Origin of the sequence: Pseudomonas sp. Sample_24 (genome assembly GCF_004307605.1) — a bacterium.
Classification (GTDB): domain Bacteria; phylum Pseudomonadota; class Gammaproteobacteria; order Pseudomonadales; family Pseudomonadaceae; genus Aquipseudomonas.
In genome coordinates this window covers 41,515-87,400 of sequence record NZ_RCNW01000117.1, presented here as the reverse complement: position 1 = coordinate 87,400, position 45,886 = coordinate 41,515, and the positions used below count along the sequence as shown (strand labels likewise).

The following is a 45,886-nucleotide window of genomic DNA, read 5'->3' as shown; positions in this document are numbered from 1 at the left end:
AAACCGAAACCGACGCCAAGTTCGTGTTCATCGGTGCCGGCGGCGGTGCCCTGCATCTGCTGCAAAAGTCCGGCATTCCTGAAGCCAAGGAATACGCAGGTTTCCCGGTGGGCGGCTCGTTCCTCGTGACCGAAAACCCGACCCTCGCCGAGCAACACCTGGCCAAGGCCTACGGTAAAGCTTCCGTTGGCGCACCGCCGATGTCGGTTCCGCACCTGGACACCCGTGTGCTGGACGGCAAGCGCGTGATCCTGTTTGGCCCATTCGCGACCTTCAGCACCAAGTTCCTCAAAGAAGGTTCCTACCTGGACCTGCTGACCACCACCACCACGCACAACGTGTGGCCGATGACCAAGGTCGGCATCAAGGAATACCCGCTGGTCGAGTACCTTGCAGGTCAACTGATGCTGTCGGACGAAGACCGCCTCAACGCCCTGAAAGAATACTTCCCGAATGCCAAGGCCGAAGATTGGCGCCTGTGGCAAGCGGGCCAGCGCGTGCAGATCATCAAGCGTGACGAAGCCGCCGGTGGTGTGCTGAAACTGGGCACCGAAATCGTCGCTTCGCAAGACGGCACCATCGCCGGCCTGCTGGGCGCTTCCCCAGGTGCTTCGACCGCCGCACCGATCATGCTGAGCGTGCTGCAGAAGGTCTTCAAGGACAAGGTCGCCACCCCGGCCTGGCAGGAAAAACTGCACCAGATCGTGCCGAGCTATGGCACACAACTGAACGCCAGCCCTGAAAAGGTTGCGCAGGAGTGGGCCTACACCGCCAAGGTGCTGGAACTGACCCCGCCGCCGGCGATTGGCCAGGCTGCTCCGGTTACTGTTCCGGCAGAAGCACCGAAAGCACCGAAGGAAAATGCTGCGGCTGATATGGCTTTGTGATCCAGTTGTTCTGCCGTTGAGGTGGGATGCCTGATTTAGCTGATCCGCAGTAAAGAAAACCCGCTGAACCGGTAACGGTCAGCGGGTTTTTTGTGAGCTGTCGGTTGTAGGAGCGAGCCTGCTCGCGATGCACCTGAGAGCGCCCGTGTTTCTTCAGGAAGCACGCGTTATCGTTGACGCCCGTCGCGAGCAGGCTCGCTCCTGCAGGGATTTGTATCTGATCCGTATTATTTTATGTTTTCTGCATCTGTAATGAGTGCAGTTTGCGCCTCACTATAGTGACCCGTTCCGCGACTCGGACGCGGTGCACCGCAACTTCAATATGCAGGAGGCCTTTATGGGCAAAATGGCGATTTTCCTCGGTGGTTTTTTGGTTGTGACGATTCTGATTGGCGTGCTCGCGACCATTTCGCCGGTGTGAATGACGGTTCAGTTCTTTTGCGCAATCTGGATCAGATTGCCGCACGTATCATCGAACACCGCGGTCGTCACCGGCCCCATCGCTGTTGGTGGCTGAGTGAAGTGCACGCCAGCAGCGAGCAGCCGTTGGTACTCGGCGTGAACGTCGTCGACGCCGAATGAGGTGTAGGGAATCCCGTCCTGTTTGATCGCCGACTTGAACGGTTTCGCTGCCGGGTGGGCATCGGGCTCCAATAGCAATTCGACGCCGTCGGGATCGCCGGTCGAGGTGAGCGTCAGCCAGCGGAACTGGCCCATCGGGATGTCATGCTTGAGTTCAAAACCGAGTACGTCCCGGTAGAAGGCCAGTGCCTTGTCCTGGTCGTCGACCATCACGCTGGTGACTACGATTTTCATGTTTTTTCCTTGTGAGCGAGTGTGGCTATTGCGCCATGGTCGACTGCTTGATATCCCCACAAAAAATATCAACGTTGCCATCGGTCGCAGCCGTGCGCACGAGTATGTGATGCTCACTGGTCAGCAGTTCAGGCAATGCCACCGGTACGCTTCTGGAAAAGGTCCAGCCGCGTATGGGTTGGCGCTCGGTGTTGACCCGGTCGTTCATGGCGTAGGCGACCGGGCCGGGCTGCTGGCAGCTGCCTTTGTTGATAAAACTGTAGAGGCGCAAGGGCAGGGTGGATCCCATTGGAGCGCCGCTGATGAAGAAGCTCAGTCCGGTCTGTTTGCCCCAATCGGACAACGTGACATTGCCGATCTGACCGGCATTCTGTCGGGTCGCATCAAGGTTCACGAAGACGCCATGGTTTGAGGATGAGGTGCAGCCGTAGACACCGAGGCTGATCGTCAGCGCCGCCAGTGAATGTCTGAGTTTCATTGCTGCACTCCTTTGTTGAACATGAGCGGATGTCGCTGATTGATCACTCTGCGGCTCACAGCGGCGCTGCGCTATCGGCCGTGCGCGGCGTCGGCGAGTTGCCCGGTGTCGACCCGGACGAAAACCGAGTCGCCCACCGCTGTCAGTACGTCCCCGGCGAAGACCTCGCAGATGACTCGGGTTTTGCGTCCGACTTCGCCTTCAACGGTCGCCCGCAACGTCAGCGGCACGCCCATGGGTGTCGGCTTGATGAATTTGATGCCCAGGTTGCCGGTGACGCAATTGATCCGCGGCAGGCTCGCGACTTCGCGGTTTTCCTGTCGGTAATGAAAGGCCATCGCCGTCCAGTTCGAGTGGCAGTCCACCAGCATCGCGATCAAGCCGCCGTAGACCAGGTCCGGCCAGCCGCAGTATTTGGTTTCGGGTACATGCTCGGCAACGACATGTTTGCCGTCCTCATGCCAGTAACTCTTGATGTGCAGTCCGTGTGGGTTGCTGCCACCGCAGCCGTAACAAACGCCGTCGGGTGCAGCGGTGTCTTGCAGGGAAGTGTCTGGGTTGGACATGTCTTGATTATCCGAAAAATGTGAATCCAGTGTTCAAGGGTGAATGTACCCGCTGCTACGGCGGCGTTAAATGCGTGCCAACGCCTGTGCGAGATCCGCGCGCAAGTCTTCGACGTCCTCGACCCCCACCGACAGTCGCACCAGCGCATCACCGATGCCCAGTTGCGCGCGGGTTTCCACGGGGATGGTGGCGTGGGTCATGATCGCCGGGTGTTCGATCAGGCTTTCAACGCCGCCCAGGCTTTCAGCGAGGGCGAAGATCTGCACGTTTTCGAGGAAGCGTCTGGAGCCGGCCAGGTCAGTATTGAGGTCGACGGAAATCATCCCGCCGAAGCCGCGCATTTGCTGGCGCGCCAGTTCGTGCTGCGGGTGTGAGGGCAGGCCTGGGTAGTAGACGCGCGCCACTTGCGGTTGTTGCTCCAGCCATTGCGCCAGTTCCAGCGCGTTGCTGCAGTGGCGCTCCATGCGCAGCGCCAGGGTCTTGACCCCGCGCAAGGTGAGAAAGGCATCGAACGGCCCGGCGATGGCGCCCACGGCGTTTTGCAGGAAACCCAGGCGCTCCGCCAGTTCGGCGTTCTGGCCGACCACAGCGATGCCGCCGATCACATCCGAGTGACCGTTCAAATACTTGGTGGTCGAGTGCAGCACGATATCGAAACCCAGCTCCAGTGGCCGTTGGATCCACGGACTGGCAAAGGTGTTGTCGGCCACGCAGATGATGTCGCGAGCGCGGCAGATGCGGGCGATGGCGGCCAGGTCCGAGAGCCGCAGCAGCGGATTGCTCGGCGTCTCGACCATGACCATGCGGGTGTCATCCTGCAACGCCGCCTCGAACGCCGACAGGTCGGTCAGGTCGACAAAACTGAATCGATGCCCGGCGCTGCGTTGGCGCACTTTGTCGAACAGGCGGAAAGTCCCGCCGTACAAGTCGTTGCCAGAAACGATGTGCGAGCCCGCATCGAGCAGTTCCAGCACCGTGGAAATGGTCGCCAGGCCGGAAGCGAAGGCGAACGCCCGGGAGCCGCCCTCCAGATCAGCCACGCAGCGTTCCAGTGCCCAGCGTGTCGGGTTGTGCGAGCGCCCGTAGTCGAGGCCCTTGTGTACGCCCGGACTTTGCTGCAGGTAAGTGGAGTTGGCATAGATCGGCGGCATCAACGCCCCGGTGGACGGGTCCGGCTCTTGCCCGGCGTGAATCACTCGGGTGGCAAAACCATGGGCGGCGCCCGTTTTATCGTGCTGACTCATGCAAGGGATCTCCGTAGATGATTGAGCAAGTCGACCCGGGTGATCAGGCCGTGGAAGCCTGAGGCGTCGGCGATGATCGCCACCAGTCCGCGGTCGAGTTCTTCCTGCAGTTCAGCGAGGCTGGCGGCGGGTGGCAGGGTTTGCAGTTTGTCGGTCATGGCGTCGGCGACAGTCAGGCGGAAGTGCGAAGCGTCCTGATGCACCCGCAGCAAAATGTCGGATTCATCGATCACCCCGACCAGGCGCTGGCCATCGATCAGCACCGGCAGTTGCGAGACGTCCGCCAGGCGCATGCGCTGGAACGCGGTGAGCAAAGTGTCGTCGGGGCCGACGCTGATCACCCGGCCGTCCTCGAAGCGCCGCGCAATCAGGTCGCGCAGGTCGCCGTAGCGTTTGCTTTGCAGCAAGCCCTGGTCGCTCATCCATTGGTCGTTGTAGACCTTCGACAGATAGCGAGTGCCGGTGTCGCAGACAAAGCTGACCACGCGTTTGGGCGCGGTCTGTTCGCGGCAATAGCGCAACGCCGCTGCCAACAGGGTGCCGGTCGAAGAGCCACCGAGGATGCCTTCGGCGCGCAATAACTGGCGAGCGTGATCGAAGCTTTCTTCATCGCTGATCGAGTAGGCGTGGCGCACGCTGGAGAGGTCGGCAATCGACGGGATAAAGTCCTCGCCGATGCCTTCCACTGCCCAGGAGCCCGGGGTGCCGATGGCGCCGCTGCGGCTGTATTCGGCCATCACTGAGCCGACCGGGTCCGCCAACACCATCTCCAGCTCCGGCTGTACGCGCTTGAAGAAACGGGTCAGGCCGGTCAGTGTGCCGGCCGAACCGACACCGACGACAATGGCATCGACATCGTGCTGGGTCTGCGCCCAGATCTCCGGCGCGGTGCTGCACTCGTGGGCCAGCGGGTTGGCCGGATTGTTGAATTGATCAGCAAAAAAGGCATCGGGAATCTCACTCGCCAAGCGTCCGGCAACGTCCTGGTAATACTCCGGATGACCCTTGCCGACATCGGATCGGGTGATGTGAACCTCGGCGCCCATGGCCTTGAGGTGCAGGACTTTCTCGGTGGACATCTTGTCCGGCACCACCAGCACCACCCGGTAACCTTTGGCGCGGCCGACCAGCGCCAGGCCCAGGCCAGTATTGCCAGCGGTGGCTTCGACGATCGTGCCACCGGGTCGCAGGCGACCGTCGCGCTCGGCGGCGTCGATCATGGCCAGACCGATGCGGTCCTTGATGGAGCCGCCGGGGTTTTGTGATTCGAGCTTGAGAAACAGGGTGCAGGGGCCGGTATCGAAACGGCTGACACGCACCAGTGGCGTGTTGCCGATCAGTTCAAGTACCGCGGGGCGGGAGTTATCAGGCATGTGGTCACCTCACTGCGCATATGCGCACAGGATGAACAAAAGGGGCGGCCGGTCATGGCGCCGGTTGTCGATATTGTTGTGTCTGGACCATAGGCCGGGATCGGCTCATTCGCAACCGCTCCCGGTCAGTCGGTCGCGTTGCCGGGCGATACAATAGCGATGATTTCAGAGCGGATTTGGCAGAGCCTGCCAAGGCTGCCAGTGACCCCGACGTTGGGGAAATACCCTGAATCCGGTGACCTGTTTGGGGGCTGCATTTGACTGGCTGTACGAGGGAGATAGATGCAGGAGAAAGTGGAAAAACAAAGATTCAGAGCGTGACAATAATCATCACCAGATTAACTTCCTGCATCAGTTGCGTAATGCTCACAAGCCCCGTGGCTTGCATCGCCGCCATGAGCATTGCCGGTTGTGGTGTCAGTGAGAGTGTGGCCAGCAGTTGAATATCCGGCGCAACTTTCTCGATAAGGCCAATGGCCGCGAACGTTGCGCCGGTCACCCAGACGGCCACCGCGGATGCGGCTACAGTGGCGATGATGATCACGGCAGCGACCAAGGCAGTGATGAGCACTGCCATCATTGCTTGTCCTGCCATGACCACCTCCGCCGATTGATGAGTGCTTGAATCTGCCACAGCAAGGGGCGGGCCAAATCCCCGCCCTGGTTGCTGCGCTAACTGTCACTGGGTTATCGGTGCCGAGACAGTCACAGTCACCGTCGCCGGTGCCGACAGGGCGTTCCTGGTATCGCTGGCCTGATAAGTAAAGCTTGCCGTGAACGGCGCGGCGATTGTGGCCGGTGGCGTGTAGACCACACGTGCGCCATCAGTGCTGACCGTGCCCTTGCCGACACCCGGTTGCGTCAGGCCTGTCACTTTGAGCGGTACGTTACCGTCAGGGTCGTTGTCGTTGGCCAGGACATTTATCGTCAGCGGTCTGCCGTCGCTGCTGACAGCGCTGTCGGGATAGGCGAGCGGTTTTTTGTTTTCGACTTCACCTGTGCGAAAGGTCGGCAGCGCCGCAGAGTTCACGTAGGTAACGCCGTCCCAGCCGGGCAGGGGTGTTGGCATCAACTGGAATTGGCCAGGCTTCTCGACGTCCCAGCGCAGCAGCATCGAAGTGTCCTCGTGCTGGGTGTTGTGGCAGTGCTCCATGTAGGTTCCGGCGAACTCGCGGAAGCGGACAGCTATTTCCACGTCCACTGAACTGTCGATGCCTTCGCCGATGCGATAGACGTCTTTGCGCGCGCCTTTTTCCCATTCAGGCGGGGCCTTGCCGTCGCGGTTGAGAACGATGCCTTCTTCGAAGTGCACGTGCACCGGGTGGGTCCAGCCGTTGCCGCCGTTCTTGATTTTCCACACTTCCAGCGTGCCGTCGCCGCTGTAGCCAGCGTCGGTTGGGCCGTTGGCCAGTTGCGGGGCGGCGTTTATGCGCCGTGAGTCATGCTGGTAGCCAAAACCACCGTCGGTCTTGATCGTCCAGGGTTCCTGGTCGGTGCCGTCGGAGCGGCCGAAGATGAACTCGCGATGCCGGGCCGCCTTGAGTTTGGTTTGGACGGTCGGATCGTCGCGGTTAAGGGTCAGTGGGATCATGACCTTGCCAGCGGCTTTGCCGGGTTTGGCCGGTTCATAATCAGCCGGGTTCATACTCACGTCCGTGCCGCTGTAAGGCTGAACCACCAGTTGCAGAAACTTGCCCACCACCGGATCGCCGTTGTCCCATTCCAGCCCTTTGCTGCCCAGCTTCAGCACCGCCTTGTACTTGCCGGACAGCACGTCGGCCAGACTGAGCGGATCCATCTCCGGCCCTTTGCCGGTCTGATGCGCCATCAAGTTGACGAAGTACAGTTTGTCGCCGGTCTTGATGCCGTTTTTCGCGAAGTTGACGATGATGTCGTAACGCTCAGCAATGCCTTGGGCGGGGAGGATGGCGTTGTGGTCCTGCAGGTCTCCGTCGGCATCCAGGTCCATGCTGCCGTCGAACGGCACGGCGTGTTCCATGATGTTACCGTCGTTGCCGATCAGGTGGAACGGCACCCGGGCGAAGGACACGCCGGAACCTGCCGGCCCCGGGAACTCACCGCCGGTTCCGGCGATTTCGCGGACCAGCGCGATGCGGAAATAGCGCGATACCGAGCCGTTGAGAATGCGGAAGCGGTAGCTGCGCGCGCGGACTTTCAGGCGCGGCTGATACTGCCAGTTGACCAGGATCTGATCGCCAAGAAAGCCGTCGGTGTTGAACGGGTTGAACCACAGCTGACCGTTCTTATCCCAGGCCTTGTCGGCCACCATCAGGTTGACGTCATAGTCGCGGTTGCCCCAGGGCAATGCCGAACCGCTGGGCAAGCGCAGGTTGACGCCGTCTTCCATCGCCTCATTGCCACGATCCAGGGCGCTGTAATAATTCATCATCACCGCGTTGCCCTTGTAGACGTTCTGTGCGGTGAAATCGAGCATGTGGTCGTGGAACCAGTGGGTGCTCATGGTTTCGCGCCAGTCGCCACGGATCTTGATGGTGCCGTTGTTGCAGGTCTTCAGACCCGGGCTGGCATCGTTGACGAACAGGGTTTCGCCCGGTGCGCAGGGGAACGCCGCGCGTGGGTCTTCGGCCTTGGTGTTGGTGGTGTCGTAGCCGGCCAGTTGCAGTGGCCAGCGATAGTCGTAGTACTGCCCCGGAAAGAAAAACGCGTTGGTATAGCCGTCGCTTTCGGCCGGGGAGTGGCCGTTGTGTTCGTGGGTGCTGAGGGTGTGCAGACCAAAACCCATGTTGGCCGCTGGATCAATGGGCAGGGCGTTGTAGTGACGCATCAGCACCGGTTGGCCATGCCGCGCCATCAGCAGTTTTACCGGGAAGGTGCCGTCGAAGGTCCACAGCGCTTTGTGGTTCTGGATCGGCATGTTGGGGTGAAAGCGGGTGTCGATGCCTTTGGTGGTGCCGACAATGTTGGGGTTGTCCGAGGTCTGGTAATAGAGCCCACCAGGTCCGAACTCACCGACGGCATAGTTGTGCATCTGCCTGCGGTCGCGCATGCCGCCGTTGATTCTGGCGCCCGCTTGCACGGTTTTGAAAGCGACCTGCGGGTAGAACTCGTTCCAACGCTGATGGGACCAGCCTTTTCCCGGCGGACGACCTTCAGCCGGCGAACCGACCGGATGGCGGTTGAGGAAAGCTTCAACCTGCGACTTCCACGGATTGCGATCCAGCACGTTGGAGTATTGCGACGGAAACGGATAGAGCCCGGGCTGGCGCATGAACGCTTCCAGTGCTGACCACGACGGGCCGCTGCGAGCGATGCTGTTCGGGTCCTGTTGTGGCGCTGGACCAGCGAGAGGCACGGGGAAGGTCAGCGGTGGCGCGGGCAGGGTCGGGTCGAGTTTTTCCGTGCCGAACTCCTCCAACAGCAGCAATTGCTGGGTGAAGGGTTGCGCCCCGAACAATGGGCTGGGTTTGCCGTTGGTGGGGATTTTGAACGAGGTTTGCAGGCTCGGCGGCAGCACGTTTTCAGTGCGCGGGGTGTTGCGGTCCCCGTACGCGCCGTTCGGCAGGGCCAGCGCGCCCTGGTTGGTCTCGGGCATGGTTTTCAAGGCTTCCAGCGCTGCCGCAGGGTCGGCAGGCGGATTGGAATACGCGGAGGGGTCCGTCGGTGGCGGCTGACTGAAGTCGTCGAGCGGCACGGCATGGGCAGTGTTGAGGGTCAGAAGCACTGCACAGGACAGGCTTGACCTGCGCAGCAAGTGGATGGAATTGAATGGTGGTGTCAGGCTTTTCATTGTTCACCCCTCGCGTAATGCCCCGCCGTCTCCACGTTCGGGACGACAGCTGATGCGGGTACACAGGGTGGAGCAACAAATGAGCCATTACCGCAGGGCGAAAAGAAAGTTCAATTTTGTTGACTGTTGTGATGAGTGATGTAAGTGACAGGGTCAGAGGGTGGGTGATATTCCTCAAGTTTGGTGGTGATTCCCCAACTTATTGGGTGTAGATCCCCACTTGTGCGAATGGTAATTGTCTTGTTTTGGACAGTGTTTGGATCCAAGAAAGTCAGCGGTTGCGAGAGAATAATACCTATTTGCAGGGGGTTATATGCGGTTAAGGGAAAGTTTTTCAACAGAAGGGAATGTCAAAAATGACTGGTCAGCAAAGCCGGTCGGTTTTCAATTGCCTCGACCGGCTCTCAGCTGAACGTTAGTTGGTGACCAGCAGTTCCGGACCAAGGTAGTCGTTGATTTGATTGATGTCGTCGTCACCCAGACTGCCTACCGAAGAAGCCAGGCGCAGACGCGACATCAGGTAGCGCAACTTCGCTTCGAACAGATCGTGGCGTGCAACGTACAGCAACTCTTCGGCGTTGAGGACGTCCGAGTTGGTGTTGGTACCGCCTTCCTTGAAGCCTTTGCGTGTCGACATCAGTGAGCGTTCGTTGGACTCCACGGCCCGCTCCAGCGCTTGAATGCGCTTGGCACCGCTGTGTATGCCGGCAAACTCGCGGGTGGTTCCGGAGATCACTTCCTGTCGCGTGGCGTCGAGTTCATCCAGGGCCTTGAAACTGTTTGCGCTGGCCTGGCGTGTCAGGGCGCTGGTGCCGCCGCCGTTGTACAGCGGGAAATTGACTTCCAGCCCGATGGAGCCGTAGCGGTTGCGTTGATTGAGCTCGGAGATTGATTGGCTGTCGCCTGCGGTGTAGCCGGCCACAAAATCCAGTGTCGGCCAGTGACCAGCCCGGGCACGCTTCACTTCTTCTTCGGCGAGGTTGCTGCTGTGCCTGCGCGCATGGATCAGCGGGCTATCGGTCTGGGCCTTGATCAACCAGTCTTGAAGGTTGCTCGGCAGCAGCGGTGGCGTTTCGAAGCCGGGACGCAACGTGGTCAGCGATTCAGGGGTTTCTCCGATGAACTCCTCAAGCTTGCGACGCGCATTGATCAGCTTGTCCTGCGCTTCGATCAGCTCGGCTTCGGCCAGGTCGCGGCGAGCGATCGACTCGTCGATGTCAGTGATGGTGCCGGCCCCCAGCTCCATACGCCGTTTCGCAGAGGCGAGTTGCTCATCGAAGGCGTTCAATTTGGACTTGGCGAGCACGATGGTTTCGCTGGCCAGGAGCACGTCGAAGTAGCTTTCGGCCAGTCGTACTGCCGCGTCCTGGCTCTTGGCATCGAACACCGCGACGCTGTAGTCGGCGCGTTGCTGACCCTGGCGGTACTCGGCCATTTTCTGTTTGTTGAACAGCGGTTGGCGCAACCGCACGTTGGCGCCCTTGGAGTCGTAGTCCAGATCCCGTTCGACACCGCTCTGGCGCTGGGTGCCGTTGACCTTGTTGTCGTAGGCCGAGGCACTGATCTGCGGTAGCAGGCCGGCCTGGCCGATGGCGCGGTTTTCCAGGCCGGCCTCTTTTTCATGCACCGCGGCGCGGTAGACGGGGCCTTGGTATTGCAGCAGATCCCAGGCTTGTTTGAGGTCCATGGCGCTGGCCGGGAGTGACAATCCCAGCAGGCAGAAAATCAGGCAATGACGGTCCATTTCATTGTTCCTTGAAGGCGCTGTCGACACGTTCGAGCATCGGTTTGAGAAGATAGCTCATCAAGTTGCGCTCGCCAGTCTTGATCGTGACGCTGGCGGGCATGCCCGGGCGAATGTGATTGCTGCCCAGCAGACTCATGCCATCGGGCGTGACTTCTACCTGAGCCAGATAGAACGGTTGCTTGCTTTCCTCGTCGAGCAGGCGGTCGGCGGAAACGGTCTTTACTCGGCCAGGAATATTGGGTGTCTGGGCATGGTTGAAAGCCGGAAACGCGATGTCCACGTCCAGGCCGGGAACCATTTTGTCGATGGCCTGGACGGGAATCATCGCGTCGACTTGCAGGGGTTCGTTGCCCGGAACGATTTCCATGATCTTGAAGCCCGGCTGAATGATCCCGCCGATGGTGGCGATGCTCAGGGACTGCACCATGCCATCGATGGGCGAGCGAATGACCGTGTGGGTCACTTCGTAGTCCAGCGCCCGCAAGCGGTCGGCCAGGGTGGTGTTTTCCTTGGCGGTGTCGGTGAGCTGCGATTCGACTTCCTTCTGGTAATCATGCTGGCGCTGCAAGATGCGCAGTTTGATTTCGGTGGTCTGGCTGCGTATGCGAGCGATGTTGTTCAGGTTTTCCGCCTGGCCTGCGGAGAGGTCGGCGTTGCTGCGTTCCAGTTCGAGCAGGCGGTTGCGCGGCACATAGCCTTCGGCCGCCAGCACGCGGGTGCCTTGCAGTTCCTGGTTGAGGAAGTTGATCTGCGAGGCGCGGGCGCCATAGACCTGCTGCAGACCCTTGAGCTGCACTGCCGATGCCGCGAGGTTTTCCTGGAGGATGCTGATTTCGCCAGCGAGGCCGGCGCGCCGTGTATCCAGCAAGCGCTGTTGCAAATTCATGGCGGCGACCAGGCGGGGGTCATTGCCGAATCGCTTGAGCAATTCGGGATCGAAGGTCACCACGTCGCGCCCGTCCCGTTCCGCTTCCAGGCGGTTTTCAACGGTCTTGCTGACGATGTACTGGGCGCTTACGGCACCCTGTTCGGCAACGGCGCGCAGTGAGTCGAGGCGGACGACTTCCTGGCCTTGTTTCACGGCATCGCCTTCGCGAACAAAAATGGCTTCCACCGTGCCACCGCTCAGATGTTGTACGGCTTTACGGTTGCTGGTGACTTTTACCGTGCCTGTCGCAACCACGCCGGCATCCAACGGCGCCAGCCAGGACCACAGGAGGAAACCGCCGAAGCCGGCCAGCACCAGCCACATGCCCCGGCGCAGGGGTTTGCCGACGTCCAGATCGACCTCGTTTCTGGGATCGGCGTGAATCAAGTCCGTGTGTGGGCTCATCTGCATGATCGGGTCACTCCCGTGCTTTAACGGAGGCCAGCGGAGTCGACGTGCCTGCAGGCATCACACTGGCCTTGCGCAGCGCTGCGAATACTTCGTCCCGTGTGCCCAGCATCTGCACGCCGCCGTCGCGCAGCATCAGCACCTTATCGACGGCGCAGAGTACGTTCGGGCGGTGGGAAATCAGAATGACGGTGGCACCGCGCTTCTTCAGCTGGCCCAGGGCATCGACCAGAGCCTTTTCGCCGACGTCGTCGAGGTTGGCGTTCGGCTCGTCCAGCACAATCAGATTGGGCTCTCCATACAATGCGCGGGCCAGGGCGATGCGCTGCTTCTGGCCGCCGGAAAGGGGGCTGCCATCGGTGCCCAGGCGGGTCTCGTAACCCTGCGCAAAACGCAGGATCATCTCGTGCACCCCTGTCGTCCTCGCGGCCTGGATGACCGCGTCGCTGTCCACTTCGCCAAAGCGCGCAATGTTTTCGGCGATGGTGCCTTCGAACAGTTCCACGTCCTGTGGCAGGTAACCGAGCCAGGGTCCGAGTTCGCCCTTGTTCCAGGTGAATATGTCCGCGCCGTCAAGGCGCACTTTGCCGGCCTGTGTCGGCCAGACGCCGACCAGCAAGCGGGCGAGGGTGGATTTTCCCGAGGCGGATGGGCCGATAACCCCGAGGCTTTCGCCCGGCGAAAGGTTGAAACTTACCCCGCGCAAAATCGTGTTGCTGGTACCGGGTGAGCCTGCATACACATTCTCCACCCCGAGCATGCCCAGCGGGCGCTGCAGCGGCATGCTGGGTGGTCGGCGCGGAAAGTCTTCCAGCATCTCGTTGAGCCGGCTCCAGGCCGAGCGGCAACCGAGCAGTTGTTTCCATGACGCGATCACTTGTTCCACCGGGGCCAGTGCGCGGCCGGTGAGGATCGAGCACGCAATCATCATCCCGGGGGTAATCTTGCCTTCGATGGCCAGCAGCGCGCCCGCGCCGAGGATCAGTGACTGCAAGGTGATGCGCACGAAGCGCCCGATGCTGCTGATCAGAGCGGCGCGATCGGAGGCCAGGGTCTGCATTTCCAGGATGCGCAAATGGCTTTGGTACCAGCGTTTGCCAATCGACGGCAGCATGCCCATGGCCTCGATGACTTCAGCGTTACGCAGGTTGTTGTTGGCGTAGCAGGCGGAAGAGAGGGCGGCATGATTGGCTTCGGCCAGGGGTTTCTGCGTGGCCTTTTCGGTGAGATAGGCCAGGCCCACCAGAATCAGTGATCCGATCAGGGTGACCAGTCCAAGCAGTGGGTGGATCAGGTAGGCAACCAGCAAATAGATCGGCGTCCACGGTGCATCGAAGAAAGCGAACAGGGCATTGCCGGTGATGAACTGTCGAACCTGTGAGAGATCTTGCAGGGCCTGGGCTGGATTGCCTCCGGCGCGATTCAGATTACGCTCGAATGCGGCGGTGAAAACGCGTCGGTTGAGGTCCATGTCCAGGCAGTTGCCGACCCGGATCAGCACTCGGGTGCGGACCAGTTCCAGCGTGGACATCAGCAGGAACAGCCCGATCACCAGTAACGTCAACATCGTCAAAGTGGTGACGTTTCGGCTGACCAGTGCCCGATCATAGACCTGGAGCATGTACACGGCCGGCGTCAACATCATGACGTTTATCACGCCGCTGAACGCGGCCAGTGAATAAAAACTGCGGCGCAGGCGAAAAATCGCGGCGGCAAGTTCGGATCGGATGTTCGACTGCTTGTGCATGTTGATAATCCCTCTCCGAAATCCGGTTTGCGATGAGGCAAGGCAGCTTGTGCAAGTGTTGTGCCGGCCCCTAGATGTAGGGGCATGGTCGGCTCATCGACGCAAGTTGTAGCGCTCTCGAAAAAGTTCAAAAAATATTTTCCTTCTGCCTTGGAGCGTAGGTGGCGTTTGTTTCTCTAGCGATACAGTTTTAAATAACATTTCGCTCTACAGATAATCTTGAATTTCTATATATCCTTTAAGAACAATTAGTTGAGTACCCAAATTTGGGTGATCTTTTTTTGTGCCGAAATATTGACAGCTAGTTGCTATGGAACTTTAGTCATGGTTGGGGAGACGCCCTCCTGAAGCCTGCCATCGCTTTGGCAACGCAGGCCACGGTGTTTCTTGAAGGAGCACAGCATGTCGAGCATCTCGTTCTACCTCGCAGTCACGGAGCTACTCCGGAAGTTCGCTTCGACTTCCAGATTCCATGGGCCACCAACGGCTCGGAATCGCTCTGGCTGATTACTCAGCGAGCAATTGAAAACGCGAATTCCAGGCGCGCATTCACCGGCGCAGAGAACGGCTTTGCCTGTTCCATGCCTGCTCTCGCCAAACACTGAAACAAAGAACTGCGCAAGCCAGCACGTGACTTGGCGCGGGCGGATTTCTTCGTCCCGAGCCTTTCCCATATAGATCGAGGGCAATCGAAATGGCCAATTTCAACAAGTCGGATCTGGAGTTCATCCTCAAGCAAATCTTCATCGCGGAAGCGCATGCGGCCGGCACCAGCCTCAGTGATTTGCTACCCAACAGTCAGGTGCCTTTCGGCCTGCGTACCGTCGATGGCAGCTACAACAACCTGGTCGCCGGGCAAACCGAATTTGGCGCTGCGGACAACTCCTTCCTGCGTCTGCTGGACGCTTCCTACAGAGCGGCTTATGCCGGGACCGGGACGGTAGTTGACGCGCAGCCACGGATTATCAGTAACCTGATCAACGACCAGACCGCCAACAACCCGGCCGCCGTTGCAGCCAACGGTGGCGCCGACCCGGTGATCAGTCCCGGGCTGGACGGCGTGTTCGGTACCGACGACGACAAAGAAGTGTTCTTCATTCCCAACGAGTCGCCGGACGTCGGCCTGACTGCCGGCTTCAACTCGTGGATGACCTTTTTCGGCCAGTTCTTCGACCACGGCCTGGACCTGGTTACAAAGAGCAGTACCGACATCGTTTTTATCCCGCTGCAGCCCGATGATCCATTGTATGTACCGGGCGGCCCAACCAACTTCATGGTGTTGTCACGTGCCGTGCGTACTGCCGGCGTGGACGGTGTCGTCGGCACAGCCGATGATGGGCAGCCCAACACCACCTCGCCGTTCGTTGATCAGAGCCAGACCTACAGCTCGCACCCGTCGCATCAGGTGTTTCTGCGTGAATACATGCTCAATGCGGCTGGCGAGCCGGTTGCCACGGGGCGCTTGATTACCAACCGCGATCTCGGCGCCGATGGCAAGTTCGGCACGGCCGATGATGGCGACGGCGCGAGTGGTGGCATGGCGACCTGGGCAGTGGTCAAAGCCCAGGCCCGTGACATTCTCGGGATCAACCTCACCGATGCTGATGTGCACAGCGTGCCGCTGTTGGCGACCGATGCATATGGCAATTTCATTCGCGGGCCGAGCGGCATGCCGCAGGTGGTGATGCGCGTCAGTAACGGTGCCGACGGTATCGCCGGAACAGCTGATGACGTGACTCAACTGGTCGAAGGCAACCGGGATGCGCCGATCAGTCTGGCCAGCGCCGTGAGCACCGGGCATGCCTTCCTCGACGACATCGCCCACAATGCCGCGCCGGTCGTGGTCGGTGGGAATTTGCAGGCGGACGGCGACACCGATGTCGGCAATGCGCAGCCCGCTGGCCCAGGTGGCAACAACCTGACCTATGACAACGAATTGCTCGATGCCCACTACATTGCCGGCGATGGCCGGGTCAACGAGAACATCGGCCTGACGGCTGTGCACCATGTGTTCCACTCGGAACACAACCGCCTGGTTGAGCAATCCAAGCAAACCATATTGGCCGCGGGCGATCTGGCGTTCCTCAATGAGTGGTTGGTGGATGACGTCGCCGCAATGCCGGCTTCGCTTGCCGAAATCGCAGCGTTGGTGTGGGACGGCGAGCGCCTGTTCCAGGCCGCCAAGTTCGGCACCGAGATGCAGTACCAGCACCTGGTTTTCGAAGAGTTTGCGCGGACCGTCCAGCCGCAAATCGATGAATTCCTCGCACCCAACGGCTATGACACCTCGATCAATCCGGCCATCCTCGCCGAGTTCGCCCACGTGGTGTACCGCTTTGGTCACTCGATGTTGACTGAAACGGTCGATCGCTTCGACCCAGAGTTCAATCCGCTGCTCACTGACCCTGACAACCCGGACTCGCAAATGGGCCTGATCGCGGCCTTCCTCAACCCGCTCGCCTTCGCGGGCAGTGGCGCGACGGCGGACGAAGCGGCAGGCGCGATCATTCGCGGTGTGACCCGCCAACTGGGCAACGAAATCGACGAATTCGTCACCGAAGCCTTGCGCAACAACCTGCTGGGGCTGCCGCTCGATTTGCCGGCCCTGAACCTGGCGCGCGGTCGCGACACAGGCATTCCGACGTTGAACGAGGCGCGGCGTGAATTCTACGAGATGACGGGCGACAGCCAGCTCAAGCCGTACATCAGCTGGGCGGATCTGGCCAATAACCTCAAGCACCCTGAATCGTTGGTCAATTTCATCGCAGCCTTCGGCACCCACGGGGCCTTGACGGCGGCCGATGTCGATACGCTGGTCGAGATGCGTGCGATTGCCGCGGCCCTCGTGTTTGGCGGCAGCGCGGTCATCAACGCCGGTACTGCCGATGAGCGTACCTTTACCGCCACTGAAGCGGATCGTCTGGACTTTCTCAACAGTTCGGGCATCTACGCCATGGTCAACGGTGTGACCACCACCGGTGTCGACGACATCGACTTCTGGGTCGGTGGTCTCGCCGAGCAGAAGATGCCGTTTGGCGGCATGCTCGGCTCTACCTTCAACTTCGTGTTTGAAACCCAGATGGAGGCGTTGCAGAACGGCGACCGGTTCTACTATCTGTCGCGCGTTGCAGGCCTGAACTTCGGCACCGAATTGGAGAACAACTCCTTTGCCAAGTTGATCATGCTCAACAGCGATGTCACCCATCTGTCGAACACCGTGTTCCTGACGCCAACGTTCACCCTCGAAGTGAATCAGGTCAATCAGTTCACTGGCCTGGGTGCGGACGGCCAAGCCGACCCGACGGGCGGCCTGATGATCAACGGCGTGGAAATCGTCAAGCTGGTGGTTCGCGACAACCCCGACACCCAGGGGGCAGACAGCAATTTCCTGCAGTACAACGGTGCGGACCATGTGGTATTGGGAGGCACCGCCGGCGATGACATCATCATCTCCAGTGAAGGCGATGACACGCTTTACGGTGACGGCGGCAACGACCGCCTGGAAGGCGGCGCCGGCAACGACGCGGTCCTGGGCGGCGCCGGTGATGACATCATCACCGATTCGTTCGGTGACAACCGTCTGGAAGGCAACGCCGGTAACGACGTGATCATCGCCGGCAGCATGCTGGCCGGGGGCAACCTGATCCTGGGTGGCGATGGCCAGGACTTCATCGTCACCACCGAAGACATCAGCACCACCTTCGGCGGCCAGGGCGACGACTTCATTCTCGGTGCCAAGACCAACTTGCCACCGACCGGCAACGAAGGTGACGACTGGATCGAGAAGGGCACCCAGGACGGTGCACCTGGCGATAACGCCTCGCCGTTGGCCAACGATGATGTGATCGGCAACGACATCTTTATCGGTGGCGCTGGCTTCGACGAAATGATCGGCGAGGGGGGCGATGACATCTTCGTCGGCAGCGATGCCCAGGACAATATGGACGGTATGTCGGGCTTCGACTGGGTGACCCATAAGAATGACAAGATCGGCGTGACCGTCGACCTGACCATGGCCGCGCTAGCGCAGCCACACGGTAACGCGCCAAATCAAAACAACGGGCCGTTCAACCCGGTCGGCGCATCGCCGGCCTCGATCCTCGACCGGTTTGCCGAGGTCGAAGGTTTGTCCGGTTCGAAATTCGGCGATGTGCTCAAGGGCGATAATGTTGATGCGGTCACCATCGTTGACCACGGTGGTACGACGGGCAGTGCGCTGACCAATGTGGCGTTGATCCGCGGGCTGGAGCAGTTCCTGGCCGACGCCGGTTTGCCGACCACCGGCTTTGCCACGGGCAATATCATCCTGGGTGGCGATGGCAGCGACCTGATCGAGGGTCGTGGTGGTGATGACCTGCTCGACGGCGACAAATGGCTTAACGTCAGGATTGCGGTTTATGCCCCTGACGACACCAACCATAGCGGCCCTGAGATCGCCTCCTTCGACAGCATGGTCGAGATGATCCCGTTCATGATGGACGGTACCTATAACCCGGGTCAGCTCAAGGCCGTGCGGGAAATCCTGCCCGGTACCTCGACAGGCGGAGCCGCCTACGACACCGCGATTTTCTCCGGGCAGCAGTCCGAGTATGTGGTGACGCGCGACACCCGCGGTACGCTCAATACAGCGGACGATGTCTGGACGGTGGCCGATACCGTAGCAGGGCGCGACGGCACCGATACCCTCCTGCATATCGAACGCCTGCAGTTCTCCGATACCCAGCAAGTGCTGCTGCCGGGGCTCAACGCGCAACCGGTTGGCAGACCGAACATCGCCGACGCAAACGGCGGGGCAATCACGGTGGGCGACGTGCTGACGGTCAGTGTGGCCGGGGTGAGCGACGCCGATAACATCGGGGGCAGCCTCAACAACTCCTCGGTGTCCTACTACTGGCAATTCGAGGCGGATCCAGGCAGCGGCGTTTTCGAGGACATCATCTTGTTGCCGGCCGGCGACCTGGCGTTCCAGAGTGCCGATGGCACCACGTTCAAGGTCTCGCCCGACCTTGCCGGGTTATCGTTGCGGGTCAAGGCAATCTACCAGGATGGGCATGGCACTACTGAAGTGGTGTTCTCGCAGCCGACGGCCGTGGTCGTTCCCGGCGCGCCGGTCGTACCGACGTCGCCGACACCCGTGGCCGATGCCACGGCCGGTGGCGAGGGCCTTCACATGGTCCGCTCCGACCTCAACTTCATCCTCGATCAGATCAAGATTGCCGAGGCTGACGCGGCCGGCCAGGACATGCTCTCGCTGATCCCGAACATCCGCGCGCCGTTGGGCCTGCGTGCGGTCGATGGGTCGAACAACAACCTGCTGAACCTGAACGGCAACAACCACACCCAGTATGGTGCTGCCGATAACCTCTTCCCGCGGCTGAGCGACCCGGTCTTCAATCCGGCAGAAGGTGTACCTGCCGGTTTCTTTGGCCCCGGCTCGCCGGCCATTCCGGGATCGTCTTATCAGCAAACCAGCGGCTTTGTGTTTGACTCGCAGCCGCGCACCATCAGTAACCTGATCGTCGACCAGACATCGAACAACCCGGCGGCCTATGCCACGGCTTATGACCCGGGGGCCAACGGTCATCTCGACTTTGGCGTAACCGGTAGTGGTAACGACGACGTGCTCAAGGAGGGGGTACGGATCGTCGCCAGCCCTGGCATGGATGGCCAGTTCGGTACCGGCGACGACCACGATGTGTACCTGTTCGAGAACACCGCGGCGGATGCCGGATTGTCCGCGCCGTTCAACGCCTGGATGACCTTCTTCGGGCAGTTCTTCGACCATGGCCTGGACCTGTTGACCAAAGGCGGTTCAGGCACTGTGTTCATCCCGCTGCAGCCGGACGACCCGCTGTATGTGCCGGGCGGCAACACCAATTTCATGGTGTTGACCCGCGCGACCAACCAGCCAGGGGCGGACGGCGTGCTGGGCACGGCCGACGATGTCCGTGAACACACCAACACCACTACGCCGTTCGTGGACCAGAACCAGACCTACAGCTCGCATCCCTCGCACCAGGTATTCCTGCGCGGATACGTGATGACGGAGGATGGCCCCAAAGCGACCGGCAACCTCATCACCAACCGTGACCTTGGGCTGGACGGCAAGTTTGGTACTGGAGACGACAGCGAAATCGGTGGCATGGCGACCTGGAAAGTGGTCAAGGCGCAGGCACGTGATGTGCTGGGTATCGATCTCACCGACGCCGATATCGACAGCAGTCCGCTGCTGGCGACGGACGCCTATGGCAACTTCATCAAGGGGCCGAACGGCTTCCCGCAAGTTGTCATTCGGCTCAACAACGGGCTGGACGGTATCGCCGGCAACGCCGATGACGTCACGACCCTCGTCGAAGGCAACCCGGCCAACCCTGTAAGCCTGGTGAACGCGGTACGCACGGGCCATGCCTTCCTCAACGACATCGCCCATAACGCTGTGCCGGTTGTCGTCGGCGGGGTTCTGCAGGCGGATGGCGATGTCGATGTCGGTAACGCGCAGCCCGTTGGCCCGGGCGGCAACAACCTGACCTACGACAACGAACTGCTTGACGCTCACTACATCGCCGGTGACGGCCGGGTCAACGAGAACATCGGCCTGACCGCAGTGCATGCGATCTTCCACGCCGAGCACAATCGATTGGTTGCGCAGACCAAGGACACCGTGCTCGATTCCAATGACGTGGCCTTCCTCAACGAGTGGCTGCTCTCGCCGGTTGCTGCCTTGCCGGTCAACCAGGCCGAGATCGATGCGTTGGTGTGGAATGGCGAGCGCCTGTTCCAGGCGGCCAAGTTCGGCACCGAGATGCAGTATCAGCACCTGGTGTTCGAGGAGTTTGCGCGGACTATCCAGCCTCGCGTTGACCTGTTCTTCGCACCGACCCAGGTCTATGACGTCGACCTTGATGCCTCGATCGTCGCCGAGTTTGCCCACACCGTGTACCGGTTTGGCCACTCGATGCTGACCGAGACTGTCGATCGCTACGACGTCAATTTTGACGTGATTGGCGATCCGAGCAGTGCTGATCCCGATCAGCAACTGGGCTTGATCGCGGCATTCCTCAACCCGTTGGCCTATGCCGCCAGTGGCGTGACGCCGGAGGATGCGACCAGTGCGATCGTGCGCGGGGTAACTCGGCAAGCCGGTAACGAAATCGACGAGTTCGTCACCGAGGCACTGCGCAACAACCTGCTGGGCCTGCCTCTTGACCTGCCGGCGATCAACATCGCCCGTGGTCGCGACGTGGGGATTCCCTCGCTCAATGCGATTCGCCGCGACATCTACAACCAGACCGGAGATACCCAACTCAAGCCGTACAGCAGCTGGGTCGACCTGGTGCAGCACCTCAAGCATCCGGAGTCGTTGATCAACTTCATCGCGGCTTATGGTACGCACAGCACGATCACGGGGGCGACTACGCTCGAAGGCAAGCGTGCCGCGGCGATGTTGTTGGTGTTCGGCGATGGCGGGATCAACGAGCCATCCGATCGCCTGGACTTCCTCAACGGCACCGGTACCTGGGCCAACGTAACGCGGGCGGGCAAAGACGGGGTTCTGGGGACTGCCGACGATCTGAAGGGTGTGACGATCACAGGGGTCGACGCCATCGATCTATGGATTGGTGGCCTGGCCGAAGAGAAAACGCCGTTTGGCGGCATGCTCGGCTCGACCTTCAACTTTGTGTTCGAAAATCAAATGGAGAAACTGCAGGACGGCGACCGCTTCTACTACCTGGAGCGCACCTCTGGCCTGTCGATGAATGCCGAGCTGGAAAGCAACTCGTTCGCCAAGCTGATCATGGCCAACACCTCGGCCACGCACTTGCCGGGCCTGGTGTTTTCGGACCCGGGCTTCTATCTGGAGAGGGATCAGTCCAAGCAGTACAACGATGGCTTGGGCAATGCCGACCCGCTGGACGAGAACGGCCAGCAGGTGGTGTTCCGCGACAACCCGCTGACTGCCGGACCGGACACCAACTACATCAAGTACACCGGTGACCAACACATCGTGCTGGGCGGTACCAACGATGCAGACATCCTCATCGCGAGTGAAGGCGATGACACCGTCTGGGGTGACGGCGGCAACGACCGCATCGAGGGCGGTGACGGCAACGACCAGCTGCGCGGTGGTGCCGGTGACGACATCATCAGCGATATGGGCGGCGACGATAACATCCAGGGTGGCGACGGCAACGACGTGCTGCACGGTGGTAACGGCATCAACCTGATCATCGGCGGGTTCGGCAATGACTTCATCGTGACCGGTGAGGACGCCTCCGAGGCCATTGGTGGACAGGGCAATGACTTTATCCTGGGCAGCAAGGCCAACGAACAGGACATGGGTAACGAAGGCGACGACTGGATCGAGAAGGGCACCTCCGACGGTGCGCCTGGCGACAACTTCGATCCGCTGGGCAACGACCCGGTCATCGGCAACGATGTCTTCATCGGTGGCAACGAGAACGACAAGTTCAACGGTGAAGGCGGCGACGACATCATGGTCGGCAGTCTCGGCTTTGGTGACCGCTATATCGGTGGCTCGGGCTTTGACTGGGCAACCTTCAAGGGGCTCGCCCAGGGCGTGAGCATCGATTACAGCGACCGCTTTTTCGATGTGCCGCCGGTTCCGGGCTCGGGTGCTTCGGCACTGGTGCGTTTCGACATCATGGAAGGTCTGTCGGGTTCATCGCACGGTGACTTCCTGCGCGGCGATAATCAAGATGCCGCATCGTTACCGGGTGCAGGTGCAACCGGCAGTGTGCTGACCAACATCGACCTGATCGACGGCCTGGCGGATGTGCTGCCGGCCGGAGCGACGTTCTTCGATGGCGGCAACATCATCCTCGGTGGCAGCGGCAGCGACCTTATCGAGGGTCGCGGTGGCGACGACATCATCGATGGTGACAAGTGGCTCAACGTACGCATCAGCGTCCGGGCAAATGCCGATGGTACCGGACCGGAAATCGCTACCTTCGACAGCATGGAGCCACTGGTTCCGTTCATGCTCAACGGTACGTACAACCCGGGTCAGTTGATCATCAAGCGGGAGATTCTGACGGGCGATGACAGCTTCGATACCGCGGTGTTCTCCGGTAATTCGACGGAATACATCGTTTCTGTCGAGGGCAATACAGTCATCGTGACGGATCTGGTGGCGGGGCGTGATGGTGTCGATCGCTTGACGGGCATCGAGCGTCTGCAATTCTCTGACCTGGCGCAGTCATCCGGCGTTGGTAGCGCCTTGGACGAGGGGCCATCGGGTCATCTGGCGATTCTCGATGATGCTACCGGTCTGCGTGACGACACGCCTGTGGCCGGCCAGTTGCTGCGCGTCAGCGGTCGTGCCGTACACGATGCGGACAACGTAAGCGGCGCCAATCCGACCGGTACGTTGTCCGGAGCGGTGGCTTACTACTGGCAGGTGGAAAACATTCCAGGCACGGGGATCTATGAGGACATCACCGTTGTTGCCGCCGGCGAAGCCTCGCGGGCGACCGGGACCACCTACCGGGTGACAGACGATGTGGCGGGTCTGAACATTCGCGTTCGGGCGGTGTATCAGGATGCCAAGGGCACGCTGGAAATCGTCGACTCGTCGGCGAACAGCGCACCCACCGCGGGGCCGACGGTCACCGGGCTTTTGGTAGAGGACCAAGTGTTGACGGCTGACCCATCGAGCATCATCGATCTGGATGGCCTCAGCAATCCGCAGTTCACCTACCAGTGGCAGGCGACCAACGGGGTCAGCTTCGTCGACATCGTCGGAGCCACCAGTAGCACGTTCACGCTTGGCCAGGACCAGGCCGGCGACCAGGTGCGGGTGGTGGTCAGTTACGTGGATGACTTTGGTGTATCCGAGAGCGTGGCGTCCGACCCTTCGGACCCGGTCGCCAACGTCAACGATGCACCCACCGGTGCGTTGCTGATCAGCGATACGACACCGGATCAAGGACAGGTGTTGACCGCGCTGACTGCCGGGATTGCCGATGAGGATGGGCTGGGCACCTTCAGCTTCCAATGGCAGCAAGGTACTGGCGCTTCCTTCACCGACATTAACGGCGCGACCGCTGCGACCTTCACCCCGGGCTTTGCGCAGGGCAATCTGCAATTGCGGGTGATCGTGCGTTATACCGACGGCTTCGGTACGCTGGAGACGCTGACCTCGGCGGCAACCGCTGCCGTTACGGTAACGCCTGGCGTGGTGCTGGTGGGTACCTTTCTCGCTGACACCCTCACCGGTGGCGGGGGTGCCGATGTGCTTAGTGGCCTGAGCGGCAACGATACGCTCAATGGTCTGGCCGGTACTGATCAACTGCTAGGTGGCCTCGGCAATGACATCCTCAACGGCGGAGACGACAACGATATCCTCAACGGCGATATCGGCGACGACCTTCTCAACGGTGGCCTCGGCGCGGATGCCATGAATGGCGGTCTCGGCAACGATACCTTCGTGGTGGACAATGTTGGCGACGTTGTCGCTGAGCTTGCCTTGGGCGGTACCGATCTGGTGCAAACCAGCCTGGCCAGCTACGTGCTGGGTGCCAACCTCGAGAACCTGGCCTATACCGGTGCGGGCAGCTTTACCGGTACCGGTAATGCGCTGGCCAACATCATCACTGGCGGGGTTGGTAATGACGTCCTCAGTGGCGGGGACGGCAACGACACCCTCAACGGCGGGCTTGGCGCGGATGCCATGAACGGCGGTGCCGGCAACGACACCTTCGTGGTGGACAATGTCGGTGACAGCGTCACCGAAGCGCTGGGCGGTGGTACCGATCTGGTGCAAACCAGCCTGGCCAGTTACCTGCTCGGGGCCAACGTCGAGAACCTGACCTATACGGGGACAGGTAACTTCACCGGTACGGGCAATGCGCTGGCTAACACCCTGACCGGCGGGGTGGGTAACGACATCCTCGATGGCGGTGCGGGTGCTGACCAGATGGCAGGGGGCGCTGGCAACGACACCTACATCGTCGATGTGGTCGCTGATGGGGTGTTCGAGGTGGCGGGTGGCGGTACGGATAGCGTGCAGACGACGCTGGCCAGCTACGTGCTTGGTAATAATGTCGAGAACCTGGCTTACACCGGAGTCAACAACTTCGTCGGTAACGGTAACGGGCTGAACAATAACATCGTCGGCGGGGCAGGTAATGACACCCTCAACGGCAACAGCGGCAACGACATCCTTACCGGCAACGCAGGTAACGACACGCTCAATGGTGACATCGGCAACGATCAGCTGTTGGGTGGCATAGGCACCGATACCCTGAACGGCGGTATCGGCGATGATGGCCTCGACGGTGGTGACGGAAACGATGCCTTGAATGGTGACGCAGGCAACGACACGTTGCTGGGTGGGCTGGGTAATGACGTGCTGGATGGCGGTACCGGCAACGATCTGCTCCAGGGCGGCGATGGCAGCGACACCCTCAATGGTGGTATCGGTAACGACACATTGCTGGGCGGTATCGGCAATGACTTTATCGATGGCGGAGTGGGCAACGATAGGGTCACTGGCGGTGCCGGCGACGATGTGATGGTCGCCAGCGTTGGCAACGACGTCTTCCTGTTCGCGGCGGGCTTCGGGGCCGACCAGATCATCGGCTTCGATGCCAACGCGGCGGGGGGCCAGGATCTGCTCGATATTTCCGCATTCGGTGTCACGGCTGCGACCTTTGCCAGCACTGTCATCATCACCGATGTCGGTGCGGATACCCTGCTCAGCTCCGCAGGAGGCGCTGAAACCATCCGCCTGGTCGGTGTGGCCGATGCGACAACCATCACTGCCTCAGACTTCATTCTGGCTACTTGAGGTGAAGTCCAGTCAGCGTTAACCGAGGCGGGGAGGGCAATGGATGCCCTCCCTTTCTTTTGCCGATGGATGTCGTCTGCCGCTTCCAGTCTGGAAAACTACGCTTGATCGCACTCCCGCAGGATCAGGCAAGTTGTCAGAAGGATCTGACTAACTCGCTGCACACCTTTATCCCTAATCTGAACACGTAGCGAGGCACCACTCGCGTCATCAAGCACTCAGTAAAGGATAGGGATCATGTCGAACATTTCGGAAAAAGTAGTGGTGATCACTGGCGCCAGCAGCGGTATTGGCGAGGCGGCCGCGCGTCTTTTAGCTGGCAAGGGGGCACGCGTCGTGCTGGGTGCACGTCGCACGGATCGCCTCGAAAGCCTCTGCCATGAGATCAATGCCGCGGGAGGGAGCGCCCAATTCAAGGCGGTTGATGTCACCAGCCGGTCTGACGTGCAAGCGTTTGTGGATTTTGCCGTCAGCCTCCATGGTCGCGTCGATGTGATCGTCAATAACGCCGGTGTAATGCCTCTGTCGAAGCTTGAAGCGCTGAAGGTCAATGAATGGGACCAGATGATCGACGTCAACATTCGCGGCGTCCTGCATGGTATTGCAGCAGGCCTGCCTCTGATGCAGAAGCAGAAATCCGGTCAGTTCATCAATATAGCGTCTATCGGTGCATACACAGTCAGTCCGACAGCCTCTGTTTACTGCGCGACGAAATTTGCGGTACGGGCCATTTCAGAAGGACTGCGTCAGGAAGTCGGTGGAGACATTCGTGTCACCGTTATTTCGCCGGGGGTCACCGAATCGGAATTGGCCGAGAGCATCTCAGACGAAGGTGGACGGGCCGAGATGCGTGAGTTTCGTAAGATCGCACTGCCTGCCCAGGCCATCGCCCGTGCTATTGCCTATGCCATCGAGCAACCTGCCGACGTTGATGTCAGTGAGCTGATTGTCCGGCCAACCGCCAGCCCCTATTAATGTGGCGAGACTGGAGGAAAAGAAAATGACGGTCAAAAAGTCCGCAGATCAAGACAAATACGTCGGCATGTGGGTTACGGCAGATGGGCATATTCGCCATGAGCTATTGCCAGGCGGCCGATATGATGAGGCGCGAGGCAAGACAGCGAGCGCCTACCAGGGAAGATATTGGCTGGAAGGTGACCACATTGAATACGTCGATGACACCGGGTTTACCGCTGATGGCGAGTTCCGGGAGGGGATTTTGTATCACGCAGGCATGATTCTGTATCGCGAGGACTAGAAGCTGACCTTGGCGGTGATGAGCGTCGCTCCATCGACGCTCATCAGGAATCACCGCGCATGGCGTAAAAAAGTTGTACAAGCTCTGTCCTGATGGCGTAAAAACTATACATGAAGCTATTCTTGTATAGAATTTACAAAAGGCCGAGACGATCATGAACGTGGCTGATTCCAAGCGTTGCTTTGGACATCGTCTGTCGAGATGCTGGCTGTTCGCGTTGTTGCTGGCGGTACCTTGCTGGGCGGATTGGCGTCCCGCACTGCCAGACGGGCGTCTGTTGGGCAGCGGCGACTTTACCTGGTTCGGCGTGAGTCTCTACACAGCGCGTTTGTGGAGCCCAGGGATGCCGATGACCTGGGACCAGCCTTTTGCACTCGAACTGGTTTATCACCGTGCCCTTTCCCGGGACGCACTGGTTGAGGCCAGCCTCAAGGAAATGCGTCGCATGGCAGAGGCTCGTCCAGATGAGCCCACACTCCAACGCTGGTCCAGTGAAATGCGAGATGCCTTCGTCGATGTTCGGCCGGGAATGCGCATTACCGGGCTTTACCATCCAGGTAAAGGCTGCACTTTCTTCGTCGACGGCCAACTGCGCCGGCGGGTCGAGGACCCTGCATTCGCCCGTGCCTTCTTCGACATTTGGCTGGACCCGCGTACTCGGGACAAAGAACTGCGTCAACGCCTGCTGGGGATGGCCGGGCCGGCGGAGTGAGGAGGTTGAGATGCGTCGATTAGCGGTACTGCTCGTTAGCCTGTTGCTGGTCAGCTGTAACAACGTTGGCGTGGACCACTACGCGAAGGAGCGACCCGCTCTGGATCTGGTGGCCTTCTTCTCCCGGCCGGTACAGGCTTGGGGGTTGTTCCAGAATCGCTCGGGCGAGGTGGTCAAACGTTTCCATGTCCAGATTGAAAGTCGCGTCGAAGGACAAAAATTGATCCTCGACGAGCGATTTCTCTACAGCGATGGCACGCGTCAGCGGCGTACCTGGACGCTGGAACCGACCGGTTCCGGGCGATGGCGTGGCCGTGCGGACGATGTCGTCGGAGAGGCCAGCGGCGAGATCGCGGGCAACGCGCTGCACTGGCGCTACCGCCTTGACCTGCCGGTTGACGGCCGGCATTGGGAAGTGGATATGGACGACTGGATGTACCTGATGGACGAAGACACGATCATCAATCGCACGACTATGAGCAAGCTTGGCGTCGAGTTGGGACAGGTGATCCTGTTCTTTCGTCGCCAGCCGGCGTCAACTCCCTGAACCCACGATGGCCGAGCCGAGCAGGCGCTATTCGCCCATTGGAAAGATCAGCGCCGAGCCGCCAGTCGCAGGATAAGCGGCATCCATACAGCCCAAAGCGGCGCGAGCAGCAGGACTGTGCCAAAAGTGCCCCAAGGCAGACCGACACCCGCCAACGATGCGCCGGCGATGTAAGCCGGGGGACCGCCGCACATGCCCAGTAGCGCGCCGTACCAGATGGGATGTCGAGCCCAGGCCAGGCTATGGCGAAGTCCACTGGCCAGCACCAGCCACAGTACCGCCAGCCATAGAGGTAAGGGGCGCTGGGCAAAATCGAAAACGCCCAGCGCACCCAGGCTGGCATCCAGTGCGCAGCCTGCCATTGCCACACAGACCAGCGTGGTTGCTTCCTCGCGCGGCCGCGGGCAAGCAGCCACATGCACCAACAAACCTGCCGCCACCGGGAGCAGCAGCCAGGGATGCCGCTCGCTCAGCACGCAAGCCCACCACGCGGCTTGCATCCACAGTGCGTTGCCGATCAACCAGGCCCGGCTCATCAGGCACCCGGCAGCGAAGCTCGACGTGCGGCCGGGGCTGCCCAGAGCAGTTGCGCGACGCCAATTGCGCGCTCCTCGAAACCGCCCTGGCAATAACACAGGTAGAACTCCCAGAGGCGTTGAAATGTTTCGTCATAGCCCAGCTCAAGCAACGCGGTGCGCGACTGGCGCAAGTTGTCGCGCCAGTGCTGCAGAGTCCGCGCATAGTCCTGTCCGAAGTCCTCCATGTGCACCAGGTTCAACGTGGTATGGCAACTGGCGGTCTGCAGCATGACGCTCAAGGAGGGCAGGGCACCGCCGGGAAAGATATGGCGCTGAATGAAATCCACCGAGCGCTGGGCCTGTTCATAACGCTGGTCGCGAATGGTGATGGCCTGCAACAGCATCAAACCGTCTTCTTTGAGCAGCGATGCACACCGACGGAAGTAAACCGGCAAATAGCGGTGCCCCACTGCCTCGATCATCTCGATCGAGACCAGTTTGTCGAAGCGTCCGCGCAGGTCGCGGTAATCCTCGCGCAGGACGGTAATGCGTTCTTGCAGGCCAAGATCGCGGACGCGCTGCACGGTATGGGCGTACTGCGCCTCGGACAATGTGGTGGTCGTCACCCGGCACCCGTGACGGGTAGCGGCATGGATCGCCAGGCTACCCCATCCGGTACCGATCTCGAGCAGATGATCGTCGGGGCTCAGCGCGAGTTTCTCGCAGATACGCTCGAGTTTGTTCAGTTGGCCTTGCTCCAGGCTCTGCTCCAGACTGTCGAACATTGCTGCCGAGTACATCATGGTCGGGTCCAGCAGCCGCTCGAACAGGGCATTGCCCAAATCGTAATGAGCGAGAATATTGCGCCGCGCGCCTTGCCTGTTGTTTCGATTGAACCAATGCAGCAGGCGCAGGACCGGTCGACCCAGGCGCGCCAACCCGCCATCAAGGGCGTCGAGCACTTCCAGGTTGGCGACGAAGAGTCGGGTGACCGCCGCCAGGTCCGGCGTGCGCCAGTAGCCGTGGATGTAAGCTTCACCGGCACCGATCGAGCCGTTGGCAGCCACCATGCCCCAAGCTGCTTCGTCGAAGATCTCGACCTCGGCGTGCAGTGTGCTGCCGGCATCGCCAAACAGCCACTGTCGGCCCTGATAGATCAGGCGCAGACGTCCTTGGCGCAGGTTGCGCAGTTGGGAGAGCACGGCGCTTCTGCCCAGGCCGCCGAACAACGGCGCCAAGCCAAAGGATTTACTGACGCTCAGAGTTGGATCGGACATGCTCGGGCTCCTCGTGGAAGTCATGGCCAAGGTCTTGGCTGCTCTGACGGGTGGTGTGGGCAAAGAGTGGGGTGCGCTTGAGCAACAGGCACATGGCTTGCCAATAAATGGCACTGAGGGTACGCAGGCTCATCCAGGGGAAGGCCAGTACGTGTCGTCTCAATGCAGCGGCATCCAGCGGCTTGCGCTGCAGCGCCAGATCGGCCTCGAAGACTTTCTGTTCTTCGCGGTGGTTTTCCATGTGGATGCGCACGTGCGCGCCATCGATGTGGAAGCGCATGTGGTATTGCATGTCCATCGGCAAGAACGGCGAGACATGGAATTGCTTGCTGACCGAGAATTGTCGCGGCTGACCGGGCAGCACCGACAGCACATAGTGAAAACGCTCACGCCAAGGTGTGTTACGCACCTCCAGCACAATCGCTGCCAGGAGGCCATCGCTGTCGTGGCAAAAGTAGAAGCTCACCGGATTGAAAGAAATCCCCCAACTGCGCGGCTGGGTCAGCAAATGAATGGGGCCGCACGGCGCCTGGCCCAAGGCCTTGGCCACCACTTCGCGCACCGCGTCTTTCAAAGGTATGCCGCGACGAGTCCAGGCTGGCAGGTAATCGGTTTCTCGCCAGCTCAGCGGTGCCAGCCGAGTAGCACCGAGTAACGGAGACAGGCCCAGCAGCAATTGCTGTTCGTCCAGATCCAGGTAAAGCATGGCGCTGCGATAGCGGAATCCGTGGTACCGCGGCATCAGGCGTCGGTGGCTGACCCAACCGTAGCAAAGGCTGCTGTTCACAGGCGCTCCCCGAACCGTTCGGCGACGCCCAAAGCGCTGACCACGCCATCCTCATGGAAGCCGTTGGCCCAGTAAGCGCCGCAGAAGTAGCTGTGCTGGTTTCCCTGTAGTTCACCCTGACGTGCCTGGGCCGCCATGGCGGCAAGGCTGTATTGCGGATGTGCGTAATCGAAGCGTGCCAAAACCTGCGACGGGTCCACGCAATCGCCCTGATTGAGGCTTACGCAGAAGGTCACGGGTGCGTCGAGGCCTTGCAGAATATTCATGTTATAGGTCACGGCGGCCGGCGCGTGTGCCGGGCCGCCGAGACGATAGTTCCAGCTGGCCCAAGCCTTGCGCCGACTGGGCAACAGGCGCGTGTCGGTGTGCAGCAATACTTCATTGGCGGCATAGTTCAGGGCTCCGAGCACCTCATGCTCGGTGGTCGTCGGTTTCTCCAGCAGCGCCAGAGCCTGGTCGCTATGGCAGGCGAACACGACTTTGTCGAAGCGTTCCTGGCCCGCGGCGCTGGTGATCACCACCCCGGTATCATCCCGGCGGACGCCCATCACCGGGCAATTGAGGCGAATGCGCTCGCTGAAGGTCCAGCACAACGGCTTCACATAACTGCGCGAGCCACCCTCGATCACCCGCCACTGCGGCCGCTGGCTGATCGAGAGCAGGCCGTGGTTGCGAAAGAAACGCACGAAAAAGTGCAGCGGGAAACGCAGCATATCGGCCCTTGATACCGACCAGATGGCCGATCCCATGGGGACGATATAGTGATGGATGAAACGCTGCCCGTAGCCTCGCATGCTCAGGTAGTCGCCAAGGCTTATGGCTTGGTCAATGCGGTGGTCGTCAAGGTCTGTTACCGCCTGGCGGTTGAAGCGCACGATATCGCGCAGCATCCCCCAGAAGCCCGGCGACAGCAGATTGCTGCGCTGTGCGAAAAGGGTGTCCAGATTATTGCCGTTGTACTCCAGACCGCTGTCCGGATCGTTCACGGAAAAGCTCATCTCGGTGGGGCGTGAGACGACTCCCAGGCGATCGAGCAAGCGAATGAAGTTGGGGTAGGTCCAGTCGTTGAAAACGATGAAGCCGGTGTCCACGGCATAGCGCTGGCCCTGCCATTCAATGTCGACAGTATGGGTATGACCGCCGACCCAGTCAGCCGCTTCGAACACGGTCACCTCATTGCTACGCGACAACAGATAGGCACAGGTCAGCCCAGAAATCCCGCTGCCGATAATGGCGATACGCATATGACGCTATTCCTGTTCGGTTCGCGCCAGTCGACGGCCCAGGGCCAGGCGCCAACGCGCCGGCAGGGCGCCAAGCAAGCGCAGGACGAGAGTGAAGAGGCGTGGAAAGTTGATCTCCAGCGGTCGTCGCGTCAGGCGCGCGACGACATGCCGCGCAGCGCGGTCGGCCGTCCAGAGTTGTGGCATGGCAAAGGTATTGCGCCGAGTCAGGGGGGTGTCGATGAACCCCGGGCTGACCAGCGTTACATCAATGCCTTCGGCGTGTAGATCCAGGCGCAGGGATTCAACGAGATAACGCAGGGCCGCTTTGGACGCGCCATAGGCTCCGGCCCGCGGCAGCGCCAGCCAGGTCACTGAGCTGCCGATCACTACCAGATGGGGTCGGTGCCCGCGGCGCAGCAGTGGCAGTGCCGCCTGCAAACAGTAGCTGACCGCCAACAGGTTGGTACGCATCACGCGCTCGACTGTCTCGGCCTCGAACTTGCCCGGCACCAGGTATTCGCAGGTGCCGGCGTTCAGAATCACCAGGTCCAGTGCGCCCCACGCCTGCTCGATGTTGTCGCAAATGGCCGAAACTTGACGCGGGTCAGCCACATCGCCGGTAGCGAGCAAGGCCCCTGGGTAGCGCAGCACGAGCGGCATCAGTGCTTCCGCCCGCCGCCCACCCAAGGCCACCGAATGGCCTTGCTCCAGAAGCCGTTCAGCCAGGGCGGCACCAAGGCCGCTGCTGGCCCCTGTCAGCCAGCAGCGACTCATGCAAGCCTCCCTTTGATCCAGCCGATCACTGCGCCAAGTACGGGAACGTGCTCGTAGATCAGGGCACCGGCATCGAAATAGTCGTGGTGCAGGTAGACATGCGTTGCCCAGCGCAGGTGGCTGCAGCCTTGCAGACTTATCGGCTGGCCACGGGACAGGCGCGGATGACGGAAGTGCAGGTTCCAGCGCAGATAACCTTGACCGGGGGCGGTTTCATCCACGTCCAGGAGTTCGTAGCGGATATCCTCGACGTTGCTGTACAGGTTTTCAAAATAGCTACGAAGTGCCGGCAGGCCATTGAGTTGGTGCAACGGATCACGAAATTGAACGTCGTTGCTGTACAGCTCGCCCAGTTTATCCAGGCAATCAGCGTTCAGCGTTGTGAACGTGTCAGCGAAATGGCGGAGATATGCAGACATGGCCGGCTCCAGGCAAAATTGTACAAGTTGAGAAAACTGTACAGGTTTACCTGAAGCCTACGGGGAAAATTGTACAAGTCAATATTCTTGTACACTTTTTGTATCGGTCGTTGCGTTACTCGTCTTGACCGCCAAGCCTTGCCAGTTGACGGCGAAGATCAGCCACTTCGGTCTCAAGCGACTGGACTCTTTCCAGAGCGGCAATCTTTTCGCTGACGTCGTGCTGTATGCCAATGTAGTAGGTCAACTGATCGGCATCGTTGTACACGGGAGTGATAGACAACTCGTTCCAGAACAGGCTGCCATCCTTACGATAGTTGCGCAGCACCTGACGGCAGGGCTGACCGAGGCGGATGGCGTCGCGGATTGCGTTGAGGCTGGCCTGGTCATGATCGGCTCCCTGCAGGAACCGGCAATCCTGATAGAGTATTTCGTCGGCACTGTAGCCGGTCAGGCGCTCGAAGGCAGGGTTGGCATAGATGAGAATGCTGTCACTGCCTTCCTGCTCGGCCACGACGATGCCGTCATTGGAGGCTTCGACCATAAGTTGCAGGAGTTTGGCGTCAATCATGGTCCGGGCTCGCTGTAGTTCGAGGATTTGCCTCACAGCGTAGTCGTCAGCGACAGCCATGCCTAGATGGCAAGACGCAGGAACCCGGACCGCGATTGGCTGGTTAAATAGCGCCATGCCTGGTTTAGAATGGCGACACACTCAGGATGTAACGACTTTCAATGACCGAGCCCCTCGAATCCGCCTCCGACGACGCCTTGCTCCCCATGCGCGAAGTCGCCAGCCTGACTGGCGTCAACCCGATCACCCTGCGGGCATGGGAGCGTCGCCACGGATTGATCCGACCTGTTCGCACGGTAGGTGGGCATCGCCTGTATTCGCAGCAAGATATCGAACATATACGCAGCATCATGCTCTGGACCAGCCGAGGTCTGCCAATCAGCAAGATTGGCGCTTTGCTCAACCGGCAGCAGAACACGCCGGAGCTCGCTGTCACAGACGCGGCCGAAGCCCCTCTGCTCCAATGGCAACAGGCAATTCATCGTGCCACGCAGGCTTTTGATGGCGCCGAGCTGGAGCGCCTTCACGGGCAACTGTTCACGATCTACCCGAAGGCTACGGTACTGGCGGCTGTTCTGCTGCCGGTCTGGCGCAGCCTGGCAGTTGGCGATGCTTTCGGTCGACGCAGTCAGTGGCTGTTCCTGGACGCTTTCTTTCGTGCGCGGTTGTTATTGCGACTGCAGATGAACCCGGGCAACGGTGCTTGCGTGCTGCTGGCCGACGGCTCTGGCCATGCACACGAACTGGAGCTGTTGTGCGCCGGTTTGTTGATGAGCAATGACCAGCTGCGCATTGAAGTGCTGAGCCCGGGCCAGCCCCTGGAAGAACTGCCATTGCTGTGTACAGCGATTCAGCCCGCCGCGCTGGTGCTGTTGGTCCAGACGCCACTGCAGGCCGATGCACACAAGCGACTGCGTGCCCTTCAAATGGGCGTTACGTGCCCATTGGCCCTGGTTGGCGACGCAGCTGCCGCTTCGTCGTCAGGGCTGCGTGGTTCTTCAATTGCCATATTGGGCAACGACGAAGCGAGTATTTTGCCCAGGCTGGAAGCCTTGGTAAGGGGAACGCTGCAAATTTGAATTTGGCGTTTCAGCTAAGCAGGCTTATCTGAAACGGCATTACTGATTCCGTCCAGCTCCTGCCACGGGTTGGATAGAGAACCCTTCCTGGGACACTGGGAAATGTGAGGAAACTCCAGTGTTCTGTCTGACTCGGATTGCTCTGCCTTGCAGTTCCTGCAGACGACCTTTGTTTGCGAAAGAATCCAGTTTCCATGCCAGGCGAGGAGTTTTTCAGAGGGTGACATGGTCATGAAACCTCTACAAATACTGTACAGATTTTTCTGTATTGTAGAGGTTTTTTGTCCGTTTCCAATCGACTTTGTGAGCAGCTCCACACAAATAGATGAGGGTTTTCGGTGGTCACTCACGCGGTGCCCACCGAAAAACTGCACTCTATTCTGCTGATGACAGCGGCGGGGTACGAGGCGGGATCATTCGTTTCGACCCGCTGGCTTCGAATGCCGAGGCAAAACGCAACAGTGCCGAATCGTCATAGGCTCGACCGGCAAACGTCAGGCCTACTGGCATGCCGATATCCGCCATGATGCCCATCGGCACGGTGACTGTCGGCACACCCAGATGCCGGATGGCCAGGTTGCCATTGGCCACCCATACGCCGTTACTCCAGGCGATGTCGGCAGAGACCGGGTTGACATCGGCGTCCGCCGGGCCAACATCCGCGACGGTGGGGAACAGCACTGCGTCCAGGCCCAGCCGATCCATCCAGTCTTCCAGATCGAGTTTGCGCGTCTGCTCGAGCCCACGCAGTCCATCGGGGACGGTACTGATCTGGTCCCACGGGGTGATACCACGCTCGGCCATCTTCACGTATTCGTCCATGCCGGCAGCGAGGTCGCCCTCACGGTTGGGCAATGTTCCCGGGTCATGGGGGAAAATCTTCGGTCCATCGACATCGACCAGTCGATTCAGCTTCGGATCGCCATTGGCTTGCAGGAAATCATCGAAAGCCCACGCAGTGAGATCCCACAATTCATGGTGCAGGAACTCCTTGGAGACGATGCCGCGATTGAACACCGTCGGCGCACCGGGACGGTCACCTTCGCAATTGGACACCAGCGGAAAATCGACTTCGATGACCTCGGCGCCAGCGGCTTCAAGAGCCTTGCGCGCCTGTTGCCAAAGACCGATCACCGACTCGCGGGTATTGATACGTTGGCCGGTCGGGCCACCGATCCCGGGTGCTTCGCTGGTGCCTGCTTCCGGATCGGCATTGATGTACATGCGCGGCACGCCGAGGCGCTTGCCGGCGAGCGCATCGGGTTGCGCGGCAAGTTCAAGATAGGAGGCAGGCCGGACCGAAGCGACGCTCGGAATCGGCACCCAGGGTTGCATGCGCCACAGGTCGCCACGGGTGTCAGGGTCGTCCGCCACGACCACGTCGAGCACCTCCAGCAGGTCGGCCATGGTTCTGGCAAACGGCACGACAACGTCCATGGTCGGTGTCAGCGGCCAGTTGCCGCGCACCGAAATCACGCCACGCGATGGCGTGTAGGCGCACAAGCCATTGTTGGACGCCGGGCCACGGCCGCTTGACCAGGTTTCCTCGGCCAAACCGAACGCCGCGAAGCTGGCGGCCGTGGCTGTGCCGGCACCGTTCGACGAACCGGAGGCGAACGGGGCGGTGAGGAAATCGGCGTTGTACGGGCTCTCGGCACGGCCATAGACCCCGCGCTGCATTCCGCCGTTGGCCATGGGCGGCATATTGGTCTTGCCCAGGCAGATAGCACCGGCGGCGCGCAGTCGTTCGACGGTGAACGCATCGCGATAGGCAATCAGATCCTTGAACGCTGGGCTGCCCGAAGCGGCCGTCAGGCCCTTGACCAGGTAACTGTCCTTCGCCGTATAAGGAATGCCATCGAGTGGCCCCAGCGTCTCGCCCCTGGCCCGACGGGCATCGGCAGCTTGCGCTTCCTTGAGCGCGTCCGGGTTGCGCACCACCACGGCATTGAGCGCGGTGTCGGTGTCGGCGCCGTCATACGCATCGATCCGGGCGAGGTAGGCCTGGACCAGTTCGACCGACGTGGTCTGGCCGGATTCGAGCGCAGCGCGCAATTGGGCAATGGAAACTTCGGTGACTTCAATCATGCGGTTACCACCGGCTCTCTCAAATATGAATTTCTTGACGGATCTGCGTGCGCAGCGTTGCGCGACGCAATCCGGTTTTCAACCTTAAGCCGCGTATTTTGCACTAAGCCGGGGCAGGGCGCCGCCATTGCCCCTCCATACGGACACGGATAATGGCCATTTCGATCCCCTTTTGGCCGATCGCACGCTGTGAACGGTCCAGGCTGTCAGCAAGAATCGGTGGCAGGCGGCCGAAGCAGCCGTGTACACAGCTTCCATAACCATAATCTTTTGCTTCCTTTGCTCCAGGCCACGTTCAAGGCCACTGCCGTTACCGATTATAAAAACCAAACGAGCTGACATTGGGGAACTGATCCATGGACATTATGAAACGCATTCTGGGCGCCACTGTTTGTGGGCTGACGTTGCTTGCCAGCGCGGTGCAAGCCGAGCAGCGCGAGCTGCGGGTGTACAACTGGGCGGACTATATCCTGCCGTCCGTGCCCAAGGACTTTGCCGCCAAAACCGGGATCAAAGTGACCTGGGACACCTTCGACACCAACGAGTCGCTGGAAGCCAAACTGCTGACCGGTAACTCCGGATACGACCTGGTGGTGCCGTCGAACCAGTTCATCGAAACCCAGATCAAGGCCGGCGTATTCCAGAAGCTCGACAAGTCCAAACTGCCAAACTGGAAGCACCAGGATCCGGCACTGCTCAAACTGCTCGACAAGAACGATCCCGGCAATCAATACGGCGTGCCATACATGTACGGCACCGTGTTGATCGGATTCAACCCGGCCAAGGTCAAGGCCGCGCTGGGCGAAAATGCCCCGGTAGACAGTTGGGACCTGGTGTTCAAACCCGAGAACATGGAGAAGTTGAAGTCCTGCGGCGTCGCCATGCTCGACTCGCCTTCGGAGATCCTGCCGCTGGCCCTGCATTACCTGGGACTGGACCCGAACAGCCAGAACCCGGATGACTACGAAAAGGCCAAGGCCTTGATGCTGAAGATTCGGCCTTACGTTACCTACTTCAACTCGGCCAAATACATGACCGACATCGCCAACGGTGATATCTGCGTGGCCATTGGTTACTCCGGCAGCTTCTACCAGTTTGGCAATCGCGCCAAAGAAGCCGGCAACGGTGTGGTGGTCGACTGGCGTTTGCCGAAGGAGGGGGCGCCGATCTGGTTCGACACGTTTGCCATTCCAAAAAGCGCGAAAAACGTCGAAGAGGCCCACGAGTTCCTCAACACGCTGCTGGACACGAACGTCATTGCGCCGATCAGCGACTTCCTCGGTTACCCGAATGCCAACAAGGATTCGCTGGCGCTGATCAATAAGGAAATCACCGGCAATCCGAACCTGACACCGACCAGCGAGGCGTTGAAAACCCTGTACGTCGTGCAGCCGCTGCCGCAGAAACTCGAACGGGTACGGACGCGGGTGTGGACGGCGATCAAGTCGGATAAATAAGCCCGGACCACACCTATCCCTGTGGGAGCGAGCCTGCTCCGGGCGGCGACCCGATGATGAGACCTGCCAGTCAACGATAACGTTGAATGACAGCTCGCTCCCATAGGCTGTGACTTCAGCCGCGCTGCGCGACAGGCTGTTCAGGTTGCGACGCGCGCTGGCCCTTGCGATAAGTCAGCAACACAATCCCGGTGACAACGATCACACCACCCACCACTTGCCCGGCACTGAGCATCTGGTCCAACACCACCCAGCCCATCAACAGCGTGGCCAACGGCTCGATGTTCATCACCGGAGCGTTGCGCGGCATGTCCAGGCGCGGCACGCAAATGAACAGCACGATAAATCCGGTGCCGTACAGTACAACCAGTGTCGCCAGCGCCAGCCACCCGGTGCTGGTGGCCGGAAGGTTCAAGCCACCAGGCAGGGCGCCGCTCATACCGGCCAGATTGATACTGCTGAACACGATGAAAATTGTCAGCAGGCTGCGCACCGATCCACGAACCTCGGCCAACTTGTGGTCGGTGATCCACAACGCACAGGCAAACACGCTGGCCGCGCAAAAGGCCAGGGTCACGCCCAGCCACCATTGCGGGCCGACACTGGCGTTGTCCGCGAGGCGACCGGGGACATCCAGCACAAATACCAGGCCCAGCAAAATCAGGCCCATCAGTGCGGCGGTGCGTGCGGTCGGACGCGGGCCTCCCAACGCCCAGGTGAGCAGCGCCAGCAGAATGGGAAAGACATTGGCCACCAACAGTGCCAACGCCACCGGCACCCGTGCGACCGCGGAATACAGGCAAAGGCTTTGGGTGGCGATCAGCAAGCCCAACAGCAATTGCCAACGCCAGGCACCCGCCGGCAGGCGCAGCGTCTGGCGTTGCCAAATGACCAAAGCGGCCAATACCAACAACGTCCCGCCCGAGCGCATCAGAATCGCCAACAACACACCCGCGCCGTCATCGAAGGCAACCCGCGCCGCCACATGGTTGCCCGCAAATGCACAGCCCATGCACAGTAAAATCAGCACGGCGAGATGGCGAGGGAAGGGCGCAGGCGCTTCTTGGCGGAAGGTTGGTTGGGTCATGGCAGTGTCTCGAATTGAGTGCGCTCTCAAAAGAAATGAGGCGCGAATATTTATTATGTTGTCGTACAACCAAAGGGGTTTGTAACGCATTTGGCTTGCATGAACAAGGTTGAAGGCTTTGGAGAAGGGAGTTTAGCGCCTATTGATTGCAAAAAATGAGTCAAGAGATCGTATGACTTGAAATGGATTGTCCTTCCAGTCGATACAGTTCCTGTTGTACAAAATCGGCAAACAGCTTGATCCGGATCGGTGTCAGTACACCAAACGCATGCAGGGAATGGATGGCCAGCGACGGCAACCGATGGCCGGGCATGATCTGCATCAACTCACCGCGATCGAGCTCTTGCTGGACCGTGCATTTCATCAAATACGCAACGCCCAGGTTTCCCAATGCGGCGGCACGCAAGCCGAATCCCGAGTCCAGACCTATTCGGCCACGGGGCACCAACGTTTCACCGTTTTCAAAAATGATGGGCAGGGTTCGACCATTGAGTTGATAGCGCACGAAGGGCAGAGCGCGCAGTTCTTCGAGGGTGTGCGGGGTTCCCCATTCGTCGAGGAACTTCGGTGAGGCCACCAACGCCATGTCGAGTTGGGCGAGGGTACGGCTTTTCAGATCGCTGTCAGACAGGATGCCGGCGCGGAAAATCACGTCATAACCCTCACGAATCACATCGACATGGTGGTCGAGCAACGTCAGGTCCAGTTCCACCTCTGGGTACTCGGCGAGAAACACCGAGCTGATCCTCGGCATCAGCAATCGTCCGAGGTCACTCGGCATGCTGACCCGCAAATGACCGCGCGCACCCCCGGTGTGGCGCAACGCATCGGCGCAGTCATCGATGGCCTGCAACAACGGCGCGACACGCTCGAAAAATGCCTGCCCCTCGGGCGTAAGGCTGAGCATCCGCGTGGAGCGGCGAAACAGCTTGGCATTCAGTTCGGATTCCAGTCGGGCGATGCTTTTGGAAATGGCCGACGGCGTGGTCCCGGCGTTGCGTGCGGCAGCACTGAAAGAACCGGCTTCCACCGCGCGGACAAAGGCAATCAGGCTGGCCGACTGGTTCAACAAGCTGGGCATCTTGTGACTCCGAAGCACAACTGATGTGCCTTTTTCTGGACTGGTTGGCGCTGGGGCGAGCGACATAATACTGCGCTCCTTCAACAATCGGAGTCAGTAGATGCAACGTCTTCAAGGAAAGGTCGCAGTGATCACCGGCGGCAACAGCGGCATAGGCCTGGCGTCGGCGTGCCTGTTCGCCAAAGAGGGCGCGCAGGTGATTATCACCGCACGTCGACAAGAAGTGCTGGACGAAGCCGTGCGCCACATCGGTCACGGCGCCTTTGGCATCAAGGGCGATGTCGCCAGCCTCGAGCACCATGCCGAGGTCGCCGAGCAAGTCCGGGTGCGCTTCGGTGCGCTGGATATCTACATGGCCAACGCCGGGGTCATCACCCTGACGCCATCGCAGCAGGTCACTCCAGCGGAGTTCGACGCGCAATTCAATATCAACACCCGAGGCGTGTTCTTTGGTGTGCAGTCGATCGTGCCGCTGATGCGCGACGCTGGCAGCATCATCCTGACCAGTTCCCTGGCGGCTACGAAAGTGCTCGAAGGGCATGCGGTGTATGCCGGTTCCAAAGCAGCTATCGGCGCTTTTGCGCGCAGCTGGGCGCTGGAGCTGCGGGCGCGGCGCATACGCGTCAATGTGCTCAGCCCGGGGCCGGTCGATACTGCGATCATCGGCAAGCTGGGCGTTTCAGAAGAAGACCGCCCCGGCTTCGAGCAAATGATGGCGGCCATGATTCCCGCCGGTCGACTGGGGGAGGCCGACGAGCTCGCACAAGCGGCGCTGTACCTGGCCTGCAGCGACAGTTCGTTCGTCAACGGCATCCAATTGCATGTCGACGGCGGCATGTCGCTGGTCTGATAACCGCCTCAGAACGTGCAAACCGCATCGGTAAACACCACCCGGCCGAACTGCGCGTTGGCGTCCAGCGGGGTGATGGCCAACAGTTGATCCAAGCGGATTTCCTGTTGGCCGTCAGCCGTTTCAAGCTCGAGGAATTCTTCCTTGTCGGCGGACGTTCGCGTAGTCAGCGCCTTCGCTTCCAGGCGGGCGCCATCCTTCAACTCGATGTCCAGTCGGTAACCGCGCATGCAGGCGATTTCCAGATAGTCGTACAGGTCGCAGTTCATGGGTTGGTAGGTGTTCATTTCGTTACTCCTGGCAACCTTGCAGTTTGAGGATGAAGTAACCCTGCTTGCCGATCGCCGCTGCCACTTCGGGATGGGTCGGTTCGACGTGACAGAACTGGCAGCGGTCCTGGGCGATATCTTCGTCCTGTATGCCCTGTTCATCAAGGAAGCGGCGGGCATAGGTTTTTGCCAGTTCGGCGTCGTTACGCTCGATCAGCACATCGAAGTGCAGGTAGCGGCCATCTTTGGTGCGCACGTGGGTATCGAATACGTTCACGCTCATTATTTGCTCTCCTTGAGTTTCCAGGTGCCGGGCAACGACAGGTCACCCGAGGCAATGTCATAGACGCTGCTGACGCACAGCAATGGGTTGTGCAGGTCGGCATTGACTTTCAGTGCAGCGGTGACGCCGTCGTAGTTGAAACTTTCGGGGAAGCCGACTGCCGCCAACGGCACATGGATTTTCGCGGCGTTTTTCTCGACGCTCAGGTCGTAGCCCGGGGAGTCGATGTAGATCGGAGCGCCAGGCCAGGTGGCCGGTAACTTCGGTTTGGCATCCTTGGGAATGTCGCGGACTTTCAAACCGCCAGGCCCACAACTTTCGTCTTTGCTCAGCACCACCCAGTGCGAGTGCCAGAGGCCGCCGTCGTTATCCTTCTTGCCGTCCTTGTTTTCGTCCAGTTGCGGGGTGTCATCGAAATCCGGGTGAGAGGTCAGCGCCAGGGCCAGGATCCCGGACTTCGCTTCAAAGCCGACAACGGAACTGTCGAGGCTGGTAGGCCAGACATAACTGAACACCTCGGCCCCGGCAAACGAACCCTTGGCGGTTGGCACGCGACTGCCGGCCTGGCCATCGACCAATTGTTCGAACACCAGATTGCTGCCTTCCTTGAAAACCCGGGTATTGACCAGATCGAACGCGGCATCGGCTTTGCCTTTGTCGCTTTGGATGCCTTGTTTGTCATGGGCCACAGCCTGTGTCGCCAGCAGAGTGCCAAGGGTGAGTGCCAGAGCGGTTTTCATGTATGCCTCCGTTTGGAAGTAGATTAGGTTTCGGATCGACACCACAAATCCTACGACAAGCCGATATTTTGTCAATAAGGTTTTTATCCGATACTATTTATCAACGCTTTTGATCAGGAATTTCCTCGTGCTTTTTGATTTGCTGGAAAGGTTGTCGAGCCTGACTCGGGTCTGGTTTCGTGAGCACCCGCTGCTGACGGACCTGCAGCCGATCCAGCTCAGCGCCTTGATGTACCTCGGCCGATGCAACCGCTACTCCGACACGCCGCTGGCGGTGACCGAATATCTGGGACTGACCAAAGGCACGGTGTCGCAATCGCTCAAGGCTCTGGAAAGCAAAGGACTGCTGACCAAACAGCCGGATGCCCGGGACAAACGCAGCGTGCACCTGAAACTGACGGCTCCGGCACAGGCGTTGCTGGACGCCGTGGTGCCACCGGATTTTCTGGTCAATGCCGCCCAGCGCATGGGTGCGCGGGCAGTGGATCTGGAAGGCTTGCTGCTGGAGCTGTTGCGCAACATCCAGCAAGGTGTAAATGTCCCGAGTTTCGGGCTGTGCCGAACCTGCCGTTTTCATCAGACAGTGACGGGTGGAGCGTTTTGCGGACTGACACAGGAACCACTGGAATCCACAGAAGTGGATCTGATTTGCCGCGAGCATCAAATTCGCGATCCGGCATGAGGCGCCATCGTCTGAGATAGACTCAACAGCGACTAGCCGACAATGGAGTGACCCCCATGGCAAGACTGCGATGGACTCGCTGATCACCGCCGCCGCCCAGGCGCTGGCAGCGGGGGATCCGCTGGGCGCGCTGGACAGGGTCGCGTTGCGTGACGATGCACCGGCGCTGGCGTTGCGCGCAATCGCCATGGCGCAACTGGGTGATCTGGTGCGGGCCAAGGCACTGGTGCGCCGGGCAATACGGGCGTTCGGGCCAAAGGAAGCGCTGGCTCGGGCGCGTTGCATCGTCGCCGAAGCCGAGATTGCATTGGCCTCGCGGGACCTCGGCTGGCCAGTGAAGGCCCTCGATGCGGCGCGGGTCACGCTGCAAGCTCACGGTGACAGGGTGAACGCGGCCCATGCGCGCTACCTGCACATCCGCCGCCTGTTGCTGATCGGCCAATTGGATGACGCCCAGGACAACCTCGCGCAACTTGACCCTTCGACATTGCCACCCGCTTTGCACGCCACCCATGAGCTCGTGGCGGCGGGCATCGCCATGCGTCACTTGCGCTCACAAGCTGCGCGTGCGGCGTTGGCCCGGGCCAAGTTCGCCGCGCAGCAATCCGGCATTCCCGCGTTGATAGCAGAAGTCGACAGCGCGCTGCGCTTGCTCGACAGTCCCGCCGCACACTTGATCAGTAATGGTCAGGCGCGACCCTTGCTGCTCGATGACGTCGAAGATTTGCTGGCCTCGACATCGCTGGTGGTCGATGCCTGCCGGTACGTCGTGCGCGGTGCGGGCATGTCGGTGTCCCTGTCGAAACGTCCGGTGCTGTTCAACCTCGTACGGACATTGGCCGAAGCCTGGCCGGAAGATGTTGCGCGGGAAACGCTCATCGCCCGGGCCTTTCGCCTGAAGCTCAGCGATGAATCCCATCGAGCCCGGCTAAGGGTCGAAATCGGCCGCTTGCGTGCAGCGCTCAAACCCTTGGCCAACGTGGTCGCCACCAAGCGCGGGTTTGCATTGATCACCCAGGTTTCACCTGACGTAGTGCTGCTTACGCCACCGGTCGAAGAAAAACACGCAGCAGTATTTGCACTGCTCGCCGACGGCGAAGCGTGGTCGAGTTCAGCACTTGCCCTGGCGCTGGGCAACAGCCAGCGCAGCGTGCAACGAGTTCTCGAAACACTGGCAGCACAGGGCAAGGTTCAGTCGTTCGGGCATGGGCGCGGGCGGCGCTGGATGACGCCACCAGTGCCCGGTTTCGCGACGACCTTGTTACTCCCGGTTCCGCTGGCCGGTGGCTAGGATGAACGCCACTAAACCCTTTCGAGGAACACCGAAATGAAACAGTCAGCCGCAGAAATCATTCGTGAATACGGACCTTTTGAAGGTGTAGACGATGTACATGGTGTGACCTGGGATGGTCAGCAGGTGTGGTTTGCCACTACCGGTAAACTCATCGCACTCGACCCTTCGAGCGGCGCAACGGTGCGTTCGCTGGATGTCGCCGCCCACGCCGGCACCGCATTCGATGGCAAGCATTTATTCCAGATCGCCGAAGACCGCATCCAGAAAATCGACCCGCAAACCGGTCGCGTGCTCTCCACCATCCCGGCCCCCGGTGGTGGCAACGACTCCGGGATGACCTGGGCGGAAGGCTCGCTGTGGGTGGGGCAATACCGCGAGCGCAAAATCCACCAGATCGACCCCGAGAGCGGCAAGATCTTGCGCACCCTCGAATCCAACCGCTTTGTCACGGGTGTGACCTTTGTCGAAGGTTCGCTGTGGCATGGCACATGGGAGCCAGAAGAGAGCGAACTGCGGCGCATCGACACGAACACAGGCGAAGTGCTCGAGAGCCTGAAGATGCCGGAGGGCGTTGGCGTATCGGGACTTGAGTACGATGGCGGCGAACGGTTTTTCTGCGGTGGCGGCAGCAGCGGGCGGGTGAGGGCGGTTCGTCGTCCTTGATGAAATCCCGGCGTTAAATTGTTTGTGGATGTCGGTTCGCTGACTCATACGAATCCAGCGTTGCGGTGACGATCGACATCCACTGCGCCAACTCTCTGCTTCTGAATCAGGCCAGCACCTCGCAAATCCCACCGTCTTCAGACCTTTCCTACGTCCCGCGCTTTCTTCCCGCAATCGATCAAGACGTTTCTCGCTGACGCCTCGGAAGCCTCCGGTTTTAGCCCTGCGGCTCATCGGTTAATGTTCTAAAAGGGGACAGATTTATTTCTCTCCTTTGCTACGCTGAAAACCTCCATGGAGGAGAAGTGAAAAATGCCCAGAATGGGACGCCTCGTATTACCCAACTATCCGCACCACGTGGTGCAACGCGGTCATAACCGCCAAGTGGTATTTGCCGTCGCCGAGGATTATCAGCGCTACCTGACGGATTTACGTGAACTCAAAGATGCAT

The 45,886-nt window shown here is 60.2% G+C and carries 36 protein-coding genes and 1 pseudogene; 14 read left to right on the top strand and 23 right to left on the bottom strand.

Annotated elements, in window-relative coordinates; translation table 11 throughout:
- Together D8V06_RS06125 and D8V06_RS30340 are read left to right on the top strand one after the other, a co-directional pair.
- Positions 1–887: malate:quinone oxidoreductase (locus D8V06_RS06125; RefSeq protein WP_130930623.1), on the top strand; the 887-nt coding region annotated here is incomplete at its 5' end.
- A gap of 256 nt (positions 888–1,143) precedes the next feature.
- Entirely contained in the window at positions 1,144–1,308 is a 165-nt protein-coding gene (locus D8V06_RS30340) for a hypothetical protein (RefSeq protein WP_177434384.1), read from the top strand.
- A gap of 8 nt (positions 1,309–1,316) precedes the next feature.
- Here D8V06_RS30340 and D8V06_RS06120 read toward each other — a convergent pair whose 3' ends face one another.
- The 10 genes from D8V06_RS06120 to D8V06_RS06075 all read right to left on the bottom strand — a co-directional run bounded on the left by D8V06_RS06120 (position 1,317) and on the right by D8V06_RS06075 (position 13,964).
- The gene (locus D8V06_RS06120) at positions 1,317–1,703 is read right to left on the bottom strand and encodes a VOC family protein (RefSeq protein ID WP_056853374.1); all 387 of its coding nucleotides are present in this window, start codon (positions 1,701–1,703) and stop codon (positions 1,317–1,319) included.
- Positions 1,704–1,728: 25 nt separating this feature from the next.
- The gene (locus D8V06_RS06115) at positions 1,729–2,181 is read right to left on the bottom strand and encodes a hypothetical protein (RefSeq protein WP_130930622.1); all 453 of its coding nucleotides are present in this window, start codon (positions 2,179–2,181) and stop codon (positions 1,729–1,731) included.
- A 71-nt stretch (positions 2,182–2,252) separates the two neighbouring features.
- Complete coding sequence (locus tag D8V06_RS06110; protein WP_130930621.1) at positions 2,253–2,747, bottom strand: PaaI family thioesterase; 495 nt, start codon at positions 2,745–2,747, stop codon at positions 2,253–2,255.
- Positions 2,748–2,813: 66 nt separating this feature from the next.
- A complete protein-coding gene (locus tag D8V06_RS06105) occupies positions 2,814–3,992 on the bottom strand; it encodes a PLP-dependent aspartate aminotransferase family protein (RefSeq protein WP_130930620.1) in 1,179 nt (392 codons plus the stop codon).
- On the bottom strand, positions 3,989–5,365 hold the full coding sequence (locus D8V06_RS06100) for a pyridoxal-phosphate dependent enzyme (RefSeq protein ID WP_130930619.1): 1,377 nt from the start codon (positions 5,363–5,365) through the stop codon (positions 3,989–3,991). Before D8V06_RS06100 ends, D8V06_RS06105 begins: the two co-directional genes overlap by 4 nt.
- Positions 5,366–5,675: 310 nt before the next feature.
- Positions 5,676–5,960 (bottom strand): hypothetical protein, encoded by a 285-nt coding sequence (locus tag D8V06_RS06095; protein ID WP_130930618.1) that lies wholly within the window; start codon positions 5,958–5,960, stop codon positions 5,676–5,678.
- A gap of 84 nt (positions 5,961–6,044) precedes the next feature.
- Positions 6,045–9,134: a multicopper oxidase domain-containing protein gene (locus tag D8V06_RS06090; RefSeq protein ID WP_241667783.1), complete on the bottom strand. Its 3,090-nt coding sequence runs from the start codon at positions 9,132–9,134 to the stop codon at positions 6,045–6,047.
- Between the two features lie 415 nt (positions 9,135–9,549).
- Positions 9,550–10,878, bottom strand: a complete 1,329-nt coding sequence (locus D8V06_RS06085) for a TolC family outer membrane protein (RefSeq protein ID WP_056853381.1) — start codon at positions 10,876–10,878, stop codon at positions 9,550–9,552.
- 1 nt (position 10,879) lies between these two features.
- A complete protein-coding gene (locus tag D8V06_RS06080) occupies positions 10,880–12,220 on the bottom strand; it encodes an HlyD family type I secretion periplasmic adaptor subunit (RefSeq protein WP_056853382.1) in 1,341 nt (446 codons plus the stop codon).
- Between the two features lie 7 nt (positions 12,221–12,227).
- The gene (locus D8V06_RS06075) at positions 12,228–13,964 is read right to left on the bottom strand and encodes a type I secretion system permease/ATPase (RefSeq protein ID WP_130930617.1); all 1,737 of its coding nucleotides are present in this window, start codon (positions 13,962–13,964) and stop codon (positions 12,228–12,230) included.
- 694 nt (positions 13,965–14,658) lie between these two features.
- Here D8V06_RS06075 and D8V06_RS06070 point away from each other — a divergent pair.
- The 5 genes from D8V06_RS06070 to D8V06_RS06050 all read left to right on the top strand — a co-directional run bounded on the left by D8V06_RS06070 (position 14,659) and on the right by D8V06_RS06050 (position 28,290).
- The gene (locus D8V06_RS06070; protein ID WP_130930616.1) at positions 14,659–25,773 is read left to right on the top strand and encodes a peroxidase family protein; all 11,115 of its coding nucleotides are present in this window, start codon (positions 14,659–14,661) and stop codon (positions 25,771–25,773) included.
- Positions 25,774–26,010: 237 nt separating this feature from the next.
- On the top strand, positions 26,011–26,748 hold the full coding sequence (locus tag D8V06_RS06065; RefSeq protein ID WP_130930615.1) for an SDR family oxidoreductase: 738 nt from the start codon (positions 26,011–26,013) through the stop codon (positions 26,746–26,748).
- Between the two features lie 25 nt (positions 26,749–26,773).
- Complete coding sequence (locus tag D8V06_RS06060; RefSeq protein ID WP_056853386.1) at positions 26,774–27,031, top strand: Atu4866 domain-containing protein; 258 nt, start codon at positions 26,774–26,776, stop codon at positions 27,029–27,031.
- Between the two features lie 154 nt (positions 27,032–27,185).
- Positions 27,186–27,743 (top strand): chalcone isomerase family protein, encoded by a 558-nt coding sequence (locus D8V06_RS06055; RefSeq protein ID WP_130904699.1) that lies wholly within the window; start codon positions 27,186–27,188, stop codon positions 27,741–27,743.
- A gap of 10 nt (positions 27,744–27,753) precedes the next feature.
- Positions 27,754–28,290, top strand: coding sequence for a DUF3833 domain-containing protein (locus tag D8V06_RS06050; protein WP_130904700.1), 537 nt, complete (start codon positions 27,754–27,756; stop codon positions 28,288–28,290).
- Positions 28,291–28,337: 47 nt separating this feature from the next.
- On the opposite strand, the gene D8V06_RS06045 is transcribed toward D8V06_RS06050, so the two are convergent.
- The 7 genes from D8V06_RS06045 to D8V06_RS06015 form a co-directional block, all read right to left on the bottom strand.
- The gene (locus tag D8V06_RS06045) at positions 28,338–28,826 is read right to left on the bottom strand and encodes a DUF2878 domain-containing protein (RefSeq protein WP_130904701.1); all 489 of its coding nucleotides are present in this window, start codon (positions 28,824–28,826) and stop codon (positions 28,338–28,340) included.
- Positions 28,826–30,085, bottom strand: a complete 1,260-nt coding sequence (locus tag D8V06_RS06040) for a cyclopropane-fatty-acyl-phospholipid synthase family protein (RefSeq protein ID WP_056853389.1) — start codon at positions 30,083–30,085, stop codon at positions 28,826–28,828. The genes D8V06_RS06045 and D8V06_RS06040 overlap by 1 nt, the downstream gene beginning before the upstream one ends.
- Positions 30,057–30,872: a DUF1365 domain-containing protein gene (locus D8V06_RS06035; protein ID WP_056853390.1), complete on the bottom strand. Its 816-nt coding sequence runs from the start codon at positions 30,870–30,872 to the stop codon at positions 30,057–30,059. The genes D8V06_RS06040 and D8V06_RS06035 overlap by 29 nt, the downstream gene beginning before the upstream one ends.
- The gene (locus tag D8V06_RS06030) at positions 30,869–32,116 is read right to left on the bottom strand and encodes an FAD-dependent oxidoreductase (protein ID WP_130904702.1); all 1,248 of its coding nucleotides are present in this window, start codon (positions 32,114–32,116) and stop codon (positions 30,869–30,871) included. Before D8V06_RS06030 ends, D8V06_RS06035 begins: the two co-directional genes overlap by 4 nt.
- A gap of 6 nt (positions 32,117–32,122) precedes the next feature.
- Entirely contained in the window at positions 32,123–32,872 is a 750-nt protein-coding gene (locus D8V06_RS06025) for an SDR family NAD(P)-dependent oxidoreductase (protein ID WP_056853392.1), read from the bottom strand.
- Positions 32,869–33,291, bottom strand: a complete 423-nt coding sequence (locus D8V06_RS06020) for a nuclear transport factor 2 family protein (RefSeq protein ID WP_130904703.1) — start codon at positions 33,289–33,291, stop codon at positions 32,869–32,871. The genes D8V06_RS06025 and D8V06_RS06020 overlap by 4 nt, the downstream gene beginning before the upstream one ends.
- Before the next feature lie 115 nt (positions 33,292–33,406).
- Entirely contained in the window at positions 33,407–33,862 is a 456-nt protein-coding gene (locus D8V06_RS06015; RefSeq protein ID WP_130904704.1) for a PAS domain-containing protein, read from the bottom strand.
- Positions 33,863–34,023: 161 nt separating this feature from the next.
- Between D8V06_RS06015 and D8V06_RS06010 the strand changes: the two genes are divergently transcribed.
- A complete protein-coding gene (locus tag D8V06_RS06010; RefSeq protein ID WP_130930614.1) occupies positions 34,024–34,941 on the top strand; it encodes a MerR family transcriptional regulator in 918 nt (305 codons plus the stop codon).
- A 375-nt stretch (positions 34,942–35,316) separates the two neighbouring features.
- Here D8V06_RS06010 and D8V06_RS06005 read toward each other — a convergent pair whose 3' ends face one another.
- Entirely contained in the window at positions 35,317–37,029 is a 1,713-nt protein-coding gene (locus tag D8V06_RS06005) for an amidase (protein ID WP_130904706.1), read from the bottom strand.
- 356 nt (positions 37,030–37,385) lie between these two features.
- Here D8V06_RS06005 and D8V06_RS06000 point away from each other — a divergent pair, with 356 nt between their 5' ends.
- Positions 37,386–38,486, top strand: a complete 1,101-nt coding sequence (locus D8V06_RS06000; RefSeq protein ID WP_130904707.1) for a polyamine ABC transporter substrate-binding protein — start codon at positions 37,386–37,388, stop codon at positions 38,484–38,486.
- 115 nt (positions 38,487–38,601) lie between these two features.
- Here the strand turns inward: D8V06_RS06000 and D8V06_RS05995 are convergent, their stop codons facing one another.
- Complete coding sequence (locus D8V06_RS05995) at positions 38,602–39,573, bottom strand: DMT family transporter (protein ID WP_056853398.1); 972 nt, start codon at positions 39,571–39,573, stop codon at positions 38,602–38,604.
- Positions 39,574–39,733: 160 nt separating this feature from the next.
- On the bottom strand, positions 39,734–40,654 hold the full coding sequence (locus D8V06_RS05990; protein ID WP_130904708.1) for a LysR family transcriptional regulator: 921 nt from the start codon (positions 40,652–40,654) through the stop codon (positions 39,734–39,736).
- 100 nt (positions 40,655–40,754) lie between these two features.
- Here D8V06_RS05990 and D8V06_RS05985 point away from each other — a divergent pair, with 100 nt between their 5' ends.
- Positions 40,755–41,504, top strand: a complete 750-nt coding sequence (locus D8V06_RS05985) for an SDR family oxidoreductase (protein ID WP_130930613.1) — start codon at positions 40,755–40,757, stop codon at positions 41,502–41,504.
- An 8-nt stretch (positions 41,505–41,512) separates the two neighbouring features.
- Here D8V06_RS05985 and D8V06_RS05980 read toward each other — a convergent pair whose 3' ends face one another.
- From D8V06_RS05980 to D8V06_RS05970, 3 genes are read right to left on the bottom strand one after another with little or no spacing between them, the layout of a single operon-like run.
- Complete coding sequence (locus D8V06_RS05980; RefSeq protein WP_056853401.1) at positions 41,513–41,791, bottom strand: Rho-binding antiterminator; 279 nt, start codon at positions 41,789–41,791, stop codon at positions 41,513–41,515.
- Between the two features lie 4 nt (positions 41,792–41,795).
- Positions 41,796–42,056 carry a DUF2024 family protein gene (locus D8V06_RS05975; RefSeq protein ID WP_056853402.1) on the bottom strand — a complete coding sequence of 87 codons (261 nt, stop codon included), beginning with the start codon at positions 42,054–42,056 and terminating at the stop codon, positions 41,796–41,798.
- On the bottom strand, positions 42,056–42,796 hold the full coding sequence (locus D8V06_RS05970) for a hypothetical protein (protein ID WP_056853403.1): 741 nt from the start codon (positions 42,794–42,796) through the stop codon (positions 42,056–42,058). The genes D8V06_RS05975 and D8V06_RS05970 overlap by 1 nt, the downstream gene beginning before the upstream one ends.
- Before the next feature lie 127 nt (positions 42,797–42,923).
- On the opposite strand from D8V06_RS05970, the gene D8V06_RS05965 reads away from it, so the two are divergent.
- The 4 genes and pseudogenes from D8V06_RS05965 to D8V06_RS30745 all read left to right on the top strand — a co-directional run.
- Positions 42,924–43,478, top strand: coding sequence for a MarR family transcriptional regulator (locus D8V06_RS05965; RefSeq protein WP_130930612.1), 555 nt, complete (start codon positions 42,924–42,926; stop codon positions 43,476–43,478).
- 70 nt (positions 43,479–43,548) lie between these two features.
- Positions 43,549–44,769 carry a helix-turn-helix domain-containing protein gene (locus tag D8V06_RS05960; protein ID WP_130930611.1) on the top strand — a complete coding sequence of 407 codons (1,221 nt, stop codon included), beginning with the start codon at positions 43,549–43,551 and terminating at the stop codon, positions 44,767–44,769.
- 36 nt (positions 44,770–44,805) lie between these two features.
- The gene (locus tag D8V06_RS05955) at positions 44,806–45,435 is read left to right on the top strand and encodes a PQQ-binding-like beta-propeller repeat protein (protein ID WP_130930610.1); all 630 of its coding nucleotides are present in this window, start codon (positions 44,806–44,808) and stop codon (positions 45,433–45,435) included.
- 312 nt (positions 45,436–45,747) lie between these two features.
- Positions 45,748–45,886 (top strand): annotated as a pseudogene (locus tag D8V06_RS30745) (transposase); the annotation flags it as partial.

Excerpts from the sequence above, each read along its gene's own strand:
- D8V06_RS06045 (WP_130904701.1), bottom strand. The coding sequence starts at position 28,826 with ATGAGCCGGGCCTGGTTGATCGGCAACGCACTGTGGATGCAAGCCGCG.
- D8V06_RS05980 (WP_056853401.1), bottom strand. The coding sequence starts at position 41,791 with ATGAACACCTACCAACCCATGAACTGCGACCTGTACGACTATCTGGAA.
- D8V06_RS05955 (WP_130930610.1), top strand. The coding sequence starts at position 44,806 with ATGAAACAGTCAGCCGCAGAAATCATTCGTGAATACGGACCTTTTGAA.
- D8V06_RS06050 (WP_130904700.1), top strand. The coding sequence starts at position 27,754 with ATGCGTCGATTAGCGGTACTGCTCGTTAGCCTGTTGCTGGTCAGCTGT.
- D8V06_RS06090 (WP_241667783.1), bottom strand. The coding sequence starts at position 9,134 with ATGAAAAGCCTGACACCACCATTCAATTCCATCCACTTGCTGCGCAGG.
- D8V06_RS06110 (WP_130930621.1), bottom strand. The coding sequence starts at position 2,747 with ATGTCCAACCCAGACACTTCCCTGCAAGACACCGCTGCACCCGACGGC.
- D8V06_RS06025 (WP_056853392.1), bottom strand. The coding sequence starts at position 32,872 with ATGAGTCGCTGCTGGCTGACAGGGGCCAGCAGCGGCCTTGGTGCCGCC.
- D8V06_RS06065 (WP_130930615.1), top strand. The coding sequence starts at position 26,011 with ATGTCGAACATTTCGGAAAAAGTAGTGGTGATCACTGGCGCCAGCAGC.
- D8V06_RS06120 (WP_056853374.1), bottom strand. The coding sequence starts at position 1,703 with ATGAAAATCGTAGTCACCAGCGTGATGGTCGACGACCAGGACAAGGCA.
- D8V06_RS06075 (WP_130930617.1), bottom strand. The coding sequence starts at position 13,964 with ATGCACAAGCAGTCGAACATCCGATCCGAACTTGCCGCCGCGATTTTT.
- D8V06_RS06055 (WP_130904699.1), top strand. The coding sequence starts at position 27,186 with ATGAACGTGGCTGATTCCAAGCGTTGCTTTGGACATCGTCTGTCGAGA.
- D8V06_RS06015 (WP_130904704.1), bottom strand. The coding sequence starts at position 33,862 with ATGATTGACGCCAAACTCCTGCAACTTATGGTCGAAGCCTCCAATGAC.
- D8V06_RS05960 (WP_130930611.1), top strand. The coding sequence starts at position 43,549 with ATGGACTCGCTGATCACCGCCGCCGCCCAGGCGCTGGCAGCGGGGGAT.
- D8V06_RS06020 (WP_130904703.1), bottom strand. The coding sequence starts at position 33,291 with ATGTCTGCATATCTCCGCCATTTCGCTGACACGTTCACAACGCTGAAC.
- D8V06_RS06030 (WP_130904702.1), bottom strand. The coding sequence starts at position 32,116 with ATGCGTATCGCCATTATCGGCAGCGGGATTTCTGGGCTGACCTGTGCC.
- D8V06_RS06000 (WP_130904707.1), top strand. The coding sequence starts at position 37,386 with ATGGACATTATGAAACGCATTCTGGGCGCCACTGTTTGTGGGCTGACG.
- D8V06_RS06060 (WP_056853386.1), top strand. The coding sequence starts at position 26,774 with ATGACGGTCAAAAAGTCCGCAGATCAAGACAAATACGTCGGCATGTGG.
- D8V06_RS05975 (WP_056853402.1), bottom strand. The coding sequence starts at position 42,056 with ATGAGCGTGAACGTATTCGATACCCACGTGCGCACCAAAGATGGCCGC.
- D8V06_RS05985 (WP_130930613.1), top strand. The coding sequence starts at position 40,755 with ATGCAACGTCTTCAAGGAAAGGTCGCAGTGATCACCGGCGGCAACAGC.
- D8V06_RS06085 (WP_056853381.1), bottom strand. The coding sequence starts at position 10,878 with ATGGACCGTCATTGCCTGATTTTCTGCCTGCTGGGATTGTCACTCCCG.
- D8V06_RS06080 (WP_056853382.1), bottom strand. The coding sequence starts at position 12,220 with ATGCAGATGAGCCCACACACGGACTTGATTCACGCCGATCCCAGAAAC.
- D8V06_RS05995 (WP_056853398.1), bottom strand. The coding sequence starts at position 39,573 with ATGACCCAACCAACCTTCCGCCAAGAAGCGCCTGCGCCCTTCCCTCGC.
- D8V06_RS05990 (WP_130904708.1), bottom strand. The coding sequence starts at position 40,654 with ATGCCCAGCTTGTTGAACCAGTCGGCCAGCCTGATTGCCTTTGTCCGC.
- D8V06_RS05970 (WP_056853403.1), bottom strand. The coding sequence starts at position 42,796 with ATGAAAACCGCTCTGGCACTCACCCTTGGCACTCTGCTGGCGACACAG.
- D8V06_RS06100 (WP_130930619.1), bottom strand. The coding sequence starts at position 5,365 with ATGCCTGATAACTCCCGCCCCGCGGTACTTGAACTGATCGGCAACACG.
- D8V06_RS06070 (WP_130930616.1), top strand. The coding sequence starts at position 14,659 with ATGGCCAATTTCAACAAGTCGGATCTGGAGTTCATCCTCAAGCAAATC.
- D8V06_RS06040 (WP_056853389.1), bottom strand. The coding sequence starts at position 30,085 with ATGTCCGATCCAACTCTGAGCGTCAGTAAATCCTTTGGCTTGGCGCCG.
- D8V06_RS06005 (WP_130904706.1), bottom strand. The coding sequence starts at position 37,029 with ATGATTGAAGTCACCGAAGTTTCCATTGCCCAATTGCGCGCTGCGCTC.
- D8V06_RS06095 (WP_130930618.1), bottom strand. The coding sequence starts at position 5,960 with ATGGCAGGACAAGCAATGATGGCAGTGCTCATCACTGCCTTGGTCGCT.
- D8V06_RS06115 (WP_130930622.1), bottom strand. The coding sequence starts at position 2,181 with ATGAAACTCAGACATTCACTGGCGGCGCTGACGATCAGCCTCGGTGTC.
- D8V06_RS06105 (WP_130930620.1), bottom strand. The coding sequence starts at position 3,992 with ATGAGTCAGCACGATAAAACGGGCGCCGCCCATGGTTTTGCCACCCGA.
- D8V06_RS06010 (WP_130930614.1), top strand. The coding sequence starts at position 34,024 with ATGACCGAGCCCCTCGAATCCGCCTCCGACGACGCCTTGCTCCCCATG.